Here is a 57671-nt window from a genome sequence, read left to right on the forward strand (position 1 = left end):
TTTTCTCTTATCTAATACTTGCCGTACGATTTGAATTCGATCATCTAACTCATGTTTCGTCAGTCTTCTAGACATACAAAATACTCCCTTCATAGTAGGAGAGATTTTTTATTATTTCTCTGTCTACTATAAAGGTAGCATATCACCGGTCGCCTTACACTTTACCTTCTATTCTTTGTCAAAAGGAACGATCAACTTCTGTTTCCATGGGAATGAAGTTACTTTTTAATGTGTGAAAGTTGTGTTATTTACATAAATATATCAATCCTGTTTTATTGTTGCAAATAGTTAAATAATAATAAGATTGCTGACTATTTAAATAGAATGATTTGTGTAGACTTAACAATTATTTGATTAACCATAAAATTATTATGTAAACTAAAAATAATAATCCCTAGAAATCAGTACCAATATTACGTATAATAAAGGTGTTATGCAAAAGTCAGGAATAAACACCAAAGTTTGATATATACAGATAGGAATAAGTTGAAAAAGGGGTAAAGGCTTGTGATCACGTATATGGAAAAAAGGGTAACAGAACAACAAATTGCATCCCTCTACAAAGAAATGAAAGATCATGGGGATAAGGTAAATGCAGATAAGATGCTTGATATCTTGGAAAAATACGTTAACCAGGAATTTGTCATCACATTAACAGGTCATTTTTCTGCAGGGAAGTCTTCGTTAATTAATCATCTATTAGGAGAGGAAATTCTGGCGAACAGTCCGATTCCTACCAGCGCGAATATTGTAAAAATCTCATCTGGAGAGGGCACTGTTCATGTGTTTTTTCATAACGGGGATGTGGTTGAATATCATGAACCGTATAATTTAGAGCAAATTAAACAGTTTACTAAAAATAAAAACGATATTAAAAAAATGCATATCAGCACGGGAGAGGAAATTTTACCGCCGTATACCGCTATTTTAGATACGCCGGGAATTGATGCTGCAGATGATGTTGACAGAATGCTGACAGAAGCTTCTCTTCATTTATCGGATTGTCTTATTTATGTAACGGATTATAATCATGTTCAATCTGAAGTGAATTTATTATTTTTACAGGCTATGCAGGAAAATGGTCTGCCATTTATTATCGTGATCAATCAAATAGATAAGCATAATGAAGCAGAATTACCGTTTGTCGAATTTGATAAAAAAATTAAACAAACGTTTGATCAATGGAATCTGCATCCTTCTTCTATTTTCTACACATCTCTTAAAAATCCCGAAGCACCGCATAATGAATGGGAAGCGCTGAAGGACACTGTCTTTCATATGCTTCGGTCGAAAGATGAATACATGACGATGGAGGCAAGCATTCGACAAATCGTGAGTGATCATAAAGAAAAAGTCCATCGAGAAATGTCGAATCAAAAAGTCTCATTAGGCGAAGTGGATAAAGTGTCACTGGATGAGAAAATAGAAACATTAACGATGGAAATTGAAAATCTGGAGGAGCGTCCCGAACAAATAGCAGCTGATTTTTTGAACGAGGTGGATCAGACTGCGAAAAATGCATATCTGATGCCGGCAGATTTAAGAGAGCTTGCGAAGGATTACCTGGAAGCAATGCAGCCAGATTTTAAAGTTGGCGGCCTATTTACTAGTGGTAAAAAAACGAAGGAAGCGAAAACAGAACGGAAACAGGCTTTTATGGAAGCTTTAGAAAAAAATGTGGAAACTACATTAAAGTGGAAGCTTCGTGATAAGTGGTATGAGCAAATTGAAATAAATCAACTAGATTCTTCATTTCAGGAAAAAGGAGTTTCATATCTGGAATGGTCTTTACGTGAGGATCTGCTGGAGAGCAATTTGCGTAAAGGCGCAAGCATAAATGGAGATTATGTATTAAATTATACGAATGAAATAGCAGCCGATTTAAAAACATATTTCAAAAAACAGATGAGGCAGCTGGCTAATGAAGTAAAAAAAGAGCTTGAATTAAAAAACAAAGATAAATGGAATGATCTAAAAGCGCAATTGGAGCAGCTGGAGGAAAAAAAAGCAGACCAGCAAGCCAATCATGCGCTTGACAATGAAGAAACTGCTTATTTCAAGCGTTTAGATGAACAGGAAGCAAACCCGGAAGTGCAGCCGGAAACGATTGCAGCGATGAAGGAAGAACTAAAAGCCCGCAAAGTCATCCCTAAGCAAGGAATATCGGCTTTAGAACTGGTTGAAGAAGAGATACAGAAGGAAGAACGGGAGGACGAACAGGAAGAAACTGTGAATACGCTGCATGATAGTACAGAGCGGGATGTTGTCCATGATATTGATCAAGTATTACAGTTGGTCCAATTACCTGGATTTGAAAGCTATCAACAGGATTTAAAGAAGCGAAAAATATCTTTAACGGAACGATCCTATACGATTGCTTTATTTGGTGCCTTCAGTGCAGGGAAGTCATCCTTTGCTAATGCAATTCTTGGAGAGCATGTTTTACCGGTATCTCCTAATCCGACAACTGCAGCAGTCAATCGCATTCGTCCGGTTACAAGTGAAAATCAGCATCGGGACGTTATTATAACCTTTAAATCAGAAGAAATGCTTATCGATGATATAAAAACGTTGGCAAAAGAATGTGATCCGCCCAACACTTCATTCAGTAAGCTGATTACTTGGCTGCAAACAGAGAACGTATTGGAGGGTGTGCGTCTGCCAAAAATGTACCAGGCTTATTTAAGTGCGGTGCTGGAAGGCTATGAAGCAGCAGAATCTGTGATTGGATCGTCTAAGAAAATTACGTTTGATGACTTTGAGTCTTATGTGACAGATGAAGAAAAAGCATGTTATATTGCATCGATGGATCTTTTTTACGATTGCGAAGTAACAAAGCAGGGGATTACGCTTGTTGATACGCCGGGAGCTGATTCGATCAATGCGAGACATACTAATGTATCCTTTGAATATATCAAACATGCAGATGCTATTTTATATGTTACCTATTATAATCATGCACTCTCCCGTGCAGATAAAGATTTTCTGATGCAGCTGGGGCGTGTGAAAGATGTATTTGAGTTAGATAAAATGTTTTTTATTGTCAATGCAGCTGACCTTGCCAGCAATCAGGAAGAATTAGATCTGGTAACCGGGTATGTCAAAGAACAATTAGTACAATTAGGAATTCGCTTTCCACGTCTTTACCCTGTTTCGAGCAAGCTTTCTTTGAGAGAAAAAATAGAACAAAAGATATTGAATGAGCAAATGCAGGCTTTTGAGACCCGTTTTTATGACTTCATTCATCGTGACCTAACCGTCCTTGCGAAAAGAGCTGCAATGAATGATATAGAGCGCTCCGGTGAGGCGTTAGAAGAATTTATTCAATCATTAAAGCTGGATCAGTCTGCAAAAGCAAAACGGAAAGAAGCATTACAAAATGCTTACCAGCAAATTGTTCATTATGTAGAAAATCTGGACACAGCTTCCACGGAGAAGCGCTGGCATCAAAAATTAGAAAAACAAACCTATTTTCTAAATGGGCGTTTTACGATCCGTTTCCATGATTTGTTTAAAGAAATTTATAACCCGACCACCATTACAGAGTCTGGCAGAGCAGGGAGGGAGCAGTTATCAAAGCAATTTGAACAACTTACCCTTTATATGGAAACTGAATTGCATCAGGAATTATTAGCTGTTTCGTTACGGATTGAACAGCTGTTAAAAAGTTTATTTAAAAACAATCAACATGAAATGATTGAAACAGCGAAAAAACTGGATCCGGTTTTTTCCATATCCGAATGGGATATAACAGCTTTTGACACACCTGATATCACAATGAAATTATCCATTGAAAAGCATCAAGAGCTTCAAAAATTATTTGCCAAATTTAAAGATACGAAAACATTCTTTGTTCAAAATCAGAAAGAAGAAATCAAAGAGCAGTTATATACAATCATTGAACCAGATATTCAAGCATTTGTAGAAGACGGCAGAAGGTTAATTATGGCTTCTTATCAGGAACAGTGGGATAAAGAGCTGGAACAGGAAAAAACAACGCTTGTACATGAAGCAGATGTGCTTTATCAGCAATTTATAGACCGTTTATTTGTAGAAGCGGATATGGATGATTTAATAACAAGAAGAAAACAATTGAATGCTGTATTGCACTATAGTTTTTCCAACATGGATACAGAGAGGAAGGAAATAAAGCATGACGACAAATAAAGTTTTATTAGTAGATGGGATGGCGCTCCTGTTCAGAGGATTTTTCGCTACATCTTTCCGGGGGAATTTTATGTATAATTCCCAAGGAGTTCCAACAAATGGTATTTATCAATTTTTACGTTATTTAACGGATGCGATTCACACTTTTGAACCGTCCCACGTTGTTTGTTGCTGGGATATGGGAAGTAAAACATTCCGTACAGAAATGTATGATGGTTATAAAGCTAATCGTGATGAACCACCGGTGGAGTTGATTCCACAATTTGATTTAGTGAAACAAGTCGTAGAATCTTTTGATATTCCCAATATTGGTTTAGAAAATTTTGAAGCAGATGATTGCATGGGAACTCTTGCAAATATGTATAGCCCGGAAAATGATGTGTTTATTCTTTCAGGTGATCAGGATTTGCTGCAATTAGTAAAAGAAAATATACGTGTAATTATTATGCGGAAGGGACAGGGAAATTATGAAGTTTTTGATAAAGAAAACTTCTATGAGAAAAAAGCACTCACACCTGAACAAATTATTGATTTAAAAGGACTGATGGGGGATTCATCGGATAATTATCCAGGTGTAAAAGGAATTGGAGAAAAAACAGCTTTAAAATTATTACAGGAATTTGGAACCGTCGATGGTTTAATTGATAATATGGAAAAGCTTCCTAAAGGGGTACAGAATAAGTTGCAAGCGGATATGGACATGCTCTATTTATCACGGAATCTTGCGGAGATCAAATGTGATGTTCCAATAGCTTGTGATTTAGAAGCTTCCAAATGGAATTTTAAAGAAGAAAAGGTAATAACGGAATTGGATAGACTGGAATGGAAACATGTAGATCGTTTGTTAGATCCATTAAAAAATAAACCATCCATATCATTTTAATTCATTATTTAAATGGAGGGGTACCCTTTATACCTGTTAGGGGTATAAAGGGTACCCCTCTTTATTTCTTGTATCTATAAGATATTAAAGGTAATGTACTGTGCGTTCGTTCTTTTTAACGAACATCCATGTATAAGTTTTTCTTATTGTATAAAATTAGAAGTGAACGTAAAGATTAGGTTTGGTAAAAAGACTTTCAATAGCTATAATGGAAGAAGAGATATTGTTCGAAAGAAAGGGGGAATAGAATGTATTTTAAATCGAAAAAAGACAGATGGATGGCTATTATTCTTTGGGTTATTGTGCTTAGCGGTGTGCTTATTCCGTTATTCAGAGGTCAGGTAGTTAATGCACTAATTATCATGCTTTTATGTGGCCTCCTGCTTTGGTTTTGGTTCCGTACAGGATATAAAATTGATAAAGATCGTTTAATTGTTTATTACGGGCCTATCCGTCAAACCATTTATATAGAAAATATAGAATTAATCCTCCTTGCTAAAATGCCAATTATCGCGCCGGCATTATCGTTAGACCGTATACAAATTCGAAGTGGGAAATATGATTTAATCGCTATCTCACCGAAAGATAAGTTTACTTTTGTGGAAGAACTGGCAAAATTAAATCCGGATATTTCAGTAGATAAACGTTTATTAAAGGAAGAGAAAGGAGAATAAGGCATGAGAGTAGTGGATAATGTTACAGAGTTAGTCGGAAATACACCGATGGTAACTCTAAATCAGCTACAGCCTGAAAATGCAGCAAAAATTTATGTGAAGCTTGAAATGTTTAATCCAAGCGGAAGTGTAAAGGACCGGGCTGCAATGCATATGATTCATATTGCCGAGCAAGAAGGGCTTATACAGCCTGGGGATACAATTATTGAGCCGACTAGTGGTAATACAGGAATAGGACTGGCAATGGCTGCTTCAGCAAAAGGATATAAAGCGATTCTTGTAATGCCGGATAATAGTACCCTTGAGAGAAGAAATCTTTTGAAAGCATATGGCGCTAAAGTTGTTTTAACGCCTAGCAGTGAAAAAATGCCTGGAGCTATTCAAAAAGCATTAGAATTGCAAGCAGAGATTCCAAACAGCTTTATTCCTCAGCAATTTAAAAACATGTCGAACCCGGATGCCCACCGTAAAACAACAGCTTTGGAAATTTTAAACGATATGAACGATCAATTGGACGCGTTTGTTTGTACTGCAGGTACCGGTGGAACAGTAACAGGTACTGGAGAATCATTAAGAGCGTTCATACCGGATTTACATATTGCTGTAGTGGAGCCCAAAGGTTCCCCGGTACTATCAGGAGGGGAGCCTGGTTCCCATAAATTAGTGGGGACCAGTCCTGGCTTTGTACCTGAAATTTTAAATACATCTATTTATGACGAGATTATTCAAATCAATGATGAACAGGCGATAAATTTATTAAAAGAGCTTGCACAGAAAGAAGGATTATTTATCGGTCCCTCTGGAGCAGCTGCTATTTATGCAGCAAGAGAAATCGCCAAGCGTTTAGATAATACGAAAAAAGTGGTTTGTATTGCTCCGGATACGGGAGAAAGATACTTGTCCATGGATTTTCTGCAAGATACGGATTAACGAAGCAGGCAAATCACCTATTTTTTTATTTTGCATAGTTTACCAGTAAAGAAGTTGAACCATGATGGTTTTTTGTATCTTGAAGCCAACGCATGAAAACTTTTCTTCATCATATTAAAAAAACTCTATTTTTCATTTGTTTTTCTGTATTATTCCTGCTATAATACAGACAAATTCATTATTCATAGGTGAACGATAGAGGTGCAAAGACCATCAGTAAATATGCAGAGTCAGATTAGGCTGGCGAGGAAGCATATAGAAAGGGGAATTTGCCGAAGTACAATAAGCCTTATTCTTATTGCACTGGTACCAGGATTGAATAAACCCGGTGCTGTCATATAGGAAACTATGTGGAGGGCTATCAGCTGAGAGGACATTAAAATGTTTATGCAGCAGCGGTCTCCGTTGGTGCTTTTTATTTTGTGGAAAAATTGAAGTAATGGATAATGATAAGAAAAAATAAATTCAGAAGCAGTGAAATTAACTTTACTGTTCCTGCTTATCTTTATTACTTTCCACCCTCTAGGTTTTTTAAGCACTTTCCTTAGGTGCTATCGTCTATTTTTCATCAAGTAATGTTGATATTATACAAAGGGTGTGTTGTTATGAATTTTGGAAAAGTGGTTACGGCGATGGTAACGCCATTTAATGAACAGCAAGAAATTGATTATGAGGCATTAGATATTTTAATTGAATATCTTATTGAAAATGGTTCAGATGGGTTGGTAGTAGCGGGAACCACAGGAGAATCTCCAACTTTATCAGATGAAGAAAAATTAGCGCTATTTTCTCATACGGTACAGCAAGTAAATGGAAGAATTTCAGTGATTGCAGGTACTGGCTCGAATCAGACAAAAGGATCGATTGCATTATCACAAGCAGCTGAAAAAACAGGCGTGGATGCCATTATGCTTGTAACACCTTATTATAATAAACCTTCTCAAGATGGTTTGTATGCGCATTTTAAAACAGTGGCCGACTCGGTTCAATTGCCAGTGATGCTTTATAATGTGCCTGGCAGAACTTCTGTCGATTTGGCAGCAGAAACGGTTATTCGATTATCAGCTGTTGATAATATCGTGGCAATTAAAGATGCAAGCGGCGATATGGATAAGGTAACAGAAATGGTCGCGCAAACGGACGCCAGCTTTTCTGTATACAGTGGAGAAGATGCGCTGACCTTACCGTCCCTTGCAGTTGGGGCAATAGGAATTGTTTCTGTTTCCGGACACGTTATCGGCAATGAGATGCAGGAGATGATTGCTGCCTATGAACAGGGAGCTGTGAAAAAAGCTGCTTCTATTCATCAACGTATCCTGCCCGTAATGCAGGAAATGTTTGCTGCACCAAGCCCTTCTCCAGTAAAAGCAGCATTAAATCGAAATGGGGTACATGTTGGCGGTGTTCGTTTGCCGTTACTTCCATTAAATGATGAACAGCTGCAATCGTTGAACCATAAATTAGAGTTGCTGGAACAAGTAAAATAATCAAGATGAAAACCTCTCTAACATTGTTTAGAGGGGTTTTGCATTTTCACTGAAGCTTCCTGTGTTATTATTATCCCCCTAAAAAAATCGCTATAATACTTACCCAAATTTTAAAATTAAATGGTAAAATATGATACAAGCTAATCAAAAAAAGAAGGGATGGGGAGCGGATGAATGAAACATGGATTCAAGCAGATGATAGCATTACGCTTTGGGGGATTATCATTATTTGGGCCTCTGTGAGTATATTTTTAGAACAGCGCTACAGCTGGGCTTCCAAGGTTACAGGGGCAATTATTGCATTAGTAGGTGCAATGGCTTTATCCAATTTCGGAATTATTCCAACAGAGTCCCCCGTATATGATGCAGTCTGGTCTGTTATTGTACCATTAGCCATACCGCTTTTGTTATTTCACGTTAATCTTAAAAAAATATGGAAGGAAAGCAGCAGGTTATTGCTTATATTCCTGTTAAGTTCCATCGGTACGGTTGCCGGAACGATTATTGCATTTTTTACTTTACGAAATCACATACCTTTTTTAGATCAATTAAGCGGTATTTTCGGTGCTTCCTATATTGGAGGAGGCGTGAACTTTGCGGCGATGGCAGCTAAATTTGACACGCCAGGGGAAATTGTTTCTGCAGCAGTGGTTGCGGACAACTTAATGATGGCATTACTGTTTATTATTCTAATGATGATCCCTGCACTTCATTTTATCCGTAAACGTTATCCGACACCACATGTGGAAGAAGTAGAAAAGAATCACTCGGCGAATGATAAAACATTGGCAGAAAGTTTCTGGAAAAGGAAAGAAGTTTCTTTGAAGGACATGGCGCTTTCGATTGGAACAGCTTTTCTTTTAGTGATTGTGTCTTTAAAAATTGCCGAATTTTTTGCCGGGATTATTCCTAGTGGAGAAGATGTTTCGTTCTTCAATAACTTGTTAAATGGAATTATTGGGGATCAGTATTTAGTATTAACAACTCTTACCTTTGTCGCTTTGGCAGTATTTCCAAACTACTTTTCAGGGTTAAATGGAAGCCAGGAAATTGGAACGTATTTAATTCATATCTTTTTTGTCGTAATTGGAATACCTGCTTCTATCACGTTAATTATTCAAACGGCGCCATTATTGCTTCTATTTGCATTTATTATTGTGGCAATTAATTTAATGCTATCTCTTGTTTTCGGAAAATTATTCCGAATGAGTTTAGAAGAAATCCTGCTGGCGAGTAATGCAAATATCGGGGGACCAACTACTGCAGCTGCGTTTGCGATTGCAAAAGGCTGGAGGCAACTAGTCGGTCCGATATTAATCGTTGGAACCTTAGGTTATATTGTAGGAAATTATATCGGCACCTTCCTTGCTGTGTGGTTCGGCACCTTGATGTAGATAAACAAAAAAATCCACTTCTGTATGTATGACAGAAGTGGATTTTTTGTTTATCATGAGAAAAATTGTACATAAATCTTCCAATGAGTGAAGTGTTGTTTTATATTAAAATATTTCTAAGGAAAAAATGTTTAGATTTGTTGAAAGCAATTTAGAGATAGTATAATTTATATAAGTCAGCGAGCTAACTTATATTTTTAAGGATTAGTAAAGGCTGATTTCGTGAATAATAGAATATCAGCAGTAATCCTTATGCTGCATCAAAGAGATTAAGAAGGTTGGGATAGCTATTTTCAAGCGATTATTATTATTGCTGTTTATAATACTGTTAGCCATTTGGACAAAACCTTTATGGGAAGATCCGGTCCGCGATATCATCCCTGATGCCGTAAGTGATGCGTTTTCCTCTGCAAGCGATTTTGTTACAGAAGCGATAGATAATGACTTTTACTTTCGTCAAGTAGCAGATGAAGCAACTTCTCTTTTTGATTCCATTACAGGTTCAGAAACGAATAGGGAGTATGAACAAGTAGAAACACCGGAACTTACTACACCCGAAGAGCAATCTTTCTCAGTTGGTAATGTAGAAATTGGTGATTCAAAAGCTCAAGTTGAAGAGATGTATGGAGAAGCCGAACGAGAAAGCGAAAATGAGTATGGAGTAGAATGGTCCACATATCATGAAAACTATCAAAATTTTATGATGGTTGCCTATGATGAACAGGAGATGGTACGTGGTCTCTTTACAAACCAGGATTTATTATCATCCCAGCACGATATTGCTTTAGGTGATTCCAAATCATTTGTAAACGAGACATTAGGGGAGCCAGAAGAAATGATACGTAATGGCTGGTTTAATTATAAGATTGAAAGTGAAGGGGAATATGATGTTTATCATATAGATGGCACCTATGCAACAATTTTCTATGATCTGCATGAGTCAGAAGAAATAACAGCAATTCAGTTGATAGACGAAGACTTAGAATCTGCCAAAAGTACCCTCTATACTCCAGGAAGTGAAGAGCTCAAAGAAGGTTTAGAATATCAATTATTCGATTTAACCAATGCAACCCGTGTGAAGAATGACTTGTCTATTTTAGACTGGGACGAAGAGGTAAGAGAAACGGCAAGAAAACATAGTACGGATATGGCTGCCAATCAATTTTTCAGTCATACCAATTTAGAAGGACAGTCTCCCTTTGATCGATTGCGGGAAGATGATATTTCTTTCTTAAGTGCGGGTGAAAACCTTGCATATGGGCAATTTAGCAGTGTTTTCGCACATCAAGGATTATTGAATTCTCAAGGTCATCGGGAAAATATTCTACATGGAGATTTTAGTCATTTAGGTATTGGTGTGGACTTTAACGAAAGTGACCAGCCGTTTTATACGGAGAATTTTTTCAGTAATTAATGGTAATGGAACTTCGTGATACGTGTTTAGAAACGAAATATGTGAAAGTAAAAGATAAATGTGGAGGTATTTGGGATTTGAGTGTTACGAAATCCTAGGCAAATCAATACTTTTATTTAAGAGGATGAATGGATACAATGTTCATCCTTTTTTATATGGAAAGAAAACAATGTATTTTAATTTTCGACTGTTTGTTTAGATTTTTAATATGTATTCCTTTTTCGATTTAGATAATAATAAAGGTTGATTATCCATAGCAAGAAAGTTATTTAAAACGGAAAGAAGTAGTTTTAGAAAAAATCAGACCTTCCATAAATCACATGGTCCGGAAAGGGGATAAACAGTTTGATTTATATATATAATGATTATGGCGGTACGCATACCACTTCACTTGCAGCGGCTTATCATTTGAATAAACTTCCTTTAAATCGAAAGCTGACAAAGGAAGAAATACTTCATGCACCATACTTTAATCAATTAACAAAGCATGATCTCGGCAAGCTTATTTACCATGGAATAGATGAAGAGGGCAATCCTGTATACACCATAGGAAGAAGAAATAATAAATTTGTTGTACCAGCAATCCAGGAGTTCGCGACAATACTACAGGAAAAAGACCAGCTAGATGAAAAGATTGTTATTTCCAATACTTCACCTACTGTGCCTTTCATCATGTCTGTTGGAGGATTTTTAGCGAGAGGATTGCATATCAACTTTTTAGGAGAACCTTTATTAATTGCCGGCGCAAAGCAATGTTGTGGAAAGATTAACCGATTAGTGGAGGAAACAAAAAAAGCGGGGCATGCTATGACTACGCAAGTTATTGTGTTGGAAAACAAAAAGTTTCATTGATTTATACAGAAAGGAAATAACGGTTCAAGTTTCTCGATAGTGTTAAAAAATAAAATAGAAAAAAGGAAGATATTCTAAGGATACACCAAGCTATTAGCAATAAAAAAACTAATAGCTTGGTGTGTTTTTATAAAAGGTGAGGGTTACCCGCGCAAGCTCTAATTAGTAGAAACTGTTGCAACAAAAACAGAATTCCCTTCTATTCCTATTTCGTTTCCTGTTATCACAATGGTTGGATTCATGACAACGGTGATGATGCTCATTTCTTCGGTGATCTCGTTTACAACAATAATTTTCATGTTTGTTTCCACATCTGTGATGATTTTGTTTCCTGTTATCACAATGATTCGACTCATGGCATCTATTATGATTTCGACAATGACAATAATCTTCGTGTCTGTTTCCGCATCTGTGGTGATTTCGCTGTTTATTGTCACAATGATTGGATTTATGATCTTTGTGACGATAGTCGCCTCCCGGGCGGCTAGTGTTGCGACAAGGATCTTTACATTTTCCTTTTGATGAGTGATGACCGCACATAGCTTATCCCTCCTTTCTCAATCAATATACGCAAGGAAGAAAAAAGCGATTAGACAAACTTAATAGGAGCTAACACATTTTTAAATAGAGAACAAAAGCTCCAAAAACGAAATTTCACTCAGTGGAGTTTTATGGATGGTTATGCGTGATAAACGAATCGGTAAAAAAATACAATTGAATATGAAACTTTTATGCAAACAATTCGTATAACTTGACTAAGAAGAAAAAGTTGGATGGAGGGCTAGAATTGACTGAAATCGCATTGGAATTAAAAAATGTCAGTAAACGCATCAAGAATAAAGAAATCATTAAAGATGTCAGTTTTCAGATAAAAAAAGGAGAAGTCTTTGGATTCGTTGGACCGAATGGGGCTGGTAAAACGACGACAATTCGGATGATGGTTGGTTTGATGAAGATAACGGAAGGTGATATCCATGTTGTCGGAAAAAGCATTCAAACGGATTATAGTGAAGCAATCAGGGAAGTTGGTGCGATTGTTGAAAACCCGGAGATGTACCCTTTCTTAACAGGAAGAAAAAATTTAGAACAATTTGCCCGGATGATTCCAGGTACATCAAAAGAACGAATAGAAGAAGTTGTTCGATTAGTTGGCTTGGAGAAGGTAATCAACGACAGAGTTGGCGGATATTCTCTTGGAATGCGGCAGCGGTTAGGAATTGCACAGGCTTTATTACATAAACCGTCGATTCTTATTTTAGATGAACCTACGAATGGACTTGATCCATCTGGAATGAAGGAAATCCGCCAATATATCCGTACATTGGCAGAGAAGGAAAAAGTCAGCGTAATTGTTTCCAGTCATTTACTGTCTGAGATTGAATTAATGTGTGACCGCATCGGTGTTATTAAAAACGGTGCTTTAATCGCTGTAGAGGATGTAGAGAAGAACAGAAAGGCAGAGAACAGTGATATTTCAGAGTATGCCATTTCTGTAAGTAATGCGCAGACTGCAAAAGCACATTTAGATCGTTTGCAAGACGAGGCATTATTTGTAGAAGCAGTGGATGAAACAACCTTAAAAACGGCGGTCAAACGGGAACAAATACCAGTGATTCTAAAGGAACTATTAAACCATGATATTAATGTATACGAGGTTCAGGCCGCCAAAGGTACATTAGAAGATAAATTTTTCGATTTGATTGGAGAGAATGTCATTGAGTAATCTAAGCCAGCTAATAAAAAATGAATTTATCAAATTGCATCATTATAAATCTACCTGGGCAATGTATATTATCCTGGCGGTTCTCCTTATAGGCAGTGCGCTTATTACAAATTTTGTAGTTGACCAAAGCATGATGATCGATCAGACTTTCCAAGGAGCACTTATGGAGGCGTATCAGTCGATGGGAGTAGAAGTTCCTGCATACGATATGTGGGCTTTCTTGTCGGAAAATATCTCCTATATCAATTTTATTACGATTTTTATCATTGTGGTTGCTGCTAAAATCATTTCAAATGAATACAAGTGGGGGACGATAAAATTATTACTTATTCGTCCGGCAGGCAGAGGCACGGTATTAACATCTAAATATATTACTGTTTTACTTTTCTCGCTTGTATTAATCTTATATACAATCGTTTTATCGTTACTAATTGGGCTTATCTTTTTTGGTGTAGATACTTGGAATCCAACCATTGTAGATAATATGGGATCAGGCTATACGGAAGTTTCTATCATTACTTCTATTGGTAAAGATATCCTCTTTCAATTCGTGCCATTAATTATAGTGGCTACCTTATCCTTTATGATTGCGATTTTATTCAAAGGAAGTGCCATGGCGATTGCAGCGAGTATTGTGGTTTATATCGCAGCACCAATTATTACGATGCTGGTAAGTCAATATGAAATTGCGAAATATCTGTTGACCGCACATCTTAATCTTCAAAATACCTTTGAAGGGTCGCCTATCATTGAAGGAACATCCCTGGGCTTTTCCATTGCTGTTCTTATCGTTTATTATATCGTATTTATGATAGTAGGTTGGCTTACTTTTAAAAAACGGGATGTAGCAGGAAATTAATTAGAAAGGGCGGGATTTCATGAAGAAATTTTATACTTTATTGTTTGCATGTCTTCTTGTTTTACTGGGAGCTTGTTCTAATGATGATGAGGATGAACAGGAAACGAGTCAAAATGATACGGAACAAGATGAGGCATTGGAAGAAAATAATGATAAGGAAGATCTGGATCCCGCAACAGGACTTTTTATGGAATTTATCAAAGAAAATAAAGACTCGGATCGTGTGGCTTTTTTAGCTACATGGAATAATGAGCCGATAGCAGAAATCAATACCGATTTAGCCTTGCCGCTTGCCAGTATTGTCAAAATAATCATTGCGATTGAATTCGCTAGCCAAGCAGAAGAAGGGAACATCGATCCTTCTGAAATGATAGCAATGGAGGAAGTAGACAAGTATTATTTCCCGAACACAGACGGCGGAGCACATGACGCCTGGAAAAGTACATTAGAAGATGAGGAAGGCGATGTTTCTCTGGAACAAATTGCACAGGGAATGATGGATTTCAGCTCCAATGCCAATACCGATTATTTAATAGAAAGACTGGGATTAGAAGAAGTAAATAATCGGATAGAAGAACTGGATTTGAACCATCATGAGCCTATTTATCCGTTAACAGCAAGTATTGCGATTCCTAAAAAAGTGATGGAAGACAATAATATAGAAGAAAACGAATTAGAGGATGCATTACGCGATTTAGATGATGATGCTTACCGGCAAATAGCCGTCGATCTTTTTGAAGAATGGCAAGAAGAACCATGGACGGATGAGGAAAAAGAAGAAGCAAGTGCTTTACTGGATATGTCGATTCAAAAGGTCTGGTCGGATCGCCTGACACATGCTACAGCGGAAGATTACCATCAAATCATGGCTATGCTGAATAACAAAGAACACTATTCTGAAGCATTTTATGAAGAATTGGATGCTATTTTCAGTTTAGACTTAGAAGATGAATCGATTGTACGTACAGCACAAAAAGGCGGAAGTACTGCATTTGTTTTGAATCAAGCTGTATACGCAGAGGATGCTGATGGGAACCGGTTTGAGATGATTTTATTTACAAATGATCTCAACCTTTCAGAACTGGAGGTTGCAGCAATGCAGGTGCAGGCGTTAACGGATAAATTAGTAAATGAGGAAGATTTTCGTGAGGAAGTCAAAGAAACGTTAGCTGAATAACAAGAATGGTATTTTCCCCTAGTGCTGGTGTTTTGCATTGTATTAGGGGAATTTTGATTTGTAAGTTTCCTTTTTTTAAAATCTTCATGTATTCTATAATTAATAGAATACACGGAGAAAGAGCGGTGCAAATCAATGTCTACCTATATAAAAGAAGTGAATAAAGAAAATTGGAGAGAGATCGCAGCATTAGAAACAGCTGAAAACCAAAAAGATTTTATGGAGAGCATCCCTTTTTGTCTGGCGGAAAGTTTTATTGAAGCGTTGACTACTTCACTTGGACTTTACGCAGGTGATAAGCCAATCGGCTATGCCATGGTCGGTTTTTATTTTGATGAAAAAAAGAGTATCTGGTTTGATCGGTTTATGATTGATTATCGCTTTCAAGGAAAAGGCTATGCCAATCAGTTCATCCCATTAATTGAAGCATACATCAACGAACATTATGATGTACAAATCATACGATTAAGCTTTGTTCCGGGTAACGATCAAGCGGAACAATTATATAAAAAACATGGTTTCGTCCGGACAGGAGAATATGATCCGGAGGGAGAAATAATTATGGAGAAACATCTTTAGATAACTATAATTATATTATGTAAACTAATTAAGTTCGAGGTTTATTCTTTAAAATACGGAATGAAGAAATGAGGAAATCTGATGACCAGCCAAAAACAAAGAAAAGTATGTAAGAATGGACATGTTTTCTTTAAAAGTTCAGATTGTAATAGCTGCCCGACTTGCGACAAAGAAAATAAACCAGAGAGCGGTTTTCTGGCGACACTTTCTGCTCCTGCAAGAAGAGCACTTATTCATGAAGGTATCACAACAGAAGAAAAGCTGGCAGACCGTACCAAGAAAGAAATATTAGCTTTGCATGGTATTGGTCCAGCATCTATGCCGGCTTTAATGAAGGCGTTAGAGGATAAGGGACTTATATTTAAAGCGGAATAGACAAAATCGAAGTGGAATGGTATCTCAACTAGAGGTATTATTCCACTTTTTGTATGTAACATCTGTTATTTGATGATTTGTCAAAACATCGCTTAGAAGGTTTAGAAGTGTATAGACCCTAAGTCTTAGACAAAGATATAGCTCAGGCTCATTACGAGAAAACAAAATACCCGGTAAGATAAAGATACAATAACAGAAGGAGGAAAACACAATGAAAAAATTCATGTTGTTTATCGGCGGGCTTGTTGCATTACTGATTCTACTCGCAAATCTTGGCCCAATGGTATTACTTGCTTTAAGTGTATGGCTGCTTTATATATGCTTTAAAAAATTTATCAGCACAGATTCCACCGCTGCTAAAGTAGGGTGGGTGATCCTGGGATTAGTCGTTCTAAGTATCACATTCTCTAACATTTATGCTGTATTAGGAGTTGCAGCAGCCTATGCGCTTTACCTTATCTATAAGAATTGGAACACACCGGAAAGCTCTATTGTCCACGAAGTGAAGGAAGATGATGATCCATTTACAAATTTTGAAAAACAGTGGGCAGAGTTAAATAAATAAAATGAATAAAATTAAAAGGAGAGATTGATTATGTCAACCAATATTTTTACACGAATGAAGGATTCTATTTCCGCAGATTTACACACGATGATGGATAAGAAGGAACAAAAAAATCCGATTGCAGCACTTAATCATTACCTGCGTCAAAGTGAACAGGAAAAAGAAAAAGTAAGGAAGCTCATTGACCGTCAATATAAATTAAAAGAAGAGTTTGCACGAGAATATATGAAAGCCCAGGACCTTGCTGATAAGCGTTTAAAACAAGCGCAAATTGCCGATCGCGCCCAGGAAGAAGAAATGCATGAATTTGCTTTAAAAGAACATGAAGAGTATCAAAGTCGTGCCGATCGCATGAAAGCATCCAGGGAAGAAGCAATCACACAGCTTGAAAATTTGGAGCAAAAATACGAAGAAATGAAGCATCGCTTAAAGGATATGCACCTGCGCCGTATGGAGTTAATGGGGCGTGAAAACATTGCTAAAGCAAATCACCAAATCAATCGTGTCGTAGATGAATCGCCCGAAAAACCATTTTCTAAATTTGAAGAGATGGAACAATATATTGAAAATCTAGAGTATAGAGTCAACAGCTCTTACTACCAAAGTACATTTGATAATAAAATTGCAGCCATTGAAAAGAAATTAGATGAAAAGGAAATAAACTAGAATCAATAGCTAGGAATTGAAAAATCATGGTATACTTATACAGGCGAAGGAGATCCCTCGCCTGTATATTTTACATAAGAGATAAACGAAAGGAGAATGGCAAGATGTTTAAACAGCTCAGCACGAGAAATTTAAATTGGATATGGATCACCGTCGCCATTCTTCTCGTTTTTGAAATTGTCTTTTTCCATGGCGGATCACTCATATCAGCATTCATTTCGGGTTTTTTTGTTTACTTCAGTTGGAAAAGATTACATTCATTGGGCTGGAAGATCGTGTTTGCGATTGCTGTAATATCCTTCATTCTCAACGTTTTTAATTTACTTGCAGTAAGATTTTTAATCGTTGCTGCCATTGTTGTTTTTATTTTAAACTATGTCAAATCAACGAAAGAACCTAGTAAAGAAGAACCGGAATTGCCAAATAAAACGGGTTTAAAAGAAGAAGATCCGCTTATTCAAGTGGATAATTTATTTGATGAACGCTTTTTCGATGATTTTCGTACAGAGGAAACGGCTTATCAATGGAAGGACGTCAATATGCATGGGATTTATGGCGACCGTATCATTGATTTAAGTAATACGGTGCTGCCATATGATACAGCAGTTATCTCTATCCGGCATATCGTAGGCAACATTGAGATTTATGTCCCTTATGAAGTGGAAGTGAGTATTCATCACAGTTCTATCTTCGGCAGAGCATCTATTTTTGGAGAATACCACGGGAGGCTAATGAATAAATCCCTTCACTATGAAACAAAAAATTATAGTACTGCGCAGCAAAGAGTGAAGATTGTTACTTCTTTATTTTCTGGAGACATTGAGGTGAAACGCATATGAATACCATTATTCGTTTTGTCCTTTTGTCAATTGCTTGCAGTTTTGTTCTGGCTGTTGCTGCAGTTGTTACGACCTTTGTTACCTTCTCTATAAATGAAACAGCAGGTTGGAGCGCGCTATGGGAAGGCCAGCTGGGAGATGTATCTTTTCTTCTTACTGTATTGGCATTTGTAATAACGTTCGGTTCCATTATCGGAGCGATCATCGGCTGGTATTGGAAGGGGAATTTAAAAAAAGTAGAAAAAATGCTGGCAGGGATTGTAAAAGGGGAAAAACCTACTGAAACGGATGACATTCCGAAAGAACTGGAAGCTATCTCCGCCCAAATGAATCAGGTTCAGGAAAAGCTGCGGATCCAAACAGAGCATGTTCAAAAGATTGCGACAGAAAGAGCAACGGAAAGAGAACAAAGCCTGCAGGAAGTAGTAGAACAGGAAAGAAACCGCTTAGCCAGGGAATTGCATGATTCTGTCAGTCAACAGCTGTTTGCGGCTTCCATGCTGATGTCGGCGATTAATGAGTCAGGGCTGCCAGAGGACCAGACTTTAACGAAACAGCTGAATATGGTGGAAAACATGATTCACCAATCACAGATGGAGATGCGTGCCCTTCTTTTACATTTACGCCCTGTAGCATTAAAAGGCAAGTCCTTGCAGGAAGGCGTAGAAGGACTTTTAAAAGAGTTAACGCAAAAAGTACCATTGGAAATTGATGCTAAAATTGAAGCATTTCAAGTAGATAAAGGAGTGGAAGATCAGCTATTCCGGATTTTTCAGGAATCTATTTCGAATACATTGCGTCATGCGAAAGCTGAAAATCTGCATATTTTATTACTGGAACGAGATGAAAACATTATTATGCGTGTAGTGGATGACGGAGTTGGTTTTCAGACAGATGCTGTCAAAACAAGTTCTTATGGCATGCAGAATATGCGTGAACGCGCCTATGAGGTCGGCGGCACATTGAAAATTATCAGTCTGCCAAATGAAGGCACGCGTTTAGAAGTAAAAGTACCCATTGTAAGAAAGGAGGATCCGTCTAATGATTAACGTTTTATTTGTCGATGATCACGAGATGGTACGAATCGGTGTATCCGCCTATCTTTCTTCGCAGCCGGATATTGAGGTGGTTGCAGAGGCAGATGATGGCACACAAGCTATTGACTTGGCGTTAGAGCTCCGCCCGGATATTATCTTAATGGATCTTGTGATGAAAGAAATGGATGGAATTGAAGCAACAAAGAAAATTATTGAATCCTGGCCGGAAGCGAAGATTATTATTGTTACCAGCTTTTTAGATGATGAGAAAGTGTATCCTGCATTAGAAGCGGGAGCTACGAGCTATATGCTGAAAACATCCAAAGCCAGTGAAATCGCCAAAGCAATTCGTGCCACCTACGAAGGACAGTCCATTCTGGAACCTGAAGTAACCGGGAAAATTATGAATCGTATGCGAACGAAGGAGGAAACTGCTTTACATGAGCAGTTAACAGAACGGGAAAAGGAAATATTATTATTAATGGCGAAAGGGAAAGCAAATCAGGAAATTGCGGATGAATTATTTATTGCGTTAAAAACAGTGAAGGTGCATGTCAGCAATATTTTAGGGAAATTAGAAGTGCAAGACCGGACGCAGGCTGTGATTTATGCTTTTCAGAATAAGCTGGTGGAATAGGCTTTTTGATATATTTCGCGATTTAACCATGACGATGAGAGGATATATGCTTATTATAAAAGTTATGTATCCTTTTTAGTTACTTTATTGATTTGTTATCTGAATATTGGAACATACATAATATATCTAATACATGAATCTCTGATAAGAGGAATTACGTTTCGAATAAAAAGTTTAATAGTAAATAATTTGGTTAAAAGAGGGAAGAAAATATGAAAGTAATTATTTATGTGTATGATGGAATAACAATGCTTGATGCTATTGGGCCTTATGAGGTTTTAAGAAATATGAATGATGCAGAAGTATACTTTGTTGCAGAAAAGAAGGGAGAAATAAAAGCGGATTCAGGCTTTATTGATATTAATGTGAAGTATGGTATCGATGAAATAAAAAGTGCGGATATTTTAGTCATATCAGGTTCAACAATAGGATTCATGAAAGAGATGAAAAAGGACCGTGTGTTGAAATGGATAAAGGAAATAGACAAAACCACAAGCTGGACGACATCTGTTTGTACAGGCTCTATGTTACTGGCAGCAGCCGGATTGCTTGCTGGATTAAAAGCAACATCCCATTGGAAGCCAATCAATCTATTAAGTGATTATGGAGCAATTCCTGTCAGAGAGCGAATCGTGGAGCAAGAAAAATATATTACTGCTGCGGGCGTATCAGCCGGTATAGATATGGCCTTGTATTTATCGGATAAAATAGTTGGAGAAGAGGAAACCAAAGCGATTCAACTAGCCATTGAATATGATCCGCAACCGATATTTGATGCTGGTAATTATTCTAATGCGGAAGAAAATATTAAAAAAATAGCTGGGGCGAAATTAACGAAAGATGCAAAAAAAGGGATTGGATTATTAGGCATGATACAACATTCAAAAAGTATTCTTAAAATCATGAAATAAATACAACTAACATAATGTTAGCTCTAGCATGATGCTGTTAAAATTATCAGATTAGGAGAGAAGAGTTTGGAGTTAAAAAACATGGACTTGGAAGAACGGATGAGGTCTTATCATGTTACTGGTTTAAGTATTACATTGCTTGAAAATAGCCAGATTAGCGGAACAAGAAATGAAGGTTTGCTAGAAGCTAAAAGTAATAGAAAAGTAAATAAAAATTCTATTTTTAATGCGTGCTCTATTAGCAAGTTCTTAACAGGTATGCTTGCTATAAAGCTGGTAGAGGAAGGGATTCTTCATTTGGATAGGGACGTAAATAAAAGTCTTGTGTCCTGGAAAGTGCAGGAAAATGACTTTACTAAAAATAAGAAAGTTACACTGAGAAACTTATTAAGTCATCAATCTGGAATAACGGACCCTGAAGATAGTTTTTTTGAACTGGAACCACAAACAGGAATACCTTCTATGGTTTCGTTATTAAAAGGAGAAACGCCTTATTGTAAAGCTCCTATTAGGGTAACGTGTGAACCTGAAAGTGAATTCCACTATTCGGATGCAGGCTACTGTATTATTCAGCAACTGATAGAAGATGCTATGGCAAAACCGTTTCACCAGATTATGAATGAGCAAGTATTTGAACCGCTTGAAATGAAAAACAGCTATTTAGATACAGCAAAGATGAAACTGGATAGCGAAAATTTCTCTTGCGGGCATAATAAAAACGGTGAATTAACAGATAGAAAATATCCGATATATCCTTATCCAGCAGCCTCTGGTTTATGGACGAGTTCTTTTGATTTAGCTAAATTAGTTATTGAATTAATGCATGCTTTAAAAGGAGAAAGCAAAATAGGCATTTCGGAAAATATAGCAAAAGAAATAATAACTCCACAGAACGGGAAAAGCTGGGCTGGATTAGGCGTGTTTCTTGAAATGTCTGGAAAAGAACTGGAAATCACATCGCTTGGATGGGGCGTAGGATTTCAATGTATGATGGTAGCATACCCCTATTCAGGAAAAGGTGTAGTGATGATGACAAATGCAGAATTAGGTGTTCACCAAATGGAAGGAATCATCGGAGAAATTTATAAATCGCTTTTTTCCTAAAAGGGGTTGTATTATAAAAGGAGAATAGCCGGATAACGTTAGTAAACCTAACCCGTCTGCTTAAATCAGATTAAAAAATAGCAACTGCATCATTCCGTTGCTATTTTTTTAATCTTTTTAAACGGTTGTTAATTATCTGCTTTTGTCAAAAATGCTTCGTATAAAATCGCTATAGCAGAAAATATCCCCATCCCAACAGCAATATACTTGGAAGTCTGATTGCCAGTATTTTCAGTAAACAGCATAGGGATTGTTGCAGCAATAGCAGCTGCTGCCATTGCAAGCTGAGCGGGGAATTTTGATTTTGATCCACTATTTGCAAACTTTTTATTTACAAAAAGAATAAGTAAAATGATCATGACGAAAACAACAATCATTCCGGTTTCCTCCATACATAGCTGATGCTTTATTAATATATGTTCTTTATGCTAAGCCTCTTCCCATCGTTTTCCAGTCTTAAACATCATATATATTCATTCATCAGGAAGAAGGGGAAACAATAAGAAAGATTGCTGCTGTTCCGACAAAAGCATATAGGCAATTAACCATCAGACAAATTTTCATCAACGCCCCTCTGTCTATTTTCAGATAGGCAAATATCGTAAAAATTCCGCTGAAAATCATAAATGCTGCATAAGATAAAATTATTATCTCAGCTGCCGGTGATTCAAGCGCCCAATCGTATGTCCGTAGAATCAGAATCGTCCAGGGAATAAACAGCATTATCGTACAAATGCTTATAAAAATATTCTTCATCCGTAAGCTTACCTCCTTTCTGCTTTTCCGAAGAAGATACAGGAAACAGCTAAGCAAATGATTGTAATTGCGGCTGCAACAGGTATCCATGGAAAAAGGCTAACCTGGGAATTGGAAAGGTATTTCATCGTTATGATGTAAAACGGGTAGCACATCGGATAAATAAACCAAACTTTTGTATTGATCATTAATACAGAAGGAACAACAGAAGCAAGTCCAAGACCTGCTGAAAAAATAGGCGACTGGATGCAGACAGACAACATCCAGAATACAGAAAGCATTGGAATAGCCGACAAGAAAAAGAAAGCCGCTACCTTTATGACGAACAAGGGAGATAGTATAAAGTTATAATCATGCACAATGGTTCCAAAGGCAGCAGCAAGGTAATAGATGCCAACAGCTATCAGGATAAACAATGCTGCCAGGAAAACCAGTATAATAAACTTAGCTAAGCTGAGCATGGCTGGATGAACAGGCAAGGATAACATTTTGGATATCCCGTTGTTTCCTTGCTCCAGCTGCTGAAGCATTACAGTTGCAACCACCATGCCGGCAGGGAATAAAAACCAGGCAAACAATAGAAAAGCTTGAATAAAGAAATTATTCTCTGGAGAAGGATCACCGTTTTGCAATTCCAAATTCATTTCCATGTTAAACGTAGATGGAACCCATAAGACGATAGCCGCCAGAAATAAAATCAATAAAATTTTAGAACGATGGATTTTTTTCCTTTCCACTAGTATTGCATCGAAAAAATTCATACAAAAATCCTCCTTATGTTTACAGCTGCCCTTTGAATAAGCAGAAGCAATACGGTTTCGATGAACGCAATCCAAATAAATGTATCCGCTCCAGCAACAGCTGGCTGATGAAGTAATTGAAAAGGTAATTTAAACGGAAAGGATGCTACAATAATACTTTGATCCGACAGTGGTGTAATTGCCAAAAAGATGCCGATCACATTTATTCCAAGTGCAATCCATATATTACGAAAGAAGGAGGTAATCATTAAAGCCAGTGCAATCGCCGGTAAGCTCAAAATAAAAAAATAGCTGATATTTTCCAGCCATTCCACGGTAAATACGGAATCACTTGGAAACCAATATATAGAACTAAATGCGAATGCTATAGCCTCTATCACAATAACTCCTAAACAGGCCATGCTTATAATGAGAAATTTGGCAAGAAATAAATTCCCTTCTTTTATAGGAAGTGATTGCATTTTTTGTATTGCTTGATGGACATATTCTGTATTATAGAGAATGCTTGCACCTATAACGATCAGAGAAACATTGAGCAGACCAACCATTTGCCAGTTTCCCTCTAATAGAATTTGAAGCGGGGAACCATCCAGCCCTGTATATAACTCTGAGCGAAAAGCCATATTTAAAACCGGTACACAGGCTGCTAAAACGGCTCCGAATAAAAATGTCAGTATAAATCCAGTGCGTTTCCTCTTTTTCCATTCCATGATAAGCATCATTGTATATTCCCTCGCTCTTTATTATCAGCGTCTATCATTGCTAGAAAAGTATCTTCCAAATGGTCAACTGGATATCCCAGTTTGATTGCTTTATCTTTTAATTCTTCCAGTGGCCCTTCAAATAGTAATTTTCCCTGGTTGAGAATACCAATATCATCGGCCATTAATTCAATTTCTGAAAGTAAATGGGAAGAAACCAGTACCGTGCAATCAAATTTTTCTGGCAACGATCGGATCAAACTGCGAATCTCATGAATACCGACAGGATCCAGACCGTTTGTCGGTTCATCGAGAATCAGAATGGGAGGTTTGCCGATTAATGCACTGGCCAGTCCCAATCGCTGCTTCATTCCGAGCGAATATTTCTTTGCTAATTTTTTCTTCGCCTTTGTAAGCCCCACGATTTCTAGAGCTTCTGAAACAGCAGAACGGGGAAGCCCCAAGATTCTTTGGATAATTTCTAAGTTTTCTTCTCCGGTAAGATTACCGTAGAAGGCAGGGCCTTCAATAAAGGAACCAATATTTTTTAAAATAGCGATTCGATTTTCAGGATAGGTCTTCCCGTTGATCGTAAAACTTCCGCTTGTTGGTTTCGTTAATCCAAGCAGCATTTTCATTGCCGTTGATTTGCCAGCGCCATTTGGACCAAGAAAACCGTAGACACTTCCTTTCTCAATATGAAGGTTTACTCCTGAAACTGCATGAAAATCGCCATAGCGTTTCGTTAAATTTTTTGACTCGATAATATTCATTTGCATCTTCTCCTTTCTATTGATAATCTCAGCATAACGTTTGCAGCTGACATTACCCTTCTCGTTACCTTAAAATTCCCTTATATTTTCAAAAAAGGATCCAGAACGTTGCAGTAATGTACTATAATACATCATACAGGTTAAAAAAGGGTGAATAAATATGGAGTATATTAAACAAAAACGAATTTTACTGGTGGATGATGAAGTCGCATTATTAGAAATGGTGACTTCTATTTTAAAGAACAATGGTTTTCAACAAATACGTACAGCGAAGACAATGAAAGAAGCAATTGCAGTAGCAAATGAGTATAAACCGGAATTCGCTATCCTCGACGTCATGCTGCCGGATGGAGATGGGTTTGCTTTATTAAAACAATTGAGAGAGATCGCTGATTATCCTGTGCTTTTTCTGACTGCGCGCGGGGAAGATGAGGATAAATTTACTGGATTTGACTCAGGGGCAGATGATTATCTTGTAAAGCCTTTTTTACCTAAGGAATTAATTTTTCGAATAACGGCGATCCTCAGGCGGAGTTACAAAGGAGAAAATCCTCATGTTCTTTTAAAACAGTGTGAAATTGATTTTGAACGTGCAGTTGTTGTGAAAAAAGGAGAAGATATTCCGCTCACAGCTAAAGAATTCGAACTGCTGTCAGCATTATACCGTCAGGCAGGAAGGATTGTAACGATTGATGCACTATGTGAAGCGGCCTGGGGAGAAAATCCATTTGGCTACGAAAACTCTTTGATGGCACATATTCGGCGGATTCGTGAAAAGATAGAAGCAAACCCGTCTAAGCCGGTATCGCTTTTAACGGTGAAAGGGCTGGGATATAAACTGATCGTGGAGGAACGCTGACATGAAAGGCGAACTAAAAAGTATTTCTAAATTATCGATGCGGTTTCTCGGGTTGCTCATGATAAGTACCGCCGTTTTAGTGTTATTAAATTTAATTGTTATCTCTGTTTTTGCAATTAATGAGAATAGGGGAACCTCTCCTTGGCAGGTGGCGGAGGATTCTGCGGAAGCTATGCACCAGGAAAACGGGAATTATACATTATCAGAGGAAATGAAAGTAACGCTGGAAGAAGAACAAGCATGGGCTATTTTTATTGATGATACCTCCGGGGAAGTGATTTGGAATTCGGAAGATGTGCCGGAGAATATTCCAAAAGAATATAGGTTATCAGACATTGCTTCCTTAACCAGAGGATATTTGGATGACTATCCAACTTTTACGGGGGAGGCTGAAGATGGGTTGATGGTGGTCGGATTTCCGAAAGACAGCTATTGGAAATACATGCAATCCGGCTGGGATTATCAATTTATCAAAAATGTGCCCATAACTCTATTTATCCTTGGGATATGTAATATTGCGTTTATTTTTATTATTTATATGGCGACAAATTATAAATTCTTAAAATCTGTCGGCCCCATTGTAGAAGGGATCCAATATCTGCCGAAAAAAGAGACGGTTAATGTTAAAGAGAAAGGCGCTTTATCGGAGCTTGCTGCAAATATTAACCAGACCTCTGCAATTTTACAATCACAGCAGCGGATGCTGAAAAGAAAAGAAGAAGCGCGATCGAATTGGATTGCTGGTGTTTCGCATGACATACGAACTCCTTTATCTATGGTAATGGGTTATGTGGGACAATTGGAAGAGGAGGATAACCTGGATCAAGAATCCAGACAAAAAATAACGGTCATTAGAAAACAAAGTGAAAAAATGAAGCGGCTTATCGATGATTTGAATTTAGCATCGAAGCTGGAATATAATATGCAGCCTATTCATTTAAAGGACGAGAACGTAATTGCTGTTGTACGAGAAGTAGCAGTGGAATTTATGAATATCGATTTGGATGGCAAATATCCGGTAGAATGGAATGTTAATGAGCAGGCATCTGTTTGCATCATCCCTATAGACAGGCCCTTATTGAAAAGAGCGATAAACAATCTGATTCAAAACAGTATAAATCATAATGAGGATGGATGTACCATTTATCTGTCCATTGCTATAAGGGAAAGTAAATGTATTATTTCGGTTGAGGATAATGGTAAGGGTACAACAGAGGAACAAATTCAACATTTAAACAATACGCCGCACTATATGCTTGAGAGCAATCGTTCTGGTGAGCTTAGGTATGGGTTAGGGCTCTTGATTGTGAAACAGATTATTTCTTCACATGGGGGAGAGACGGTGATTGAACAGAGCAGGTATGGCGGTTTGGCGGTACGGATAATATTGCCGACAGCTGAATGTTAAAAATAGACTGTTTATCGTTGCAAGCTTTTGTTATAATCAATTTGTAAAATTATATTTGGAGGTAATTGCCATGGGAATTACATCTATTGCAGTTGTAGATAAAGTGTCTATTCTTCTAAAAAATTGATAGAGGAGGGCAGGCATGGGGATTTGCAGCATTGCTGTTGTTAAAAACGTTCATTATAAACCAAGAAAAATACAAAATGGTTATAATGAACATGAAGTAAAGTTCGTTATAACCAATGGGATAGAGGGTTATAATGAACAGTATAAATCCAAAAGACAGTCAAAACTTTATTACGTCGAAAAAGCATATTCATGAGATACTATCTCGAACAAATATTAATAAACAGGATATCGTTATTGAAATTGGTTCAGGGAAAGGTCATTTCACAAGAGAGCTTGTGAAGATATGTGATTTTATTACTGCTGTTGAAATAGATTCTAAATTTGTATCTATGACGCAAAAGTCTATCAATCGTTCTGAAAACGTTCAGGTTGTCCATGCAGATATATTAAATTATAGGTTTCCAAAAGGAAAACAGCCGTATAAAATTTACGGAAATATTCCTTACAATATAAGTACAAAAATAATAAAAAAGATTGTATTTGAAAGTGCTGCCGAGTTCTGCTTTCTGATTGTGGAAGAAGGGTTTGCGAAGCGGCTGACAGATTATCAAAGAGCTTTAGGATTATTCATATTCCCAGAGGTTGATATAAACGTGATCAAATTTATTCCTCGAGAATATTTTCATCCTAAGCCGAAAGTTGATTCTGTTTTAATTAGATTAAGAAGGAAAGAATCCGGAATTCAATCCAGGGACAAAGATTTATATCAACATTTTGTTTATAAATTGGTAAATAAGGAATATCAAAAGCTATTTACAAAAAATCAGTTTAAGCAGGCATTGAAGCATGCCGGGGTAACAAATATAAATCGTTTGACTGGTGATCAGGTATTATCGATGTTTTATAGCTACAAGTTATTCCTGAATAAAAGGTAATAAAGAAGGAAAAGCATTCAGAAGAAAATCTTTTGAATGCTTTTCTCTATATCACAAAAGGAAAATTCTTAATCAAATTAAACTCTTCCAATCGGAAAAGCTATGTCAAAATGGATTTGATCTCCTTCCAACGCTGCCGTTATCTCCCCATCCATTGCTTGAATCAGCGTAGCCGTTATATAAAGCCCTAATCCTAAGTGACCATCTGCGTTATGCTTTTCTTGCGTATAAAACCGTTCAAAAATTCGATTGATATGCGTTTTGTTTAGATTAGCTCCATCATTTACGATTTGTATTTTAAAATAGACAGTGTCAACACTAATTTTAATCGATAGAAAATCTCTCATATGTCGATAGGCATTATTTAGAATATTTTGCAGCCCTCGGTCCAATTGATAGACATCGATGCTGATACTGGAAGCATCCTTACTGTCAATATGATTTTCTAATTGAGGATGTATATCCATTGTCTGGCATTCTACAAGAATATTATCCAGCCAGTCCACGGCCCATTCATAGCAGTTAATCGATTGTGTTTCCAAATGAACAGTTTCTGGCGTTTCGTAGCTTAAGCTTAATTGATTCGATAGGTCATTTAATACATGTACTTTTTTTTGAATGACCTGTAGGTATCGCTGTTCTTCCTCTGGACTCTCCGCTATCCCGTCCTGTAATGCTTCAATATAAGCGGAAATCGAAGCGATTGGTGTTTTTAAATCATGAGAAATACTGTCTATAAAATGTTTACGCTCCTTTTCAAAGGTTTGCTGCTGCTGCTCTTGCAGATATAATGTATTTCTCATCTGATCAAAAGCAGTGATAAAGCGTCCAAATTCATCGTCTTTTTTGTAGGAGATTCGATGTGATAAATTCCCTTGAGATATTTTTTGAGCTTCCGCAGCTAAAATGGACAGGGGAGTAATCATTCGTTTTCTCACATAAGTAATCATCCAAAAAGAAAACAGAAAAAAAGGCAAGGTTGTTATTAGGACAATAATAAAGATAATATTTGACTGCACCATCATAAAAGCAATCAACAATGGAATGCAAGCTATTATGATACACATCCAAATAAGTTCTTTTACAATACTCTGCTTCATAGCATTTCACCGTCAAAACGGTAACCTACTCCGCGTAAAGTAGTAATATAGCTGCTATTCCCCAGCTTTTCTCTGATTTTTTGTACATGGATGGTAACTGTGTTGATATCTCCATATTCATGTATTCCCCAAACATTGTCATATAGCTGTTCTTTGCGGAAAGCCTGATTGGGAGATTGTGCTAAAAATACCAGCAAATCAAATTCTTTCATGGTCAGGTTAACAATCGTTCCACCTTTTGTTATATTTCTTGAAGACAGGTCGATCATGACATCATCAAATGCGATGATGTCACTGGAAGCGGAGGGAAAGGCGGCGTAATCATAGCGCCTGAATAAAGCCTCTACCCGCGCCACGAGTTCTTTAATCGAAAATGGTTTTGTAATATAATCATCTGCACCGATTTTTAAACCAAGCACCCGGTCTAGCTCTGTTTCCTTTGCACTGATAATAATAACAGGTAATACAGAGAAGGCTCTTATTTGCTTTAATATCTCCAGGCCATCCATTTTAGGAAGCATTAAATCTAATAGAATCATATCCGGTCGATACTGTTTTACAAAGCTTATAGCCTTATCTCCTTGCCCACAAATTACTGCATCATAATTTTCCCGGGATAAATAATTCGCTATCATTTTTGCTAAATCTGTATCATCTTCAACAATAAGTATTTTTTTCTGATTCATCAGTACCTCCTAAATGAAAAGGTCTTGTTTATGGAATATCTTTATTGTACCAATAAATAATAAAAGGGTGCATATGATATAACTGCCGATCGAAATAAGAGCTGTTAACATACTCTCTGAAACAAGATTGTCTAAGCTGACTACATACATGGTTGGAAAATGTGCTGAAATAGCTGGATCAAAACCTTCTACCAATATTTGTAATAGTACAAGTCCAAGTGCTGTGCCAATAGTAACTGTTTCCTTTCCAAAAAGGGTTATGACAAAAGACAATAATGCTGAAAATAGGAAAAGAGAAAGAACGGCTCCCAATAAAAAATAGGGGAAGTTAAAATAATTTAATTCAATCCCTGCTGCAACGGAACCAATTACTATCCAACTAGTTATAGCGTGTGTTACTAAAATAAATACACCTAATATAGTTGCAACCATTATTTTTGATAAATAGTAATTGTTGCGATTGAATGATTTAGGAATAATATTTTTAAATGTTTGAGAATGATAATCTGTTGATAGCAAATCAGCTATCAAATAAGCACAGAGTAACCAAAAAAATTGTCTAAAATTCTCAAATGAATGGAGTAGAATATCTTCTTCTACTGTTACATTGACAGCAGTGTAAATAGTTAATCCTGCTGTCAATAAAATGGTAAGTAATATTAATAACCGATACTTTCGATTATAGATGATATACAATACATCATGTTTTAGTTGTTGAATCATATAGATCCCCCTTATACATACAAATCCTGTTTTTTAAATAGATAATATCCCGTTGTTCCAATCACCAATAGATAAGTGACAAGCACACTAAAGCTAGTGATACTATGGGAAACAGACTTTTCAAATAGATTGATGTGGAAAAATAATAAGTGTTCATAAATCACATATTGTTTTACTTGATCATAAATAATGATATATTGTCCGGCGAGTGTAGATACTCCCATCAGCATTGCTAACGTAGAAATACGCTGAATAAACTGTGAAAGCAATAACGTGATTAAACCAAAAATGAAATAAGCAAAAGCAAAAGCTGATCCGGCCAAAAGAGTAACTCCTATACCATGCCATCCACTTGTCACGACAGAGTAAAAAACAAACGTGTCCCCCCATCCAAAGAAAGAAATACCAACTACATAACCAATGAAAAGCATGATGGATGTTAAAAGAAGCGAAAATAAAAGGATGGACAAAATTCTTGAAAGATAATATTGGAATCTGGAAACAGATCGTAATAAAACAAACTTGATGGTACCATTATTTCGTTCTTGTATGAGAACTTCTCCTACATAAATCGCTATAAAAACGGCTGTAAATGTTAAACTGGCTTGAAGCATTTCCACAGGGAATGATTGGCCATACCCGGCAACTACTGTAGAATCCGCGCCATAAACATGAAAAAGGATGCCTGTTAAAACATACATTACCGTAAAAATAAGTGTATAAACAAGCAGCATTTTGGAAGTCAACGTACGCTTGAACTCAAAGGTGATCAGTGTCCATATATTTTTCATGAAGTTAAATTCTCCTTTATACATGCAAAAAATAAATCTTCTAAATTGGTGACCTGATAGACTTCTAATAGTTCGGAGATATCTCCTTCTTCAACAATCTTTCCACTCTGAATAAATGCTGCTTTATGACATAAATCCTCCATTTCCCGGAGCATATGACTGGAGATAAGAAACGTAATCTTTTCTTTTTCTGCCAGTCGTTTAATTAATGTTTTCATTTCCCGAAGGCCCATCGGGTCAACGCCATTCGTTGGCTCATCCAATATAATCAAGCTGGGGTAGCACAATAAGGCATTAGCAATTCCCAGACGCTGCTTCATTCCTAACGAAAATGTTTTCACCTTATTATTCATAGCTTCTTTCAGATCAACAATGGATAAAACTTCATTGATTCTTGCTTTTGGCACTTTGATGGCAGCTAATTTAGCACTCAGGTTTAAATTCTGCTTGGCTGTGAGGTGAAGATAAAATGCAGGATTTTCTATAATACTTCCTACTCTGGAAAGGGCTAAAACGGAATCAGTTTTTATGGAATGTCCGTCGATTAATATGTCGCCAGAATTAGGGAAAATCAAACGGGTGATCATTCTTAATGTTGTAGTTTTACCAGCTCCATTTGGTCCGAGAAATCCGAAGATATCTCCTTTCTCAATCGAAAAATGAATATGATCGATTACAGTTTGACCATTGATTTTTTTGTTTAGGTTCTTGATTTCTAAGATAGAAGTTTCTTTATTAACTTGCATTATTTACTCAGCTCCTTATTTTGATAAACTAAATTCTAGCAAAGCAAAATAAGCTGAGCATATAGTTAACATAAAGTTTTGATAAAGTATGATATTACTAGATAGCAGGATCAGGATGAGGGAAGGGAAGAAGAAAAAATAATGCGATTTCTATCGGTAAGTATTTTAAAGGTAAACGGATAGAAATCGCACTTTATGGAGAATTTAGTATAAAGAAACATCTATAAAACTCCGACAGAAGAAGGGTTCCTTTATCATCCATTGCGGAGATGGAACGTATTGATCTAATAAGACCTTATTTCTTTTTTTGAATTTGCCAAACTAATATAAATAGCCAGGATAATACATATGAAAAGTGTAGTATGGAAAAGAATGTGCAATGTATTTGGAACAATTCCATTTATTTCGGGCAGAAAAGAATGCGTATTTCCAAACATATACTGGTAACGATCAGCTCTTTCCTCTGCACCATATCCAAACAAGTAAGGAATCCACCAGCTAAATAACGCCCCAATAAAAATACATAATGGATGAATAATTAGCCAAAGTTTTACCCAGAGAGGATAGCGCTTACCTATAAAAGTGAGGAGTTAACCAGTTAGCAGCAGAAATTGAACAGTACCAAACAATGTAACCATAAACCGTTCATTAAAGGATCGATCTTCAGAGAGCGCCTGAACGTCATTTAATGAACCTAAGGGTATCCAATCATGTCCAATCATAAATAATAGAATGAAAATAAATCCTGTTAATAATAATTTTTCTGATAAGCGAACATTTCTTTTCATGAAATCACCTCCAGTTATTTCGTTTAAAAGGGGTATCCGAACGGGAAAAATCTAATCTATTTTATTGTACTAGTCATTCCATATTTTTATGATGCACCAGAGTAATATTATTGGTTAAGCCTTAAGATGTATTTATGTCCAATTCTTTGTAACCTGCTATTTGTTTTTTCTTCTTAAAAGTAGGAAGGGGATGTTATGAGATTTCTTTTTACAGTGGTATAATGACAGCACCAAATGATAGTATTTTAGTTAAATAAACAATTATGTCTCATTGATACGTGGAGAAGGGAGGAGACGAATGGAAAGAGTTATTGGTACATATATCGCAGATGGTCAAACTATTGAATATTCCATTACAGGAAAAGAGGGGATACCGATCCTGGTGATGCACGGTGGACATTCCAACTGTTACGAAGAATTTGGGTACGGCCCTCTAGTTAACAATGGTTTCAGGATTATTACTCTGTCAAGGGCAGGGTATGGAAAAACGTCAAAAGAAATTGGAGAGAATCTGTCTAAAGTATGTGATTACTATGCAGAACTATTAAATTATTTAAAAATTGATAAAGTACATCTGCTCGCTATCTCCGCTGGCGGTCCAAGCGGCATTTATTTTGCATCTCACTATCCTGATCGAGTTAAAACATTAACTTTACAAAGCGCTGTTACGAAAGAGTGGCTGACACCTAAAGATAAAATATATAAGGCAGCACAGGTTTTATTCCATCCTGCTGTGGAAAAAATGACATGGAAACTCGCTTCAGGCATGAGCAATATTTTTCCAAAATTTACGTTTAAGCAGATGACTCCTGCCTTTAGCACTCTTTCATATAAAGAAATAAAAGACAACCTGTTGGACAAAGATATTGATGAAATCCAAAGAATGAACAGACGCCAACGATCAGGCTATGGATTTTTAATAGATTTATCCCAAACAAAGGAAATTACCTCTAAAAATCTGCAGTCTATTTCTTGTCCAACGCTCATTATGCATAGCAAATATGATGGTTCTGTTCCATTGGAGCATGCTTATTATGCTGATCAACAAATTCGAGATTCGGAATTATGTTTACTTGATACGTGGGGGCACTTAATTTGGCTCGGGCGTGGGTCTGATCATGTAAATGAAAGACTAGTGAAATTTCTTAATAACTTCTCTTTATAGAAAATCAGACAGGGTGGATAAAGAAAATGCAAAGTAGAAAGGAGGGGGGGCTAAAAGCAAGAAAAGCTCAAACATCAAACAGTAATTTGAGCTTTTCTTATGATGACAGATACAACAAGTTTATTTTTAAGGGAGCTTGAGAGATTTCACTTAGCGGGCACCGCCGCCTCCACCTCCGCCAGCTCCAGCGCCTCCACCGACGCCGGTAGCGCCCCCGCTGCCGCCTGCTGCGGTAGCAGCTGAAGTGCTGGAATGAAATCCGCCGCTAGCTAGCCCGGTGGACCAGCTTGCACGGGTGTAGTAAGTTCCATACCAGAATTGCAGGTATACCAAGTCCTCTTTGTACCTCTCTTCAGGGACTAAGTCCTCTAATTTTTTAGATACTTTATCGCTTTTACCTAGTAACGCACTCCACAGCATCATATCTTTCAAGGAAAGCGGCTTGGAAGCATTTGAAAATTGATTGATATCTGATTCCTTCAAATAATTATCAAACTGAATTAAACGATCCGCTAGTTTTTCTCCCTCTTTACTTGGTACCGTAATAGATTGTAAAAATCCAAACACCTTTATTTCTTCAAAAGAAAACAATCCTTTCTGCTCCAGATAGGCTTCGGAATAGTCTTTGAGATAATCGGCAAAAGTGCTGACTTCCTTCGCATGCTCTTTACCCCATTTCTGGATGGCATTATCTGTTACGACGCCATTCCTGTCTGCAGCATCCAAGAGCATGGTCCACAACGCCATTTCATACGTTCCCTCATAGGATTCATCTTCTATTTGGTTCGTAAGCTCACTAAAGGTTAACGGGTGTTTATTCCGTTCATTTTCAATATCGTTGATGGTAAGGGTCGTGCGATATTTTTTTCCAAACACCTTGCTCTCTTCTTCTGCTTCCATTGAGATGTTCTCATTCACAGACCATTTCAGCAGATAAGCTTGGAAGATATCTTCAAAATATCCAAGGTTCATCTGCGTTAAAAGGGCACTTAAACCTGCATAGTCTTCTCCATCGAAAGGCACGGCTGCATACGTTTTGCCTTTATTTTCTGCTATCCGTTTATGGATAGGCTTCATCGCGCCGGCTTCTCTTTTTACTTGATTTGTTTTACGGACAATGAAGAAGGTTCCGATACCGATTAATAAAGAAAAACCAGCGACTGCGCTAACAATGATAACAACTAGCGTAGAATTGTCACTTGAATTATAAGTAGACCCATCCATTGCTTCCTCTTGCTGCTCGGATAACGTCATGTCTACTGTTCGTTCAGCTTGGAAGAAATCAGCCGGAAATTGCGTTAAAACAATTACATCTCCATCGGCTTCACCATTTGACTCCCAGACAATACGATCGCCTTCCAGCTGTATATCTCCATCAAAGCCAAATCCCCAGAAATTAACGTTTTCTTGTGTAAATGGTTGAAATCCAGAGATTTCAACTGTTAAATTTTGCGCAGGAATATCGGAAAAGGTATCGAAGTTCCAAAGCATGGCTTGGCCATCCTCTAAATTACGTACAAGATCAGATAATGTATAGGTTACTGTATACGTATTTTCCCCGTATTCACCAATTCCCCAAACTAATTCGGCACCATCACTTGTAGATACTGTTCCATATTTTCCTGCCTTTTCTTCCCGTGAATCATCAGCGTCCCAATCGGGCTCTTCTGTAAATCCATCAACTGAAAAATCCAGTATCTCTGACCCGCCAAGGTTGACCATATTAATGAAAAGCTCGGTACCTTCATCCATATTCATTTGACGGTGTTCTGTTACAACGCCTGAACCATCCTCCTGCAACTCTACTTCAATATGTAAATCGCTCATTTGATTTTCAGCAAATGCTGTGAGTGTAAGTACCATGTTCATTGAGATTGCCATTATCAAGGCAGCAAGTATCTTCATCCACTTATTCATTTGTGTCCATCGCTCCCTTTATTCATTATGATGCAGTCTTTGTGAATAATTATATTATGTTTACCCATTTTAAAGCACTGCTAATCAGAAATTTATATTTACATATATTGTAGCAGATTATTACTTTGGATGGGATATACATGTAGGGAGCGAGCGGGTTGTCTAAATCAGGAAATGACGAATTGAAAAAGAGGTAAAAAATAATTATAATCGTTTTCCCCCTTGTTCAGAAGGGGGGATATATGAGTTAATAAAGGTGTCGGACCGATAGAATATCGGAAAGGAGGCTGATTTAAATTGATCACAAAATATGAGGTGGTTTCCGCATAGCGGAAATCATAAAAGACGGGGCCGCATTTATATTGCGGTCTCCTTTTCTTTCCTAAACTAATGTATACTAAAAGTGAAGAGGCTTACGAAAATAATACTAAAATGAAAGGAGTTTTAATGATGAATGAGAAAATAATGCATGCTCGTCCCATACATCTTGATAGAAAGGATGTTCCAGCTTGTCATACAAAAATGGAAAAGAGGTGCTTCCGCCTCATTTGTTGAAGGAGCTCCAAAAATATATTCAGGGAGAACTTATTTATATTCCAAAGCAAACGAATCAGCGGGCAGGATGGGGAGAAGCGAATGGATCTCGTCTCGCCCTGGCTGAAAGAAATGAAGAGATATACCGATTATATAGAGAAGGATATTCATTCGAGGAATTGGAGCAAACCTATAATTTATCCATGGATAGTATTCGTAAAATCGTCTATAAAACTCGTGAAAACAATAGTGAAATGAAATAATGATAAAAGCGTTAAAATTTGAGAGAGGCTGAAGCAAAGCCCGGCAATAAAAAAGTGACATTTACTAAATATTTGGTGAGTGTCACTTTTTAATATTTTTGTCCAGTCCACTTCCATCAGATAAAAAGGAACGTTTAAGAATGATTTTTATTTTTTAATGTGGAGTCGTTTATAAAAATACAAATTAAAATACAGATCATTACGATCGTTGTGTTTCTAAATTGCTCATAAATTTCCTGAGCTCCCTACCAGAACGAATATGACTAAAACGGAGCCGGCCTTGGTGCTTATCTTTTAATGACTTTATTCGGGAATTGTTTTCTTTCTTATAATTCCATACAAAACGCAGGAAGGAAAAGTCTAATCTATCCGGATTCCCATGCGGGCTTTTCTTTCCTCTATTTTTTATATAGCGTTTGAAGATACGATACAAACAAACACTGCGGGGGAAATCTAGCCAAATAACCCAATCTGCATGGTTCATCCGCAATTCCAGCGTTCTGGCATAATTTCCATCAATGATCCATTTGTCTTTTTTGATTTCTTCATTTAGTTTGGTGTCAAAAGCAGCTTTAGAGGCAGTGGTATCATCGTCGATCCATTGAATGCTGTCTAAATGTACCAAGGGGATGTTTCTTATTTGAGCAATTTGAGCGGATAATGTTGATTTACCTGCGCCGGGACAGCCAATAACGATGATTCGATTGGCAATGGACTTATTTTCTTCCATCCTCTTTCCCTCCAGTCTTTTCAATAAGTTTTATCAACACAAGAACTTCACTAATTTGGAAATGTATACGGATATTTGATGCTATTGAGTGCCCGCGATAGAAAAGAAGTAATCACAACATTCCCTTTATGAAAAAGTATCATAGCTTATTCTATCGTATCACATTTGATTTAAAAGACCGTACCTATTTTTCTGTTGTCCAAAAAACATTAAAAATCCAAAATAAATGGTATTTGATGATTGAAAAACGAAAAATAGCGTATACAAATCCTCTTATCGCAGGCATTTTTTACAGGAGAAATTCTGTTTTACCGTTTTGCCTTCCACATACAAAACCGCTATGATGAAAACAAATTTATTATTACTTGGAGATGTGGTAAATTAATGCTAAATACAGTCAAAGAAAATAAAAATAGTTATCGCGTAAAACAGCCTGATTATGATGGACTTTGGAAGAATTTGATTGAAGAGTTGTTTCAAGAATTTATCACGGAGAACCGCCCGTTATCTCCCGCCTAAATTAATTTATTTTCGCTCTTTATTTTGAGGCGGGAGTTTTACGGGCGATTCTCCGTGGCAAAACCAGTCATTCGATCTACTGATCTACTCCATCGCCTTGTTGACAGATGCCAGTCAGAAAGAGAATGAAGACAGATTCGGCTATTCTTTTTATGGGACCGAATTAACCTATACCTATAACACCTATCGATTTCATGAAAAAGATAAAGAAGAACTGAAAAAATCGGATAATCCATTTGCTTTAGCGGTGCTTGCGGGTATTTATATCAGTGAAAACACTGACAAAACCGACAATGATGACAAAAAAAGATACCGATTGAAACAACAGCTTCTCCGCTTGGAATTTAAAAAATATTCGCACCGCACCAATTATCTCGCCGCATTAGTGTATTTCATTGATTATATGATGCTGATTCCCTCAGATTTGCAAGAACAACTGTATGAAACGTTACCCATCGCACAAAACAAAAAAGAGGAGGAAAAAATCATGGGTTTGGAAAAGTTAAGAGACACCCCAACGTTTGGAAAAGTGTATAGAGAAATCGAGGAGAAAGCAACCAGGAAAGGATTGGAACAAGGCAAAGAAGAAACGGAACGAAAATTTGTTAAAAACCTTCTAGACCGGAGCTATTCAGAGGAAGAAATAGCTGAATTAACTGGTCTGGGGATTGAAGAAGTGAGGAAGCTTCAGAAATCGCTTGAAAATGAATAAATGTGAAAAGAACCTATACCTGTTAATTAATTCACTTTATCAGATATAGGTTTTTTTCTTTTTTTTAAATAGCTGTTGAACATAATTCATTGAAGTACAAATGATGTTGATAAATATCTTCAGTTTTAAAATAGGCAAACAGGAAGCAGGGAAGAGAAATATCGGATAGACGAATAACAGGTTTTGTACATTTGCATCGTATATATTTGACACTTTCACATATTCATCATATAATACTCAAAGTTAAGTAAAGGATGTGACGATGATGACCAGACTGCTTGTACTCTGTATGTTAGATGCAAAACCGATGTCCGGCTATGATATTCAGCAGGCGTTGCGGATGACAGATGCGGAAAGATGGGGCGGCATTTTAATTGGTTCCATTTATCATGCGCTTAAAAAATTAGAGAAGGACGGCTTTATTACCATTGATAAGGTGGAACAAACCGGCCACCGGCAGAAGTTTACCTATCGAATTACCGAAGAAGGAAAAGAACATCTGAAAGAATTGATTCGTGAAGCTTTAACTGCTTCATCCGTTCAATACCCTTCTTCTTTATATGCAGGCATCTCTTTTTTCGAAAAGCTTCCAGCCGAAGAAGCGCGTCAAGCTTTGGAACAACAGCGGGCAGCGTTGGAAAATGAATATAACAGTGTCGAAACAGGCTGGCAGGAAAAGAATGCAGCCATGGAAGGCAACATTCCTCCCATGGTACAGCTGGTTTTTGATAATATGTTTGCCACTATCAGACTTCAACAGGATTTCGTCGAAAAGGCATTAGCATATTTAGAAGATAATAATTAATAATCTCCCTCTCTGTATAGGAGGGAGAAAAAAATACATTTATAGTCAATATTGAGTAATCAATACTAAATAGGTATAAGGTGTGTTTGATACAAGATGAATAATGGCAGTAGAATCAGTGAAGTTGTGAATTGCTGCGGTTATTGGTGGAGGCGGAGCGTAAACGAGGCGGAAAAAGCAATTATTCCTGTTCCTCTTCAGGAGTAACAGAAGAAAGGAGACAATGGATCATTTAAAAAGAGGAAACGTTGTTTTTATACAACACAGAATAAAGGGAAAGAAGGAAAAAAAATGAATCAAGAACAAAATTTAAAAAAAGCTCAAAAGAGCGCCTTGTTTGTCGTAACGTTAGCAATATTCACTGATATGCTGCTATATGGAATGATTGTTCCTATCCTGCCAGATTATGCTGATTCTTTAAGTATATCGCAAACTGCAATCGGCATTTTATTCGGCAGTTATGCAGCGGCTCTATTAATCGCGACTCCTATATTTGGGGTGATCTCAGACAAAGTTGGACGGCGTGGTCCGATGCTTTGGGGAATTTTAGGACTTACGCTTGCAACCCTGTTATTTGCATTTGCGAATACGTTTTGGCTCTTGCTGATTTGCCGTATTTTACAAGGAATTGCAGCAGCAGCCACCTGGACAGCCGGGCTTGCGCTTCTTGCTGATTTCTACCCGGCCAAAGAACGGGGAAAAGTCATGGGGATTGCGCTGTCAGGTCAAGCAATGGGGATCCTGCTGGGTCCGACATTTGGAGGCTGGCTTTATCAGTTGGGCGGTTATATGCTTCCATTCTTTGTAGCTGCAGGGATTGCCCTTATTGATGGTTTGCTGCGTATATTTCTATTGAAGGAAGAACCTCATCGGAAGGAAGAAGACGCTTCAGGAGCATGGCATTTATTAAAAAACCGAACCTTGCTCTTGGTTGTTGGAGCAGTTGTTATCGGAGCTGCCATTCCAAGTGTACTGGAGCCGACATTTCCAATGCATCTGCAACATGTATTTGATGCATCTCCAGGAATCATCGGCTTATTATTTGGGGTACCCTCACTTGCTTATGCATTTGCCGCACCAATTGTCGGAAGTGTTTCAACAAAGATTGGCCATCCTAAAACAATTACGATTGGATTAGCAATTACTGCAGTATCACTGGCACTTGTTGTTATGCCGACAACGATGTGGCTGCAAGTTGCGGCATTAGCGTTGATTGGCATCAGTATGGGAACGGTTCTTGCACCGACGCTTCCTGAGCTTGCTGATATTGCCGAGGAAAGCCAGACTCAGGCATATGGAGTTACCTTTGCTATTTATAATACAGCTTATTCGATAGGAATGATGGTTGGACCAATGATTAGTGGTGCAGCATCTGATTTATTCGGGTTACAGCTAAGCTATTTTGCAATTGGGATTATTGTTTTGGTCTATATGTTATTTTTTGCAGTGATAACACCTTTGAAAAAGAAAGACTCTACGTATTAAAAGAGATTTCATATGAAAAGTGTAATAGAACTGGAAAAGAGAAACGATTGAAATCAAAGAGGGAGACACATGGTCTTATATAGCTTGGATACAATTTATATTACCAGATTCGACCATCCTGTTGATGAAGATTGATTTTTTTCAAAAGGATATACTGACCATCGATGATGCATTGGAAGAATTGATGACTGAAGCGGATAGATATGGATATCGGCAGGTATTTTATCACGGAGAACCGTCCGTAAAACTCCTGCCTCAAAATAAAGCGTAAAAATAAATTTATTTAGGCGGGAGATAACGGACGCTAACTCCCTGAATCACTCAACTAACACGCAGTGAGAGAAAAGCAGCAGATTAAGTTCGCGACGTCCTGGGACTGGTAAAGCAATAAATTTTTATAGCAGATAGGATTGGTAAAATGAATGAAGATAAAAAAACGGAATTAGGTCAGGAAATGGCATCTAAATGGTTCTCAAGCGTACCTAAATGGCTTCGAATTTTCATCATATTTGGGGCTCTGATAGTGTTGGTGTATTTAGTAAATAAAGGGATAGGTTAATAATTTAATAGATACGTTATTCATGAACTTCTCACTCTATCAGCTTGCCAGTGGTTTTAGTTCTGACGCTACCTCTCTACTGTGATTTGCCGCTGCAAGTGCTGGTCTATATTTTGGGAGGACTGTCTCTCTATACTGACAGGATTACCTTACATTCGGATTATTACAGACTTATTTGGGGGAGCGTATGCCGGCTTAGGCAGTTATTTTGCTTGGCGCTGTTCTGCATTGGTCATGCACTGATTATTCCTCAACGATTTGCACCAATTTATATTCTACTTTCATGAAGTGTCTTTATCATGGGAATGGTGATGGCATCTCTGCGGGCAAAATTAGGAACACTTAATATAATATTGATTCTGCACCTGTCGTTTTACTTTATTTTTGCTTTTTAACTCGTTTTATGTAAAGAAAAGCAGTAAAAGCAACGCTATAGCGGCTGCTTTTTGTTGGTAGCGCTTTTGTTGTAAACTGACATGGAAAAGCTTTGAGGAGCAGGAAGCCTAATACGTTAGTTAGGAAACAGATGCATCAACTGTTTATTATAATATCTACTATTTCTTTGGTCGCTTCTCTTGCCTCTGGAATGGGGTAAAGCACAAAGATATGGTTCATTTCCGGATATTCAAAATAATTAATGTGAATGCCTTGCGATGCAGCCAGTTCTTTGAATTTTCTCGCATCTGGTAAAAGAACTTCATGCGTCCCAATAAACAAAGTAATTTCCCCTAACCCGTTCACCTTTCCATTTATCGGACTAAGTAAATAATTATCTCTGTCCGTATCTCCTGCATATGCTTTTCCCATTTGAATCAACCCATAGATACCTAACATCGGATCTTTATGTTCGAGTGCATGAGCTTCTGGATTTTTCATTGTAATATCAAGCCAAGGTGAAATTAATAGGATATGCCGCGGTTGTGGTAATTCCTTTTCTAAGAGTAATTGTGCTAACGCTAATGCAAATCCTCCGCCGGCAGAGTCACCCATCAAAATAATATTATCACTATCTGTTGTTTCTAACATCCATTTATATATTGGAAGCACTTTATCAAAAGACTCTTTATAATGATGATTGGGCGCTTTCGGATAAATAGGAACGTATATTGTAGCTTTGGTTTCTTTTGCTACTTTCCCAAGAAAATGCCAGTGGTATAACGACGGCTGCTTGATATATCCGCCTCCATGCAAATAGAGGATGGATTTCCCTGAATGATTCTCTTCTTGATTAAAGATATACCATTCCATTCCATCAAACATCTGTTTTTCAATGTTAAACCTTGTCTGTACATATTTTGGCAGCACGTAGGGTTGTTCATTTTCCTTTTGTTTTTCTTTTAGAAAATCATTGTATCGTTCGGGATCGGTAAAGCTGTCTTTATTACTCAGCCGTGTGAGTATACGTTCTGCAATCCGGCTTTGAATACTTCTCATACTCGTTGTCCTCCTGTAGGTCGCTTAACCACCATTAACGTTTAATAAAATCGGATAATATTCATTTTCATTTATTAACTTTTTACATGAATATAAAACTGTCTATCCCTATTATAATATATAAGTTACAATTTCTACATACCATACAAATATATTCTCTATTCCATTACTTATTGCTTTAAAAATATTACATCCATTTACAGAATTGAAAACGTCAGGATAAGACTCATTTTCATAGTGAAGAGTCTGTTCATTTGGAAGAAATATTGCAGATTTGGATAAAGTGAAGGAATTTTATCAGGAGCGTGAAAGTCCATAACCCCCTCGGATGAATTTTGTTTTGTCTGAGGGGGTTAATTGTTTGTCATTTATTTGTTTTTAATTTTCCGTCTGTTTACTTTCCCTTTTTATCACGGAGAACCGCCCGTAAAACTCCCGCCACAAAATAAAGAGCGAAAATAAATTAATTTAGGCGGGAGATAACGGGCGCTAACTCCCTGAATCACTTAGGCTAATTCAGTGGGAGAATGAAGGAAGCAGACTAAGTTCGCGACGTCCTGGGACTGGGGATGGGACTGCGATTACCAATGTTGTCAGGTTAGTGAATTTCATTAAGATTATGTTTGATACTGGTAGATAGCAATAAGGCTAACTAGCGTAGTGTTTTTCTGGGGTTGCGATTACTCACCCCACCATAACCCGTCGCAGCGGTCGTATTAACCTGACAACATTGAGACCTGCGATTACTCGTCCCATCGTAAAGAGTTGTGCGTCGAAAAACTCCTACTGAATGAAGTTTCGTTTTATATATTAAAAATAAAGCAACTGTTTTTTTGCAGTTGCTTTATTTTTAATTTTCATTTTGGAATTGAGGGAAATAGTAAACCTCATACACATCAATATCATTGGAGGAGGTAGTCGGGTTTAATGATTCAAAAGCTTTTAAGATAACTTCAACGGATACAGAATATGCAGGTGTTGTTTGAATTTCCTCCGTAATACTAAGAACCGTATCTCCTGGATTTACTTTTACTGGAACAGCTTCAAACGGCGGTAATTCTAAATTCTCATTATTTGAAAAGGAGGTCGTCCCATCGTCGGAATGAGCTAAATCTTGAAAAATACTGACTGCAACTAATATAATAAAGATGATCAGGGAAATTCTACGTAAAAATTCCATAAAAAATCTCCTTTAATGAAACTATTTATTTACCTCATACGTACATATAAGTATAAGTAAGATAACGAGAGGGTGTGAAGGGTATGGACATAGTTGAATTACAATGGATCGGGTTCCTCGCCTTATTTTTTGGAACATTATTTATATTAGGTGAAGTATTTGTAAATATGCGCGGTATTTTTGGTGTATTAGGTTTAGGATTTATAACAGTTTATTTTACAGTATATACAGAAACCAATTCGGTCTTACTCATGTTTATTATATACTTCCTGGGAATATTACTGATTATCATTGATGGAAAAGTGTTGAATGACGGTACATTAGCTACCATTGGACTGGTCTTAATGATCGTTGCTGTTGCATTACCCCAACCAGACTTTGCGAACGGTCTCTACGCGGTAATAAGTATCATTGTCGGAGCATTCTCATCTCTGGTGTTCTTAAAAGTATTTAAACGAAGACAGATGTGGTCGAAAATTGCCTTAGTAGATCAACTTACAAAAGAACAGGGCTACAGTTCACTCAGCAAAGAGTATGAGGATTTATTAGGGGAAGAAGGAGTGGCTCTTACAGATTTTAGACCTTCGGGTACCATTGAAGTCAATAAGAAGCATTACAGTGCTGTATCCGGCGGACGCTGGATAAAAAAGGGTACACCAATTAAAGTGGTTGCGGTTGACGGCACCAGTGTCCGGGTTGAAGAACTGCAAAAAGATTAGTTAAATTAAGAAATCCCTGAAACAGGATTCATTTCCTTCTCTAGGAAATGAATCCTGTATTTGTATGCAATATATTCTAAGTGTATACATATTTTCTAAAAAAAGGCATACACTAATCACCCCTTTCTTTATCGAATGTAAACAAATATTAAATCTATGTAAATTTTTCTTCATACATGTTTACATTCTCTTTAGAATCATCAATAATGAATAAGGCGCAAAATTCTACAAAAGTTTACATAAGAGGTAGAAGGGATGAAGTTTTCGTGGATATCGATGTTCAAAGTTTAATTATTGAATTTCTCGGAGGAATCGGCATATTCCTGATGGGGATAAAAATGATGGGGGACGGGCTCCAAAAATCAGCAGGGGATCACTTGCGGGATATTCTGGATCGGTTTACAACCAATCCTTTCCTGGGTGTGCTTGCTGGTATTATTGTAACTGTACTTATTCAGAGCAGTTCAGGAACTACTGTTTTAACTGTAGGACTTGTTAACGCCGGTTTTATGACATTAAGGCAGGCAATTGGTGTTATCATGGGTGCGAATATCGGTACAACCATAACAGCTTTTATTATTGGAATTGATGTTGGGGAATATTCGTTATTATTTTTAGCCTTAGGTGCATTTACAATCTTTTTCTTTAAGAAGCAAAAGATTGTGGCTGTCGGACAGGCATTATTTGGATTTGGAGGCTTATTCTATGGGCTTGAATTAATGAGCAGCGGGATGACACCTCTCCGCTCTTTACAGGCGTTTCAAGATCTGACGGTTTCTATGAGTGAAACACCAATTCTTGGAGTAGTTATTGGTACTGTATTTACTGTAATTGTACAAAGTTCATCAGCAACCATCGGTATTTTGCAAGGATTATTTGGGCAGGGCGCGATTGATTTACAAGCTGCGATTCCAGTGCTGTTTGGGGATAATATTGGTACAACCATAACAGCAGTTCTTGCAAGTATAGGCACGTCAGTTGCTGCCAAACGAGCTGCTTATACGCATGTAACCTTTAATTTAATAGGTGCGATTATTTTTATTATCTTGCTTTATCCATTCACGCAATTTATTTCTTATTTGCAAGCGACCTTAAATTTGAATCCGGAGATGACAATTGCTTTTGCGCATGGCAGTTATAATATCTCAAATACAATTATTCAATTTCCGTTTATCGGTGCTTTGGCATGGCTCATTACAAAGTTGGTGCCTGGAGATGATGTCATCATTGAATACAAACCGAAGCATCTGGATTCTATTTTCCTTCAACAATCGTCTTCGCTGGCATTGGGACAGGCTAAGATGGAAGTTGCTCGTATGGGGAAATATGCATATCAAGGGTTAGAAGAAACGCATAATTATGTCACCACCCAAAATCCGAAAAACTCAGAGATGGCGTTGCAAATTGAAGGTGCGTTGAACAATTTGGATCGCAAAATTACAGAGTATTTAGTGGACATTGCTTCTACCAACTTAACGGAACCTGAAAGTATAGAGCATACTGGTTTGATGAATACAATTCGTGATATCGAACGAATTGGCGATCATTTTGAGAATGTGATTGAACTGGTTGACTATAAAATGTCCAATAAAGTTACGCTGACAGACCAGGCTATTGAGGATTTGAATAAAATGTTTGATTTAACATATATGACGGTTAAACAGGCTGTTGAATCATTAGAAGTAAATGATCGGGAAGCGGCTTTAGAAGTTATTCAAAAAGAAGACCAAATCGATAAAATGGAGCGTAAATTCCGTAAAAACCATATCATTCGTATGAATGAGGGTACTTGCAGCGGATCAGCAGGAATCGTTTTTGTCGATATCCTAAGTAATTTAGAACGAATTGGCGACCACGCTGTAAATATCGCTCAGAACGTCTTAGGTGAACATTAATGCAAATATGGCTCTGTCTGTTAAAATAAGCGGACAGAGCCTTTATTTCACGTGAGAACAGCTTCAAATTAGTGCAAAAAGCTTTCGAAGTAGTAAAAAGAATTAAGTATAGACATGAAGAAATTAATTAGCCAAGTAACCGCAGCTGTTATTCAGGTTAATACGGTCACCCATGGAATAAATCGTTTAAATGGACATCCATGATCCGCATTAGAAAAAGGTATAAATACATAAAACAGCTTTTTTATTATGGAGAATCGTTCATAAAACTTCTATATGAATGAAGTTTCATTCTATAAATTACCAGAATTTCATTAAGTTTTTTTAAGTTTTTGTTGAAATATGTTATATTACGTGCTATTATAATTCTTGCAGTCAACTTCTGATAAAAACTTTTGCAAGACCGCAAAAAAAGTTGTTGACATAATCAATAGAACATGATAAATTATATTTTGTTGCTAATTAAAATAAACTATATTCCACAGTAGCTCAGTGGTAGAGCAATCGGCTGTTAACCGATCGGTCGTAGGTTCGAATCCTACCTGTGGAGCCATGGCGGTGTAGCTCAGCTGGCGAGAGCGTACGGTTCATACCCGTGAGGTCGGGGGTTCGATCCCCTCCGCCGCTACCAAAAATATACATATATCAATTGCTATTCCATGGCGGTCGTGGCGAAGTGGTTAACGCACCGGATTGTGGCTCCGGCACGCGTGGGTTCGATCCCCACCGGTCGCCCCATTAAATAGTAAAAGGACCCTTAGCTCAGTTGGTTAGAGCTATCGGCTCATAACCGATCGGTCGCAGGTTCGAGTCCTGCAGGGTCCACCATTAGTTCTTGTCGGAGGTATACCCAAGTCTGGCTGAAGGGGTCGGTCTTGAAAACCGAGAGGCGGGTCAAACCGCGCGGGGGTTCGAATCCCTCTACCTCCTCCATACATACTTTTCAACAGAATAATGCAAAGCTTTTATATAAAAGCTTCATGTACGGCTCGGTAGCTCAGTCGGTAGAGCAGAGGACTGAAAATCCTTGTGTCGGCGGTTCGATTCCGTCCCGAGCCATCTCTAAAACAAGCGTAAAAGCTTGTTTTTTTATTGGCTTTTTTCGGAGTAACCTACGTATAAAGCGTATAAAGTTTGCTATCTTAATTTTCCAAATGTATTTTTTATGGGAGTACTAAAAAGAATTAAATAGTATATTTTAAAAGGTTCATTAATGCAAAAATGTTTCCTTAATTCAATTGTGATAAGTATGATTTTCTTAACTGCAATTTCTACAAGGAATTAATAACGTATGTCAGTGCAAAATATTTGCAAGAAATTCTTACCTTTGATAACGTAAGAATTGTAGATATTAAAACATCATTTATTTAGAGGAGGAGTTACACATGGCAAAATTTGAATTACCAGAATTACCTTATGCATACGATGCATTGGAACCAACTATCGATAAAGAGACAATGAATATTCACCATACGAAGCATCACAACACCTACGTTACAAAATTAAATGATGCACTAGAAGGACATGAAGATCTACAAAACAAATCAGTTGATGAACTTGTAAGGGACTTAAATGAGGTTCCAGAAAGCATCCGTACAGCAGTACGCAATAATGGTGGCGGACATGCTAACCACAGCTTTTTCTGGAAAACATTATCACCAAATGGCGGTGGAGAACCATCTGGTGAGCTAGCTGATAAAATTAACAGCAAATTCGGTTCTTTCGACAAATTTAAAGATGAATTTGCTACAGCTGCAGCAGGACGTTTTGGTTCAGGCTGGGCATGGCTCGTATTGAATAATGGCGAGCTTGAAATAACAAGCACTCCAAACCAGGATTCTCCATTAACAGAAGGCAAAACACCATTATTAGGATTAGATGTATGGGAGCATGCATACTACCTTAAATATCAAAATAGACGTCCGGAATATATTTCCGCATTCTGGAATGTAGTAAATTGGGATCAAGTAGCTAGCAATTACGAAGCTGCTAAATAATGAATAACCAAAAAGGTTGCAGATAACTTTATGTTTCTGCAACCTTTTTGTATAGATACGATTCCTTCGCTAAAAATATAAGGAGAAGGAGTCGTTTTTTTATGCAATTACATCAGCAGTACAGAAGATATAGACAACAAAAAGATGAATTTCGCGACCTTTGGATTCTCTTGCTTATTGGCGCTTTGTACGCCGCGGGAATTTTCTTATCAAATACATTTGTCAATGTGTATTTATGGAAGCAATCGGAGGACTTTTTTGTGATTGCTAATTATCATTTAGCAAGCTATGTATTCCAAGCGTTGTCATTTATTTATGCGGGAAAATTATCTAAAAAAATCGACCGTATTATTATATTGCGGATTGGTATCCTTTTTTTATGCTTCTTTTTCCTATTCGTTCTGTGGATGGGGGAATTGGCTGCATATTATAATTTTATTCTTGGCTGCTTATTAGGGATTGGGTATGGTTTTTTCTGGTTAGCTTATTATGTGCTGACATTTGAAATCACTGAGCCGGATACAAGAGATTGGTTTAACGGTATTTCAGGTACACTCACATCTTTTGCCGGAATGGTTGGGCCGTTATTAGCGGGATGGATGATTTCAAAAATGGCTGGTGATGTTGGTTATACAGCTATTTTTATTATCTCGTTAAGCTTATTTGTTGCTGCGATCATTGTCAGCTTTTTCATTATACGAAAAGGGAGCAAAGGAAGCTTTGAATTACCTGCAGTCATCAATGAAAGAAAGAAAAATAAAAATTGGAAGCGCATTTTACATGCTCATTTTTTTCAAGGGCTAAGAGAAGGGATCTATGGGTTTTATATTACCATCTGGATTTTTCTTGTTATAAATAGTGAGCTTGTTTTAGGGGTTTTTAATTTATTTCTCTCCGGTTTATCCATTATTTTTTATTTTGTTGCTTTAAAATGGATTAAACCGGCTTTGCGGAAAAAAGCCATTTTATTTGGTGGTATTTTGCTGTTTGCTTCTATTTTTATTATTATTTTTGAAATGAGTCTGTTCTGGTTAATTGTGTATGCTGTGATTATTGGTATCGCATTTCCGATTCTGACCGTTCCGTATCAATCCTTGACCTACGATGTGATCGGCAAAGCGCGGATGGTCAGCGAGAGAAGGGTGGAATACATTGTTGTCCGGGAGATTTATTTAAATCTGGGGAGAATTGCTTCGATTGCGGTATTTATATTTGGTATGTTTTTATTTCCGCATGATGTGATCATTCCAGCATTACTTATTATATTTGGAGCAGGGCACGCGATTATCTATTTTTGTATCCGTAATATTTTTATTGGACCAACAAAAAATCAAAAAATCGCTTTGAAAGAAGATTTTACAGACGAAAAAAGTCGTTAAATGTGGTAAAATTAAACAGGGACCTTTATCGCATTTAACTACCAATAGTTTTTGGCAGGACGAGTAATCGTAGTCCCAGTCCTAGCTCTATTCAGCTTAATCCAAATCCTAACAGCGGTTTTGATGTGGAGAGTAATCATGGTACACTCAGTTTTCGACTGAATAAAGTTACGCATTATAAATTAAGGGACTAAAAAGATGCACATATATGATTAATTGCTTATACTTTTAAAAGAGCCGTATCATGTGATGTGATGGAAGTTCAAAATAGATACGAAGGAGGAGAAAAGTGGTAGACAAGAAGAAAAAGAAAAAACGATCCCAGCTTCCTATTCGTATGAATATTCTTTTCTTTGCTATCTTTTTATTATTTTCTGCACTCATACTTCAGTTAGGTGTTGTTCAAATTTTAAACGGAGAAACATACCAGGATGAAATTGAGCGAACGAATTTAGACACGACAAGTATTCCCGTACCCCGCGGGAAGATTTATGATACAAATGGAAAATTAATTGTAGATAATGAAGCGATGTATTCCATTACGTATACGCCGCCCAAAGGGGTTCAGGCAAAGGATCGTCTCAAAGTAGCGAATACGTTAGCTCAATATATTGATATGAGTGATGACCAATATATTGATCGTATAACTGACAGAGATAAAAGAGAATATTATTTATTGTTACATGAAGAAGACATAGAAAAGCGATTAGAAGAAATTGATACAGAAGAAATGGACAATTCGGAGGTATATACTGCAACGCTTGAGTTGATTACAGATGAAGAAATTGCAGATTTCTCCGATGAAGAAATGGAAGTAATTGCAATTAAAAAAGAACTCGATAAAGCATATGCACTAACGCCTCAGGTTGTAAAAAATGAAGAGGTAACGGCTGAAGAGTATGCTGCTGTAGCAGAAAATTTAGATGAACTGCCTGGAGTTAACGCTACAACCGATTGGAATCGCGTTTATCCAAATGGAGACACTTTAACAAGTATTTTGGGCAGTATCTCCAGTCAGGAGCAGGGAATTCCTGCAGAGGATATGAGTGCTTACCTGACGAAAGGTTACAGCCGGAACGACCGTGTTGGCAGAAGCGGCTTAGAAGAAGAGTATGAAGATTTTCTGCGCGGACGTAAAGAACAAATTCAATATACAACACGCCAGAATGGATCAATTGTTGGTTCAGAAACGATTGTTGAAGGAGAACGGGGCAAAGATCTGGTATTAACAACAGATTTAGATTTTCAGCAGGAAGTCGATGAGATTTTATTAGATGAATTCCAGTCGATGAAGGCCAAAAGCCCTTATGAAAATCGGTTTGCAACGAATGCGTATGCTGTTGTTATGAATCCGAAAACCGGAGAGCTGCTGGCTATTTCCGGTCTGAACTATGATTCTGACAAGGACGAATATAGCGATGCAGCATTTATGGCCTTGGCTAATGCACATGAACCTGGTTCCAGTATCAAAGGTGCAACCATTCTCACTGGTTATGATTCGGGGGTTATTTCGCCGGGAGATACTTTCAATGATGCTCCGATGCAGCTGGCACAGACGCCAGTAAAAAAATCTGTTCAACCTATGGGAATGGTAAATGATTTATCGGCTTTGGAGAGATCCTCCAACGTTTATATGTTCTACGTTGCCTTGCGATTGGGAGGCGACTATCGTTACCCAATGCCACAGAATGCCACCTTGAATATTAATATAGCAGAAACGTTGCAAACCCTGCAAAATTACTTTAACCAGTTTGGCTTAGGTGCGACGACAGGAATTGATTACCCTTATGAAAGTACAGGAGTAAGAGGGGAAGCTCCGGATAACCCTGGTAATATCCTTGACTTTGCTATTGGTCAGTATGACACATATACAACCTTGCAACTTGCACAGTATGCTTCAACGATTGCCAACAATGGCTATCGTGTCCAGCCTCATTTCTTAAAACAGGCTCATGACCCAATTGCTTCTTTGGATGAGCTCGGACCGTTGTATTACACAAAAAACACAGGCGTCATGAATAGAATTGAAATGACAGATGATCAAATCAGCCGTGTGCAGGAAGGATTCCGTCTTTCCTATCAAGGATCACAGGGAACTGGAAGAAGGTATTTTCAAAATAAGTCCTATAATCCAGCGGGAAAAACAGGAACAGCGCAGTCATTTGAGTATGTAGATGGTCAGGAATTTTCCCTCAATAATTTGACATTAGTTGGCTATGCGCCATTTGATGATCCAGAGGTTGCTTTTGCAGTTGTTGTACCACATGTTGGAATTGGTGAAGGAAATGAAATCAACTTAAAAGTCGGTGAACGTATTTTAGACACTTATTTTGAAATTAAAGAAGATCATGATGAGGAATCAGAAAATGCTGGAGATGAAAGTGATGAATAGTAATTAAAATAATTACCCATTAATAAAAAACTTCTAATTTTCAATAGAAAATTAGAAGTTTTTTATAGTTGTTTTTAAAATATTCATACAAATTTGACAAAAGAATGTAAATATGGTAATTTTATAATTAAATACAAATAAGGAGGATTATTATGAAGAAAAAATTTTTTATCTTAATATTTTCATTCTTAACAATTTTCTTTTTTGGATTTAATGTGGACAAGGCTGAGGCGGCAACCCATTCTTGGCAATCTATTCCTGGCGCAGGTAGTACTTGTGAGGTTAGAGCATGGACTGATTATTTAAGTTATACTTCAAGCGCTAACACTGTAGACTTTTATTTAGAGTCAAGAGGAAATTGTGGAACACTAGAATACTCTGGAGCTCCATATGTAATATTAGGCGGGAATTATATTGTAGGAACTTTAGAAACAGGTAGTTTTTCATTTAGAACACCAGTGAAACAATCGACATTATCAACTATTAATGTGAGACCAATCTCAGGAGCGTTAATAGTTTCACTTAGTAAAAACGGAACAGTAATAGGTACTTATCAGAGTGATAGAATAGAATTTCCATAAATTTTAGTTGGTTATTTAATTAGTTAAGAGATGTATAAAGACAAAACATACTAACATTAGTAGTACAGACCAAGGCTATGGTTTGTGCTACTATTTTTTATAGTAGAAGTGAAGGAAAGTCGAACAGCTCCTTAGATCACAGAATCCGAATAAAAAATTGACTAACTCCGCACTTTTATTTGAATCAGTTTAGTATGTTGGGTCCTGGAGATCGTGTATAAGAAAATGGAATCAATAAGGCAGTGTGAGGACTTCTATAATTGGCTAAAAGGGAATAGAAAAGATGAAACATGTTGTAGCTTTTGATTTGAGTATGGAAAAAAGTATGATGACGGTATATAACCGTTATAAATGTTACGAGTATGAAGGAAAGCTTGAACGTACACGTGCTAGCTTCCAATTGCTTTATGAACGATTACATCAATTAACGCTTCTTGATGGTAAAGAACCTGAATTTGTATTTGAATCGACAGGAGTTTATTCAAAAGGTTTGGAAAAGTTTTATGCGATTATGGGTATCGGTACACGCGGATGAATCCATTAGAGGCGAACCTTCAAATGACTTTCATGCGCCGTTATAAAACGGATAAAAATGATGCACATGAACTGGTGAAAACTCATTTTAAAATGGAAAGGAGTTATACATACCAATAGGATGAATATTACAAGCAGACGCATGCATCAACAAGATATTATGATGAGATAGATACAGAAATCACTCATTTATGGAGTCGGATACATGCTGTTCTGCAACTAAGCTTTCTAGAGTTGAAGAAGCTTATTACATCACGTTCTGCATTGTTTCTAAACATCGTACAGCTTTACCCTCAACCTGAGATTCTGACGGCACATTCTAAAACAGTGATACGTAATCGGCTAAAAGATAATACACGAAAAAAATCTTTCATTAAAGCGTAAGCAATTGTTTTATTAGAAGCCGCAAAAGAATTCTAACCGGCAATTTCCACAAAGGATATCAGGTGTGAACAAATAAAGGATTATGCAAAGCGTATTGCAGATTTAAAGGAGAAAAAGGAAAGTCTTGTTAAACAAATGATTGCCATTTCAGAAGGTCGCCCTGAATTTCAAGTGCTAATGTCTTTCCCTGGGAATGGAGATTTGACAGCAGTACGTATTATTGAGGAGATATTAGTTTTTTTAAAACCATAAACAATTTAATGCATATGCATGAATTGATATTATGCGTTATCAATCAGGCAATACGTATTATCAGGATCGCATTAACAAGCGAGGAAATAAAAAGCTACGGAAAATTTTATTTTTTTATGATCAAAACAATGATTACATTGCGTAAAAAAACAAATAATCACCTAGTTGAATTTTATGGCAGGTTAAAAACGCAACCTCAGAGAAAGTCTCATAAGGTTGCAATTATCGCGTGTATGAATAAGATTCTGAAATTAGTCTTTCACCTTATCCAACACAATGTACCATATGATTACAACACAGATAGCACCTGTGCGTAAATGATTGACTTAACTATACCATTGATGATCTTTAGAAAAAAATAAAGCTTCGTTAGGTCTATTTGTCGTTTTCATTTTTTTAGTTTAGGATGACCTCTCCTCCCAAATTAAAAAATCATCCTTTTGAATATAGAACTTTTAAAAACTGCTTGACTGGAGGTAAGTAAAGAGCTGTCGCAAAATGCATAGTTTGCATTTGATGACAGCTTCTTTTTTCTATGTCGGATTGTTTATTTTAAGGTTGGTTATTCTTGTTCCTGATAATAATAGGAAAAACAATCGATTTATGACGTACTTAAATTATGCCTCTCTCTTTTTTAATTTTTTTAGACCGTCTTTAATGGGTGATAGTAGAGATTCAGGCGATCTACTTGGATTTTCGTATGTATTTTATTGAGATTATAACCAAATGCCAAAATCAATAGCTCATTTGGTACATTACTTGTTCCTCGAGTATGAAACTTTTTCAAATGGTAATCTTCTTTTAGTACACCAAAGATGCCTTCAACTAGAATGGAATGGTTCATCCGATATAGCGTTCCTGTCTCCGTTAAAATATTCTCCTGTACGGTTTCCTGGTGTGCTAGAAACGTTTTGGCTATATGTAGCTGGCTATTCTCTTTCACCTTGGTACATTTTTCTTTCAGCGGGCACCCTATACAGTCTTGACTTTCGTAGGTAGTTACTTGAGATTGATAGTCTGTCTGTGAGGTTCGCGTATAGCTTCGAATGGCATGTAACTACTGACCATTGGCACAGGTATACGTATCTGTGCTTTTATCGTAAGCCATGTTTTCCTGATATTTAATATCCTTTTTGAAAGAGGCTATTCTCTTGCGTTCATAATTTTGCGGTTTGATATAGGCTGTCTTTTTTTGCTTCTTTAAATAAACATAATTTTCCTCGCTTTCATATCCCGAATAAGCTGGTATGTTAAATATATGGTGACCAATATCTTAAATCAAATCTTTTTTGATGAACGTGCACATTGGGAAGACTTTAAAAAGAAACAAGAATAGCGAATCCGTCCTATTATCGTTAAGGAGGTAGAAAAGTTTCAGGACTGTGGAAATCCAAAAACGGGATTCAAACTCTTTGCTTGTGAAAGATGCCATGATGTTCGTCATGTGCCGTATTGATGTAAGGGACATTTTTGTACAACCAGTTCTGTTGGGGGAGAGTGAAGAATGGAGCTATTTGATTCACCATACACCAGATGAACAATTCAAAATGATCCGGCATTATGGGATGTATTCGAGAAAAAGTAAGAAATTAAGCAGAAAGCTGTTAAGTACATGGCAAAAAGAGACAAGACGATGGATAGTGAAGATCAAGAAAACATTGCGCCGTCAAACATGGAGAGAGCGTATTACTTCCAGTGGAGAAAAAAGACCCAATGATATATCGGACATGTGATAACTATTATGTGTACATAGGGGATGCCTGTCTGGAGAATGGGGGATTGGAAATAAAAATAGCTTTTACCAAAGAAGCGAGAAATTATATGGAAAGGGTGATTCGTTATCTTGAACAAAGCAAAGCACCAAAAAAGAGAAAAAAGAAACAGAAAGGAAGAGACTACCTACAACCATCGAAGAAGAATCAAGCTGTCAACTACCATTGTTTGACGTGTCATGAGGAAGAAAAAATTCCTTATGATGTCGTACAAGATTTTGACAGGATGGATGCAGTGGACCCGACTGTTCCACCTCAGTTTCAATGTGAAAACTGCGGAGGAGAAATGATCCAGCGTACTATAAAGGAATCCATGGACAGGAATATAAACTATCAGATGTACTCTAATTTGGATATATAGAAAAGGACCGGGCGGGGTTTGCTCGATTTTTCTTTATATTTATATAAAAAAAGCTGTTACACGATCAGTTACCTGATTGTGCAACAGTCCCTTTTGTCTTTATACATGTGAAATAATTAAGCTAAGTTATATTTTTAATTGAAATTAGGAATTATAGCGAATGAAATTTAAAAGGTTGAAGCAAAACAAACGTCTTTGAACTAATAATAAATTTCCACATTCAAAGAACTATTCTGAATACGTCGTAATAATATCGCCAATTTCACTGAAAGACATCTCACTATCGATTTCATACGTTCCAGGTATCACACTGCCGCTCAGATCGTTATCATCTAAGTATTCATTAAAATCCCAAGCATCATCAATAATGCCGGCATCTTCTAAAGCATTACTGATTGTTGAAGGTGGTGCTCCATCTTCTAATGTGATTTCAACTTCAGTAACATCTGATTCTTCGGATGCTTCGTCATCTTCATTACCTTCCGAGTTGTTATCATCACTTTCATCGTTTCCATTACTATCGTCATCATTATTGCTATCGTCATTATTATTTCCATTGTCTTCGTTGCTGTCTTCATCTTCGTCTGTGCTTTCATTTTCATCAGTATCATTATTTGAATCTGATTCCTCTGCTTCTTCACCTGCTTCAGCATCAGCCTCTTCCCGGTTGACGCTATATGCAATATATTCGTCTTGAGTCAATATAGCATATCCTTGATCTTCTAAAACCGAA

57 protein-coding genes, 6 tRNA genes, 1 pseudogene and 1 riboswitch (1 of these 65 running past the window's edge) are annotated in these 57671 nt (G+C 37.1%); of the genes and pseudogenes, 46 read left to right on the forward strand and 18 right to left on the reverse strand.

Features of this window, described 5'->3' with window-relative positions; genetic code table 11:
• The first annotated feature begins 519 nt into the window (after nt 1-519).
• The 8 genes from BN986_RS24330 (at nt 520) to BN986_RS24365 (ending at nt 11801) form a co-directional block, all read left to right on the forward strand.
• On the forward strand, nt 520-4167 hold the full coding sequence (locus BN986_RS24330) for a dynamin family protein (RefSeq protein WP_052401154.1): 3648 nt from the start codon (nt 520-522) through the stop codon (nt 4165-4167).
• Entirely contained in the window at nt 4154-5050 is an 897-nt protein-coding gene (locus tag BN986_RS24335) for a 5'-3' exonuclease (RefSeq protein ID WP_040985188.1), read from the forward strand. Before BN986_RS24330 ends, BN986_RS24335 begins: the two co-directional genes overlap by 14 nt.
• Nucleotides 5051-5298: 248 nt before the next feature.
• The gene (locus BN986_RS24340; RefSeq protein ID WP_040985190.1) at nt 5299-5724 is read left to right on the forward strand and encodes a PH domain-containing protein; all 426 of its coding nucleotides are present in this window, start codon (nt 5299-5301) and stop codon (nt 5722-5724) included.
• A gap of 3 nt (nt 5725-5727) precedes the next feature.
• A complete protein-coding gene (cysK, locus tag BN986_RS24345) occupies nt 5728-6654 on the forward strand; it encodes a cysteine synthase A (protein WP_040985192.1) in 927 nt (308 codons plus the stop codon).
• Between the two features lie 188 nt (nt 6655-6842).
• A riboswitch (Lysine riboswitch) is annotated at nt 6843-7023 on the forward strand.
• Nucleotides 7024-7259: 236 nt separating this feature from the next.
• Nucleotides 7260-8141 (forward strand): 4-hydroxy-tetrahydrodipicolinate synthase, encoded by an 882-nt coding sequence (gene dapA, locus BN986_RS24350; protein WP_040985194.1) that lies wholly within the window; start codon nt 7260-7262, stop codon nt 8139-8141.
• Between the two features lie 170 nt (nt 8142-8311).
• The gene (locus BN986_RS24355) at nt 8312-9535 is read left to right on the forward strand and encodes a DUF819 family protein (RefSeq protein WP_040985196.1); all 1224 of its coding nucleotides are present in this window, start codon (nt 8312-8314) and stop codon (nt 9533-9535) included.
• A 310-nt stretch (nt 9536-9845) separates the two neighbouring features.
• Nucleotides 9846-10949 (forward strand): CAP domain-containing protein, encoded by a 1104-nt coding sequence (locus BN986_RS24360; RefSeq protein ID WP_244445093.1) that lies wholly within the window; start codon nt 9846-9848, stop codon nt 10947-10949.
• Nucleotides 10950-11294: 345 nt separating this feature from the next.
• Nucleotides 11295-11801 carry a DUF3189 family protein gene (locus BN986_RS24365; protein ID WP_040985199.1) on the forward strand — a complete coding sequence of 169 codons (507 nt, stop codon included), beginning with the start codon at nt 11295-11297 and terminating at the stop codon, nt 11799-11801.
• 158 nt (nt 11802-11959) lie between these two features.
• Here BN986_RS24365 and BN986_RS24370 read toward each other — a convergent pair whose 3' ends face one another.
• Entirely contained in the window at nt 11960-12238 is a 279-nt protein-coding gene (locus BN986_RS24370; protein ID WP_040985200.1) for a hypothetical protein, read from the reverse strand.
• A gap of 350 nt (nt 12239-12588) precedes the next feature.
• Here BN986_RS24370 and BN986_RS24375 point away from each other — a divergent pair, with 350 nt between their 5' ends.
• The 12 genes from BN986_RS24375 to BN986_RS24430 all read left to right on the forward strand — a co-directional run bounded on the left by BN986_RS24375 (nt 12589) and on the right by BN986_RS24430 (nt 22273).
• Nucleotides 12589-13524 carry an ABC transporter ATP-binding protein gene (locus tag BN986_RS24375; RefSeq protein ID WP_040985202.1) on the forward strand — a complete coding sequence of 312 codons (936 nt, stop codon included), beginning with the start codon at nt 12589-12591 and terminating at the stop codon, nt 13522-13524.
• A complete protein-coding gene (locus BN986_RS24380; protein ID WP_040985204.1) occupies nt 13517-14383 on the forward strand; it encodes an ABC transporter permease in 867 nt (288 codons plus the stop codon). The genes BN986_RS24375 and BN986_RS24380 overlap by 8 nt, the downstream gene beginning before the upstream one ends.
• Nucleotides 14384-14402: 19 nt before the next feature.
• Nucleotides 14403-15560, forward strand: coding sequence for a serine hydrolase (locus tag BN986_RS24385; RefSeq protein ID WP_040985206.1), 1158 nt, complete (start codon nt 14403-14405; stop codon nt 15558-15560).
• A 135-nt stretch (nt 15561-15695) separates the two neighbouring features.
• Complete coding sequence (locus BN986_RS24390) at nt 15696-16139, forward strand: GNAT family N-acetyltransferase (RefSeq protein WP_040985208.1); 444 nt, start codon at nt 15696-15698, stop codon at nt 16137-16139.
• Nucleotides 16140-16220: 81 nt separating this feature from the next.
• On the forward strand, nt 16221-16514 hold the full coding sequence (locus BN986_RS24395) for an RNA polymerase alpha subunit C-terminal domain-containing protein (RefSeq protein ID WP_040985210.1): 294 nt from the start codon (nt 16221-16223) through the stop codon (nt 16512-16514).
• Nucleotides 16515-16725: 211 nt separating this feature from the next.
• Nucleotides 16726-17079 (forward strand): lmo0954 family membrane protein, encoded by a 354-nt coding sequence (locus tag BN986_RS24400; protein ID WP_040985212.1) that lies wholly within the window; start codon nt 16726-16728, stop codon nt 17077-17079.
• 30 nt (nt 17080-17109) lie between these two features.
• Nucleotides 17110-17745 (forward strand): PspA/IM30 family protein, encoded by a 636-nt coding sequence (locus tag BN986_RS24405; protein ID WP_040985214.1) that lies wholly within the window; start codon nt 17110-17112, stop codon nt 17743-17745.
• 104 nt (nt 17746-17849) lie between these two features.
• A complete protein-coding gene (liaF, locus tag BN986_RS24410) occupies nt 17850-18584 on the forward strand; it encodes a cell wall-active antibiotics response protein LiaF (RefSeq protein ID WP_040985216.1) in 735 nt (244 codons plus the stop codon).
• Nucleotides 18581-19633, forward strand: coding sequence for a sensor histidine kinase (locus BN986_RS24415; protein ID WP_040985217.1), 1053 nt, complete (start codon nt 18581-18583; stop codon nt 19631-19633). The genes liaF and BN986_RS24415 overlap by 4 nt, the downstream gene beginning before the upstream one ends.
• Entirely contained in the window at nt 19626-20258 is a 633-nt protein-coding gene (locus tag BN986_RS24420; RefSeq protein WP_040985219.1) for a response regulator, read from the forward strand. The genes BN986_RS24415 and BN986_RS24420 overlap by 8 nt, the downstream gene beginning before the upstream one ends.
• 212 nt (nt 20259-20470) lie before the next feature.
• On the forward strand, nt 20471-21169 hold the full coding sequence (locus BN986_RS24425) for a DJ-1/PfpI family protein (RefSeq protein WP_040985221.1): 699 nt from the start codon (nt 20471-20473) through the stop codon (nt 21167-21169).
• Nucleotides 21170-21235: 66 nt separating this feature from the next.
• On the forward strand, nt 21236-22273 hold the full coding sequence (locus BN986_RS24430) for a serine hydrolase domain-containing protein (protein WP_040985223.1): 1038 nt from the start codon (nt 21236-21238) through the stop codon (nt 22271-22273).
• A 128-nt stretch (nt 22274-22401) separates the two neighbouring features.
• On the opposite strand, the gene BN986_RS24435 is transcribed toward BN986_RS24430, so the two are convergent.
• The 5 genes from BN986_RS24435 to BN986_RS24455 form a co-directional block, all read right to left on the reverse strand.
• Nucleotides 22402-22650: a hypothetical protein gene (locus BN986_RS24435; RefSeq protein ID WP_040985224.1), complete on the reverse strand. Its 249-nt coding sequence runs from the start codon at nt 22648-22650 to the stop codon at nt 22402-22404.
• A 103-nt stretch (nt 22651-22753) separates the two neighbouring features.
• A complete protein-coding gene (locus tag BN986_RS24440; protein ID WP_040985226.1) occupies nt 22754-23029 on the reverse strand; it encodes a hypothetical protein in 276 nt (91 codons plus the stop codon).
• Nucleotides 23030-23037: 8 nt separating this feature from the next.
• Entirely contained in the window at nt 23038-23790 is a 753-nt protein-coding gene (locus BN986_RS24445; protein WP_040985228.1) for an ABC transporter permease, read from the reverse strand.
• On the reverse strand, nt 23787-24500 hold the full coding sequence (locus BN986_RS24450; RefSeq protein ID WP_211198908.1) for an ABC transporter permease: 714 nt from the start codon (nt 24498-24500) through the stop codon (nt 23787-23789). The genes BN986_RS24445 and BN986_RS24450 overlap by 4 nt, the downstream gene beginning before the upstream one ends.
• Before the next feature lie 8 nt (nt 24501-24508).
• On the reverse strand, nt 24509-25264 hold the full coding sequence (locus tag BN986_RS24455; protein ID WP_040985230.1) for an ABC transporter ATP-binding protein: 756 nt from the start codon (nt 25262-25264) through the stop codon (nt 24509-24511).
• Nucleotides 25265-25424: 160 nt separating this feature from the next.
• Between BN986_RS24455 and BN986_RS24460 the strand changes: the two genes are divergently transcribed.
• From BN986_RS24460 to erm, 3 genes are all read left to right on the forward strand, one after another.
• On the forward strand, nt 25425-26123 hold the full coding sequence (locus BN986_RS24460; RefSeq protein ID WP_074435747.1) for a response regulator transcription factor: 699 nt from the start codon (nt 25425-25427) through the stop codon (nt 26121-26123).
• 1 nt (nt 26124) lies between these two features.
• Complete coding sequence (locus tag BN986_RS24465; RefSeq protein WP_040985234.1) at nt 26125-27531, forward strand: sensor histidine kinase; 1407 nt, start codon at nt 26125-26127, stop codon at nt 27529-27531.
• A 260-nt stretch (nt 27532-27791) separates the two neighbouring features.
• Nucleotides 27792-28535 (forward strand): 23S ribosomal RNA methyltransferase Erm, encoded by a 744-nt coding sequence (erm, locus tag BN986_RS24470; RefSeq protein ID WP_040985236.1) that lies wholly within the window; start codon nt 27792-27794, stop codon nt 28533-28535.
• A 77-nt stretch (nt 28536-28612) separates the two neighbouring features.
• On the opposite strand, the gene BN986_RS24475 is transcribed toward erm, so the two are convergent.
• From BN986_RS24475 to BN986_RS28040, 6 genes are all read right to left on the reverse strand, one after another.
• Complete coding sequence (locus BN986_RS24475; RefSeq protein WP_040985238.1) at nt 28613-29635, reverse strand: HAMP domain-containing sensor histidine kinase; 1023 nt, start codon at nt 29633-29635, stop codon at nt 28613-28615.
• Nucleotides 29632-30321 carry a response regulator transcription factor gene (locus tag BN986_RS24480; RefSeq protein WP_040985240.1) on the reverse strand — a complete coding sequence of 230 codons (690 nt, stop codon included), beginning with the start codon at nt 30319-30321 and terminating at the stop codon, nt 29632-29634. The genes BN986_RS24475 and BN986_RS24480 overlap by 4 nt, the downstream gene beginning before the upstream one ends.
• Nucleotides 30322-30330: 9 nt before the next feature.
• Nucleotides 30331-31044: a hypothetical protein gene (locus tag BN986_RS24485; protein WP_040985242.1), complete on the reverse strand. Its 714-nt coding sequence runs from the start codon at nt 31042-31044 to the stop codon at nt 30331-30333.
• A gap of 11 nt (nt 31045-31055) precedes the next feature.
• Nucleotides 31056-31835: an ABC-2 transporter permease gene (locus BN986_RS24490; RefSeq protein WP_040985244.1), complete on the reverse strand. Its 780-nt coding sequence runs from the start codon at nt 31833-31835 to the stop codon at nt 31056-31058.
• Nucleotides 31832-32581 (reverse strand): ABC transporter ATP-binding protein, encoded by a 750-nt coding sequence (locus tag BN986_RS24495; protein WP_040985246.1) that lies wholly within the window; start codon nt 32579-32581, stop codon nt 31832-31834. The genes BN986_RS24490 and BN986_RS24495 overlap by 4 nt, the downstream gene beginning before the upstream one ends.
• 590 nt (nt 32582-33171) lie before the next feature.
• A complete protein-coding gene (locus BN986_RS28040) occupies nt 33172-33369 on the reverse strand; it encodes a hypothetical protein (protein ID WP_316244945.1) in 198 nt (65 codons plus the stop codon).
• 298 nt (nt 33370-33667) lie between these two features.
• Here BN986_RS28040 and BN986_RS24505 point away from each other — a divergent pair, with 298 nt between their 5' ends.
• Nucleotides 33668-34534 carry an alpha/beta fold hydrolase gene (locus BN986_RS24505; protein WP_040985248.1) on the forward strand — a complete coding sequence of 289 codons (867 nt, stop codon included), beginning with the start codon at nt 33668-33670 and terminating at the stop codon, nt 34532-34534.
• Between the two features lie 150 nt (nt 34535-34684).
• Here BN986_RS24505 and BN986_RS24510 read toward each other — a convergent pair whose 3' ends face one another.
• A complete protein-coding gene (locus BN986_RS24510) occupies nt 34685-36451 on the reverse strand; it encodes a DUF2207 domain-containing protein (RefSeq protein ID WP_040985250.1) in 1767 nt (588 codons plus the stop codon).
• Between the two features lie 509 nt (nt 36452-36960).
• Here BN986_RS24510 and BN986_RS24515 point away from each other — a divergent pair.
• Nucleotides 36961-37248 carry a CD3324 family protein gene (locus BN986_RS24515; RefSeq protein WP_040985252.1) on the forward strand — a complete coding sequence of 96 codons (288 nt, stop codon included), beginning with the start codon at nt 36961-36963 and terminating at the stop codon, nt 37246-37248.
• Nucleotides 37249-37447: 199 nt separating this feature from the next.
• Here BN986_RS24515 and BN986_RS24520 read toward each other — a convergent pair whose 3' ends face one another.
• Nucleotides 37448-37978 (reverse strand): P-loop NTPase family protein, encoded by a 531-nt coding sequence (locus BN986_RS24520; protein WP_040985254.1) that lies wholly within the window; start codon nt 37976-37978, stop codon nt 37448-37450.
• A gap of 384 nt (nt 37979-38362) precedes the next feature.
• Between BN986_RS24520 and BN986_RS27980 the strand changes: the two genes are divergently transcribed.
• The 5 genes from BN986_RS27980 to BN986_RS27240 all read left to right on the forward strand — a co-directional run bounded on the left by BN986_RS27980 (nt 38363) and on the right by BN986_RS27240 (nt 41770).
• On the forward strand, nt 38363-38497 hold the full coding sequence (locus BN986_RS27980) for a hypothetical protein (RefSeq protein WP_262362501.1): 135 nt from the start codon (nt 38363-38365) through the stop codon (nt 38495-38497).
• 100 nt (nt 38498-38597) lie between these two features.
• Nucleotides 38598-39209, forward strand: coding sequence for an RpnC/YadD family protein (locus BN986_RS24525; RefSeq protein ID WP_052401147.1), 612 nt, complete (start codon nt 38598-38600; stop codon nt 39207-39209).
• 262 nt (nt 39210-39471) lie between these two features.
• Nucleotides 39472-40014 carry a PadR family transcriptional regulator gene (locus tag BN986_RS24530; protein ID WP_244445094.1) on the forward strand — a complete coding sequence of 181 codons (543 nt, stop codon included), beginning with the start codon at nt 39472-39474 and terminating at the stop codon, nt 40012-40014.
• A gap of 291 nt (nt 40015-40305) precedes the next feature.
• Complete coding sequence (locus BN986_RS24535) at nt 40306-41499, forward strand: MFS transporter (protein ID WP_040985258.1); 1194 nt, start codon at nt 40306-40308, stop codon at nt 41497-41499.
• Nucleotides 41500-41623: 124 nt separating this feature from the next.
• Nucleotides 41624-41770, forward strand: a complete 147-nt coding sequence (locus BN986_RS27240; RefSeq protein ID WP_157037104.1) for a hypothetical protein — start codon at nt 41624-41626, stop codon at nt 41768-41770.
• A gap of 819 nt (nt 41771-42589) precedes the next feature.
• On the opposite strand, the gene BN986_RS24540 is transcribed toward BN986_RS27240, so the two are convergent.
• Entirely contained in the window at nt 42590-43492 is a 903-nt protein-coding gene (locus BN986_RS24540; RefSeq protein ID WP_040985260.1) for an alpha/beta hydrolase fold domain-containing protein, read from the reverse strand.
• 850 nt (nt 43493-44342) lie between these two features.
• A complete protein-coding gene (locus BN986_RS24545) occupies nt 44343-44672 on the reverse strand; it encodes a hypothetical protein (protein ID WP_040985262.1) in 330 nt (109 codons plus the stop codon).
• Nucleotides 44673-44755: 83 nt separating this feature from the next.
• On the opposite strand from BN986_RS24545, the gene BN986_RS24550 reads away from it, so the two are divergent.
• The 15 genes from BN986_RS24550 (at nt 44756) to BN986_RS27805 (ending at nt 54950) form a co-directional block, all read left to right on the forward strand.
• On the forward strand, nt 44756-45391 hold the full coding sequence (locus BN986_RS24550) for an NfeD family protein (RefSeq protein ID WP_040985264.1): 636 nt from the start codon (nt 44756-44758) through the stop codon (nt 45389-45391).
• A 266-nt stretch (nt 45392-45657) separates the two neighbouring features.
• Nucleotides 45658-47286 (forward strand): Na/Pi cotransporter family protein, encoded by a 1629-nt coding sequence (locus BN986_RS24555; RefSeq protein WP_040985267.1) that lies wholly within the window; start codon nt 45658-45660, stop codon nt 47284-47286.
• 478 nt (nt 47287-47764) lie between these two features.
• Nucleotides 47765-47839 (forward strand) — tRNA-Asn (locus BN986_RS24560).
• A gap of 1 nt (nt 47840) precedes the next feature.
• Nucleotides 47841-47917: transfer RNA gene (locus BN986_RS24565), tRNA-Met, on the forward strand.
• Between the two features lie 31 nt (nt 47918-47948).
• Nucleotides 47949-48024: transfer RNA gene (locus BN986_RS24570), tRNA-His, on the forward strand.
• Nucleotides 48025-48037: 13 nt separating this feature from the next.
• A tRNA-Ile gene (locus tag BN986_RS24575) sits at nt 48038-48114 on the forward strand.
• A gap of 12 nt (nt 48115-48126) precedes the next feature.
• Nucleotides 48127-48219: transfer RNA gene (locus BN986_RS24580), tRNA-Ser, on the forward strand.
• Between the two features lie 53 nt (nt 48220-48272).
• A tRNA-Phe gene (locus tag BN986_RS24585) sits at nt 48273-48345 on the forward strand.
• A 326-nt stretch (nt 48346-48671) separates the two neighbouring features.
• Nucleotides 48672-49283 (forward strand): superoxide dismutase SodA, encoded by a 612-nt coding sequence (gene sodA, locus BN986_RS24590; RefSeq protein ID WP_040985268.1) that lies wholly within the window; start codon nt 48672-48674, stop codon nt 49281-49283.
• 101 nt (nt 49284-49384) lie between these two features.
• Nucleotides 49385-50662 (forward strand): MFS transporter, encoded by a 1278-nt coding sequence (locus BN986_RS24595; RefSeq protein WP_040985270.1) that lies wholly within the window; start codon nt 49385-49387, stop codon nt 50660-50662.
• Between the two features lie 289 nt (nt 50663-50951).
• The gene (locus BN986_RS24600) at nt 50952-53054 is read left to right on the forward strand and encodes a peptidoglycan D,D-transpeptidase FtsI family protein (protein WP_040985273.1); all 2103 of its coding nucleotides are present in this window, start codon (nt 50952-50954) and stop codon (nt 53052-53054) included.
• 152 nt (nt 53055-53206) lie between these two features.
• Nucleotides 53207-53635, forward strand: a complete 429-nt coding sequence (locus BN986_RS24605) for a hypothetical protein (protein ID WP_052401148.1) — start codon at nt 53207-53209, stop codon at nt 53633-53635.
• A 283-nt stretch (nt 53636-53918) separates the two neighbouring features.
• The gene (locus BN986_RS27800; protein WP_244445095.1) at nt 53919-54170 is read left to right on the forward strand and encodes a hypothetical protein; all 252 of its coding nucleotides are present in this window, start codon (nt 53919-53921) and stop codon (nt 54168-54170) included.
• Complete coding sequence (locus BN986_RS27985; protein WP_262362502.1) at nt 54167-54289, forward strand: hypothetical protein; 123 nt, start codon at nt 54167-54169, stop codon at nt 54287-54289. The genes BN986_RS27800 and BN986_RS27985 overlap by 4 nt, the downstream gene beginning before the upstream one ends.
• 547 nt (nt 54290-54836) lie before the next feature.
• Nucleotides 54837-54950: a transposase gene (locus BN986_RS27805; RefSeq protein WP_244445096.1), complete on the forward strand. Its 114-nt coding sequence runs from the start codon at nt 54837-54839 to the stop codon at nt 54948-54950.
• A gap of 498 nt (nt 54951-55448) precedes the next feature.
• On the opposite strand, the gene BN986_RS24620 is transcribed toward BN986_RS27805, so the two are convergent.
• Nucleotides 55449-55853: a transposase gene (locus tag BN986_RS24620; protein WP_040985274.1), complete on the reverse strand. Its 405-nt coding sequence runs from the start codon at nt 55851-55853 to the stop codon at nt 55449-55451.
• A gap of 210 nt (nt 55854-56063) precedes the next feature.
• Here BN986_RS24620 and BN986_RS28175 point away from each other — a divergent pair.
• Nucleotides 56064-56692 (forward strand): annotated as a pseudogene (locus BN986_RS28175) (transposase zinc-binding domain-containing protein); the annotation flags it as partial.
• Between the two features lie 474 nt (nt 56693-57166).
• Here BN986_RS28175 and BN986_RS27820 read toward each other — a convergent pair.
• On the reverse strand, nt 57167-57671 hold the 3' portion of the coding sequence (locus BN986_RS27820) for an MltG/YceG/YrrL family protein (RefSeq protein WP_040985276.1). It continues 125 nt past the right edge of the window; 505 of the gene's 630 nt are visible here — the last part of the coding sequence; its start codon lies beyond the right edge, outside the window — the gene reads right to left on this strand; the stop codon is at nt 57167-57169.

It is taken from the genome of Oceanobacillus jeddahensis, assembly GCF_000750635.1.
In the GTDB taxonomy this organism is placed as follows: Bacteria; Bacillota; Bacilli; order Bacillales; family Amphibacillaceae; genus Oceanobacillus; species Oceanobacillus jeddahense.

Excerpts from the sequence above, each read along its gene's own strand:
- BN986_RS24330 (WP_052401154.1), top strand. The coding sequence starts at position 520 with ATGGAAAAAAGGGTAACAGAACAACAAATTGCATCCCTCTACAAAGAA.
- BN986_RS24335 (WP_040985188.1), top strand. The coding sequence starts at position 4,154 with ATGACGACAAATAAAGTTTTATTAGTAGATGGGATGGCGCTCCTGTTC.
- BN986_RS24340 (WP_040985190.1), top strand. The coding sequence starts at position 5,299 with ATGTATTTTAAATCGAAAAAAGACAGATGGATGGCTATTATTCTTTGG.
- cysK (WP_040985192.1), top strand. The coding sequence starts at position 5,728 with ATGAGAGTAGTGGATAATGTTACAGAGTTAGTCGGAAATACACCGATG.
- dapA (WP_040985194.1), top strand. The coding sequence starts at position 7,260 with ATGAATTTTGGAAAAGTGGTTACGGCGATGGTAACGCCATTTAATGAA.
- BN986_RS24355 (WP_040985196.1), top strand. The coding sequence starts at position 8,312 with ATGAATGAAACATGGATTCAAGCAGATGATAGCATTACGCTTTGGGGG.
- BN986_RS24385 (WP_040985206.1), top strand. The coding sequence starts at position 14,403 with ATGAAGAAATTTTATACTTTATTGTTTGCATGTCTTCTTGTTTTACTG.
- BN986_RS24390 (WP_040985208.1), top strand. The coding sequence starts at position 15,696 with ATGTCTACCTATATAAAAGAAGTGAATAAAGAAAATTGGAGAGAGATC.
- BN986_RS24395 (WP_040985210.1), top strand. The coding sequence starts at position 16,221 with ATGACCAGCCAAAAACAAAGAAAAGTATGTAAGAATGGACATGTTTTC.
- BN986_RS24400 (WP_040985212.1), top strand. The coding sequence starts at position 16,726 with ATGAAAAAATTCATGTTGTTTATCGGCGGGCTTGTTGCATTACTGATT.
- BN986_RS24405 (WP_040985214.1), top strand. The coding sequence starts at position 17,110 with ATGTCAACCAATATTTTTACACGAATGAAGGATTCTATTTCCGCAGAT.
- liaF (WP_040985216.1), top strand. The coding sequence starts at position 17,850 with ATGTTTAAACAGCTCAGCACGAGAAATTTAAATTGGATATGGATCACC.
- BN986_RS24415 (WP_040985217.1), top strand. The coding sequence starts at position 18,581 with ATGAATACCATTATTCGTTTTGTCCTTTTGTCAATTGCTTGCAGTTTT.
- BN986_RS24420 (WP_040985219.1), top strand. The coding sequence starts at position 19,626 with ATGATTAACGTTTTATTTGTCGATGATCACGAGATGGTACGAATCGGT.
- BN986_RS24425 (WP_040985221.1), top strand. The coding sequence starts at position 20,471 with ATGAAAGTAATTATTTATGTGTATGATGGAATAACAATGCTTGATGCT.
- BN986_RS24435 (WP_040985224.1), bottom strand. The coding sequence starts at position 22,650 with ATGATTGTTGTTTTCGTCATGATCATTTTACTTATTCTTTTTGTAAAT.
- BN986_RS24440 (WP_040985226.1), bottom strand. The coding sequence starts at position 23,029 with ATGAAGAATATTTTTATAAGCATTTGTACGATAATGCTGTTTATTCCC.
- BN986_RS24445 (WP_040985228.1), bottom strand. The coding sequence starts at position 23,790 with ATGAATTTTTTCGATGCAATACTAGTGGAAAGGAAAAAAATCCATCGT.
- BN986_RS24450 (WP_211198908.1), bottom strand. The coding sequence starts at position 24,500 with ATGGAATGGAAAAAGAGGAAACGCACTGGATTTATACTGACATTTTTA.
- BN986_RS24455 (WP_040985230.1), bottom strand. The coding sequence starts at position 25,264 with ATGAATATTATCGAGTCAAAAAATTTAACGAAACGCTATGGCGATTTT.
- BN986_RS24460 (WP_074435747.1), top strand. The coding sequence starts at position 25,425 with ATGGAGTATATTAAACAAAAACGAATTTTACTGGTGGATGATGAAGTC.
- BN986_RS24465 (WP_040985234.1), top strand. The coding sequence starts at position 26,125 with ATGAAAGGCGAACTAAAAAGTATTTCTAAATTATCGATGCGGTTTCTC.
- erm (WP_040985236.1), top strand. The coding sequence starts at position 27,792 with ATGAACAGTATAAATCCAAAAGACAGTCAAAACTTTATTACGTCGAAA.
- BN986_RS24475 (WP_040985238.1), bottom strand. The coding sequence starts at position 29,635 with ATGAAGCAGAGTATTGTAAAAGAACTTATTTGGATGTGTATCATAATA.
- BN986_RS24480 (WP_040985240.1), bottom strand. The coding sequence starts at position 30,321 with ATGAATCAGAAAAAAATACTTATTGTTGAAGATGATACAGATTTAGCA.
- BN986_RS24485 (WP_040985242.1), bottom strand. The coding sequence starts at position 31,044 with ATGATTCAACAACTAAAACATGATGTATTGTATATCATCTATAATCGA.
- BN986_RS24490 (WP_040985244.1), bottom strand. The coding sequence starts at position 31,835 with ATGAAAAATATATGGACACTGATCACCTTTGAGTTCAAGCGTACGTTG.
- BN986_RS24495 (WP_040985246.1), bottom strand. The coding sequence starts at position 32,581 with ATGCAAGTTAATAAAGAAACTTCTATCTTAGAAATCAAGAACCTAAAC.
- BN986_RS28040 (WP_316244945.1), bottom strand. The coding sequence starts at position 33,369 with ATGAAAAGAAATGTTCGCTTATCAGAAAAATTATTATTAACAGGATTT.
- BN986_RS24505 (WP_040985248.1), top strand. The coding sequence starts at position 33,668 with ATGGAAAGAGTTATTGGTACATATATCGCAGATGGTCAAACTATTGAA.
- BN986_RS24510 (WP_040985250.1), bottom strand. The coding sequence starts at position 36,451 with ATGAATAAGTGGATGAAGATACTTGCTGCCTTGATAATGGCAATCTCA.
- BN986_RS24520 (WP_040985254.1), bottom strand. The coding sequence starts at position 37,978 with ATGGAAGAAAATAAGTCCATTGCCAATCGAATCATCGTTATTGGCTGT.
- BN986_RS27980 (WP_262362501.1), top strand. The coding sequence starts at position 38,363 with ATGCTAAATACAGTCAAAGAAAATAAAAATAGTTATCGCGTAAAACAG.
- BN986_RS24530 (WP_244445094.1), top strand. The coding sequence starts at position 39,472 with ATGATGACCAGACTGCTTGTACTCTGTATGTTAGATGCAAAACCGATG.
- BN986_RS24535 (WP_040985258.1), top strand. The coding sequence starts at position 40,306 with ATGAATCAAGAACAAAATTTAAAAAAAGCTCAAAAGAGCGCCTTGTTT.
- BN986_RS27240 (WP_157037104.1), top strand. The coding sequence starts at position 41,624 with ATGAAGATTGATTTTTTTCAAAAGGATATACTGACCATCGATGATGCA.
- BN986_RS24540 (WP_040985260.1), bottom strand. The coding sequence starts at position 43,492 with ATGAGAAGTATTCAAAGCCGGATTGCAGAACGTATACTCACACGGCTG.
- BN986_RS24545 (WP_040985262.1), bottom strand. The coding sequence starts at position 44,672 with ATGGAATTTTTACGTAGAATTTCCCTGATCATCTTTATTATATTAGTT.
- BN986_RS24550 (WP_040985264.1), top strand. The coding sequence starts at position 44,756 with ATGGACATAGTTGAATTACAATGGATCGGGTTCCTCGCCTTATTTTTT.
- sodA (WP_040985268.1), top strand. The coding sequence starts at position 48,672 with ATGGCAAAATTTGAATTACCAGAATTACCTTATGCATACGATGCATTG.
- BN986_RS24595 (WP_040985270.1), top strand. The coding sequence starts at position 49,385 with ATGCAATTACATCAGCAGTACAGAAGATATAGACAACAAAAAGATGAA.
- BN986_RS24605 (WP_052401148.1), top strand. The coding sequence starts at position 53,207 with ATGAAGAAAAAATTTTTTATCTTAATATTTTCATTCTTAACAATTTTC.
- BN986_RS27800 (WP_244445095.1), top strand. The coding sequence starts at position 53,919 with ATGAAACATGTTGTAGCTTTTGATTTGAGTATGGAAAAAAGTATGATG.
- BN986_RS27985 (WP_262362502.1), top strand. The coding sequence starts at position 54,167 with ATGAATCCATTAGAGGCGAACCTTCAAATGACTTTCATGCGCCGTTAT.
- BN986_RS27805 (WP_244445096.1), top strand. The coding sequence starts at position 54,837 with ATGCGTTATCAATCAGGCAATACGTATTATCAGGATCGCATTAACAAG.